This is a genomic window from Deinococcus sp. (assembly GCF_018260405.1).
Lineage (GTDB): Bacteria > Deinococcota > Deinococci > Deinococcales > Deinococcaceae > Deinococcus.
In genome coordinates, this window is the sequence record NZ_JAGLBG010000006.1 from 1 (window position 1) to 56,481 (window position 56,481).

General features: G+C 63.1%; 53 protein-coding genes (1 of these 53 only partly in view). 32 read left to right on the top strand and 21 right to left on the bottom strand.

What is annotated here, in order from left to right; all coding sequences use genetic code 11:
• The coding region (locus QZ269_RS01850; protein ID WP_291423690.1) for a DUF6444 domain-containing protein at positions 1-370 on the bottom strand (370 nt) is incomplete at its 3' end.
• A gap of 491 nt (positions 371-861) precedes the next feature.
• Here QZ269_RS01850 and QZ269_RS01855 point away from each other — a divergent pair.
• The 3 genes from QZ269_RS01855 (at position 862) to coaE (ending at position 4,057) form a co-directional block, all read left to right on the top strand.
• Complete coding sequence (locus tag QZ269_RS01855) at positions 862-2,256, top strand: FAD-linked oxidase C-terminal domain-containing protein (protein WP_291423692.1); 1,395 nt, start codon at positions 862-864, stop codon at positions 2,254-2,256.
• 500 nt (positions 2,257-2,756) lie between these two features.
• Complete coding sequence (locus tag QZ269_RS01860) at positions 2,757-3,416, top strand: DUF5639 domain-containing protein (RefSeq protein ID WP_291423694.1); 660 nt, start codon at positions 2,757-2,759, stop codon at positions 3,414-3,416.
• Entirely contained in the window at positions 3,413-4,057 is a 645-nt protein-coding gene (gene coaE / locus QZ269_RS01865) for a dephospho-CoA kinase (RefSeq protein WP_291423696.1), read from the top strand. The genes QZ269_RS01860 and coaE overlap by 4 nt, the downstream gene beginning before the upstream one ends.
• On the opposite strand, the gene QZ269_RS01870 is transcribed toward coaE, so the two are convergent.
• From QZ269_RS01870 to QZ269_RS01895, 6 genes are all read right to left on the bottom strand, one after another.
• Entirely contained in the window at positions 4,044-4,319 is a 276-nt protein-coding gene (locus QZ269_RS01870) for a hypothetical protein (protein ID WP_291423698.1), read from the bottom strand. The two genes, coaE and QZ269_RS01870, sit on opposite strands and share 14 nt — an antisense overlap.
• 76 nt (positions 4,320-4,395) lie before the next feature.
• A complete protein-coding gene (locus tag QZ269_RS01875) occupies positions 4,396-6,030 on the bottom strand; it encodes a CTP synthase (protein WP_291423699.1) in 1,635 nt (544 codons plus the stop codon).
• A gap of 122 nt (positions 6,031-6,152) precedes the next feature.
• Positions 6,153-6,764, bottom strand: coding sequence for a site-2 protease family protein (locus QZ269_RS01880; protein ID WP_291423701.1), 612 nt, complete (start codon positions 6,762-6,764; stop codon positions 6,153-6,155).
• Between the two features lie 36 nt (positions 6,765-6,800).
• Positions 6,801-7,895 (bottom strand): CCA tRNA nucleotidyltransferase, encoded by a 1,095-nt coding sequence (locus QZ269_RS01885; protein ID WP_291423703.1) that lies wholly within the window; start codon positions 7,893-7,895, stop codon positions 6,801-6,803.
• Positions 7,896-7,913: 18 nt separating this feature from the next.
• Complete coding sequence (locus QZ269_RS01890; protein ID WP_291423706.1) at positions 7,914-9,179, bottom strand: trypsin-like peptidase domain-containing protein; 1,266 nt, start codon at positions 9,177-9,179, stop codon at positions 7,914-7,916.
• A 286-nt stretch (positions 9,180-9,465) separates the two neighbouring features.
• Positions 9,466-10,233 (bottom strand): ABC transporter substrate-binding protein, encoded by a 768-nt coding sequence (locus QZ269_RS01895; protein ID WP_291423708.1) that lies wholly within the window; start codon positions 10,231-10,233, stop codon positions 9,466-9,468.
• Between the two features lie 225 nt (positions 10,234-10,458).
• Between QZ269_RS01895 and hslO the strand changes: the two genes are divergently transcribed.
• Positions 10,459-11,370, top strand: a complete 912-nt coding sequence (gene hslO / locus QZ269_RS01900) for an Hsp33 family molecular chaperone HslO (RefSeq protein ID WP_291423709.1) — start codon at positions 10,459-10,461, stop codon at positions 11,368-11,370.
• A gap of 90 nt (positions 11,371-11,460) precedes the next feature.
• On the opposite strand, the gene QZ269_RS01905 is transcribed toward hslO, so the two are convergent.
• The 3 genes from QZ269_RS01905 to QZ269_RS01915 form a co-directional block, all read right to left on the bottom strand.
• On the bottom strand, positions 11,461-12,312 hold the full coding sequence (locus QZ269_RS01905; protein ID WP_291423712.1) for a metallophosphoesterase: 852 nt from the start codon (positions 12,310-12,312) through the stop codon (positions 11,461-11,463).
• 166 nt (positions 12,313-12,478) lie between these two features.
• Positions 12,479-13,243, bottom strand: a complete 765-nt coding sequence (locus QZ269_RS01910; RefSeq protein WP_291423714.1) for a helix-turn-helix transcriptional regulator — start codon at positions 13,241-13,243, stop codon at positions 12,479-12,481.
• A 373-nt stretch (positions 13,244-13,616) separates the two neighbouring features.
• On the bottom strand, positions 13,617-14,240 hold the full coding sequence (locus QZ269_RS01915) for a CBS domain-containing protein (RefSeq protein ID WP_291423716.1): 624 nt from the start codon (positions 14,238-14,240) through the stop codon (positions 13,617-13,619).
• Between the two features lie 392 nt (positions 14,241-14,632).
• Between QZ269_RS01915 and QZ269_RS01920 the strand changes: the two genes are divergently transcribed.
• Both QZ269_RS01920 and QZ269_RS01925 read left to right on the top strand, forming a co-directional pair.
• Positions 14,633-15,121: an OmpH family outer membrane protein gene (locus QZ269_RS01920; protein WP_291423718.1), complete on the top strand. Its 489-nt coding sequence runs from the start codon at positions 14,633-14,635 to the stop codon at positions 15,119-15,121.
• A 91-nt stretch (positions 15,122-15,212) separates the two neighbouring features.
• Positions 15,213-15,683 (top strand): OmpH family outer membrane protein, encoded by a 471-nt coding sequence (locus QZ269_RS01925; RefSeq protein WP_291423720.1) that lies wholly within the window; start codon positions 15,213-15,215, stop codon positions 15,681-15,683.
• A 361-nt stretch (positions 15,684-16,044) separates the two neighbouring features.
• Here QZ269_RS01925 and QZ269_RS01930 read toward each other — a convergent pair whose 3' ends face one another.
• Positions 16,045-16,641, bottom strand: coding sequence for a general stress protein (locus QZ269_RS01930; RefSeq protein ID WP_291423722.1), 597 nt, complete (start codon positions 16,639-16,641; stop codon positions 16,045-16,047).
• 155 nt (positions 16,642-16,796) lie between these two features.
• On the opposite strand from QZ269_RS01930, the gene QZ269_RS01935 reads away from it, so the two are divergent.
• Together QZ269_RS01935 and QZ269_RS01940 are read left to right on the top strand one after the other, a co-directional pair.
• Positions 16,797-17,771 (top strand): polyprenyl synthetase family protein, encoded by a 975-nt coding sequence (locus QZ269_RS01935; protein ID WP_291423724.1) that lies wholly within the window; start codon positions 16,797-16,799, stop codon positions 17,769-17,771.
• A gap of 352 nt (positions 17,772-18,123) precedes the next feature.
• Positions 18,124-18,867, top strand: coding sequence for a polysaccharide deacetylase family protein (locus QZ269_RS01940; RefSeq protein ID WP_291423726.1), 744 nt, complete (start codon positions 18,124-18,126; stop codon positions 18,865-18,867).
• A gap of 396 nt (positions 18,868-19,263) precedes the next feature.
• On the opposite strand, the gene QZ269_RS01945 is transcribed toward QZ269_RS01940, so the two are convergent.
• From QZ269_RS01945 to rpmH, 4 genes are all read right to left on the bottom strand, one after another.
• Positions 19,264-20,901 carry a membrane protein insertase YidC gene (locus QZ269_RS01945; protein WP_291423728.1) on the bottom strand — a complete coding sequence of 546 codons (1,638 nt, stop codon included), beginning with the start codon at positions 20,899-20,901 and terminating at the stop codon, positions 19,264-19,266.
• A complete protein-coding gene (yidD, locus tag QZ269_RS01950) occupies positions 20,891-21,229 on the bottom strand; it encodes a membrane protein insertion efficiency factor YidD (RefSeq protein ID WP_291423731.1) in 339 nt (112 codons plus the stop codon). The genes QZ269_RS01945 and yidD overlap by 11 nt, the downstream gene beginning before the upstream one ends.
• Positions 21,226-21,750 carry a ribonuclease P protein component gene (gene rnpA, locus QZ269_RS01955; protein WP_291423804.1) on the bottom strand — a complete coding sequence of 175 codons (525 nt, stop codon included), beginning with the start codon at positions 21,748-21,750 and terminating at the stop codon, positions 21,226-21,228. Before rnpA ends, yidD begins: the two co-directional genes overlap by 4 nt.
• A 94-nt stretch (positions 21,751-21,844) precedes the next feature.
• On the bottom strand, positions 21,845-21,988 hold the full coding sequence (gene rpmH, locus QZ269_RS01960) for a 50S ribosomal protein L34 (RefSeq protein WP_291423733.1): 144 nt from the start codon (positions 21,986-21,988) through the stop codon (positions 21,845-21,847).
• A 318-nt stretch (positions 21,989-22,306) separates the two neighbouring features.
• Here rpmH and rpsB point away from each other — a divergent pair, with 318 nt between their 5' ends.
• The 5 genes from rpsB (at position 22,307) to QZ269_RS01985 (ending at position 26,500) form a co-directional block, all read left to right on the top strand.
• On the top strand, positions 22,307-23,095 hold the full coding sequence (gene rpsB / locus QZ269_RS01965; protein ID WP_291423735.1) for a 30S ribosomal protein S2: 789 nt from the start codon (positions 22,307-22,309) through the stop codon (positions 23,093-23,095).
• A 107-nt stretch (positions 23,096-23,202) separates the two neighbouring features.
• Positions 23,203-23,997 carry a translation elongation factor Ts gene (tsf, locus tag QZ269_RS01970; RefSeq protein ID WP_291423737.1) on the top strand — a complete coding sequence of 265 codons (795 nt, stop codon included), beginning with the start codon at positions 23,203-23,205 and terminating at the stop codon, positions 23,995-23,997.
• 189 nt (positions 23,998-24,186) lie between these two features.
• Positions 24,187-24,894: a UMP kinase gene (gene pyrH / locus QZ269_RS01975; RefSeq protein WP_291423739.1), complete on the top strand. Its 708-nt coding sequence runs from the start codon at positions 24,187-24,189 to the stop codon at positions 24,892-24,894.
• 129 nt (positions 24,895-25,023) lie between these two features.
• Positions 25,024-25,575 carry a ribosome recycling factor gene (gene frr / locus QZ269_RS01980; protein ID WP_291423741.1) on the top strand — a complete coding sequence of 184 codons (552 nt, stop codon included), beginning with the start codon at positions 25,024-25,026 and terminating at the stop codon, positions 25,573-25,575.
• Between the two features lie 94 nt (positions 25,576-25,669).
• Positions 25,670-26,500 carry a phosphatidate cytidylyltransferase gene (locus tag QZ269_RS01985; protein WP_291423742.1) on the top strand — a complete coding sequence of 277 codons (831 nt, stop codon included), beginning with the start codon at positions 25,670-25,672 and terminating at the stop codon, positions 26,498-26,500.
• Between the two features lie 69 nt (positions 26,501-26,569).
• Here the strand turns inward: QZ269_RS01985 and QZ269_RS01990 are convergent, their stop codons facing one another.
• Entirely contained in the window at positions 26,570-27,667 is a 1,098-nt protein-coding gene (locus QZ269_RS01990) for a BMP family ABC transporter substrate-binding protein (protein ID WP_291423744.1), read from the bottom strand.
• 317 nt (positions 27,668-27,984) lie between these two features.
• Between QZ269_RS01990 and ligA the strand changes: the two genes are divergently transcribed.
• From ligA to QZ269_RS02010, 4 genes are all read left to right on the top strand, one after another.
• Complete coding sequence (gene ligA / locus QZ269_RS01995) at positions 27,985-30,021, top strand: NAD-dependent DNA ligase LigA (protein WP_291423747.1); 2,037 nt, start codon at positions 27,985-27,987, stop codon at positions 30,019-30,021.
• Positions 30,022-30,175: 154 nt separating this feature from the next.
• Entirely contained in the window at positions 30,176-30,550 is a 375-nt protein-coding gene (locus QZ269_RS02000) for an Asp23/Gls24 family envelope stress response protein (RefSeq protein ID WP_291423749.1), read from the top strand.
• On the top strand, positions 30,547-31,038 hold the full coding sequence (nusB, locus tag QZ269_RS02005) for a transcription antitermination factor NusB (protein ID WP_291423751.1): 492 nt from the start codon (positions 30,547-30,549) through the stop codon (positions 31,036-31,038). Before QZ269_RS02000 ends, nusB begins: the two co-directional genes overlap by 4 nt.
• The gene (locus QZ269_RS02010; RefSeq protein ID WP_291423753.1) at positions 31,035-31,910 is read left to right on the top strand and encodes a bifunctional 5,10-methylenetetrahydrofolate dehydrogenase/5,10-methenyltetrahydrofolate cyclohydrolase; all 876 of its coding nucleotides are present in this window, start codon (positions 31,035-31,037) and stop codon (positions 31,908-31,910) included. Before nusB ends, QZ269_RS02010 begins: the two co-directional genes overlap by 4 nt.
• Before the next feature lie 644 nt (positions 31,911-32,554).
• Here the strand turns inward: QZ269_RS02010 and QZ269_RS02015 are convergent.
• Both QZ269_RS02015 and QZ269_RS02020 read right to left on the bottom strand, forming a co-directional pair.
• Positions 32,555-34,384 (bottom strand): arginine--tRNA ligase, encoded by a 1,830-nt coding sequence (locus QZ269_RS02015; RefSeq protein WP_291423755.1) that lies wholly within the window; start codon positions 34,382-34,384, stop codon positions 32,555-32,557.
• Between the two features lie 327 nt (positions 34,385-34,711).
• Positions 34,712-35,359, bottom strand: a complete 648-nt coding sequence (locus QZ269_RS02020; protein ID WP_291423757.1) for a hypothetical protein — start codon at positions 35,357-35,359, stop codon at positions 34,712-34,714.
• A gap of 100 nt (positions 35,360-35,459) precedes the next feature.
• Here QZ269_RS02020 and hemE point away from each other — a divergent pair, with 100 nt between their 5' ends.
• The 7 genes from hemE to QZ269_RS02055 all read left to right on the top strand — a co-directional run bounded on the left by hemE (position 35,460) and on the right by QZ269_RS02055 (position 43,986).
• A complete protein-coding gene (gene hemE / locus QZ269_RS02025; RefSeq protein ID WP_291423759.1) occupies positions 35,460-36,638 on the top strand; it encodes a uroporphyrinogen decarboxylase in 1,179 nt (392 codons plus the stop codon).
• Positions 36,639-36,667: 29 nt separating this feature from the next.
• Positions 36,668-37,618, top strand: coding sequence for a ferrochelatase (gene hemH / locus QZ269_RS02030; RefSeq protein ID WP_291423761.1), 951 nt, complete (start codon positions 36,668-36,670; stop codon positions 37,616-37,618).
• Between the two features lie 262 nt (positions 37,619-37,880).
• Entirely contained in the window at positions 37,881-39,230 is a 1,350-nt protein-coding gene (hemG, locus tag QZ269_RS02035) for a protoporphyrinogen oxidase (protein WP_291423763.1), read from the top strand.
• 124 nt (positions 39,231-39,354) lie between these two features.
• Positions 39,355-40,518 carry a bifunctional glutamate N-acetyltransferase/amino-acid acetyltransferase ArgJ gene (argJ, locus tag QZ269_RS02040; RefSeq protein WP_291423765.1) on the top strand — a complete coding sequence of 388 codons (1,164 nt, stop codon included), beginning with the start codon at positions 39,355-39,357 and terminating at the stop codon, positions 40,516-40,518.
• A 395-nt stretch (positions 40,519-40,913) separates the two neighbouring features.
• Positions 40,914-41,444: a transcriptional regulator gene (locus tag QZ269_RS02045; protein ID WP_291423767.1), complete on the top strand. Its 531-nt coding sequence runs from the start codon at positions 40,914-40,916 to the stop codon at positions 41,442-41,444.
• A 239-nt stretch (positions 41,445-41,683) separates the two neighbouring features.
• Entirely contained in the window at positions 41,684-42,874 is a 1,191-nt protein-coding gene (locus tag QZ269_RS02050) for a 1-deoxy-D-xylulose-5-phosphate reductoisomerase (protein WP_291423769.1), read from the top strand.
• Positions 42,871-43,986 carry an RIP metalloprotease gene (locus QZ269_RS02055; protein ID WP_291423771.1) on the top strand — a complete coding sequence of 372 codons (1,116 nt, stop codon included), beginning with the start codon at positions 42,871-42,873 and terminating at the stop codon, positions 43,984-43,986. Before QZ269_RS02050 ends, QZ269_RS02055 begins: the two co-directional genes overlap by 4 nt.
• A gap of 986 nt (positions 43,987-44,972) precedes the next feature.
• Here the strand turns inward: QZ269_RS02055 and QZ269_RS02060 are convergent.
• Positions 44,973-45,539 carry a hypothetical protein gene (locus QZ269_RS02060; RefSeq protein ID WP_367272182.1) on the bottom strand — a complete coding sequence of 189 codons (567 nt, stop codon included), beginning with the start codon at positions 45,537-45,539 and terminating at the stop codon, positions 44,973-44,975.
• Entirely contained in the window at positions 45,536-45,952 is a 417-nt protein-coding gene (locus QZ269_RS02065) for a hypothetical protein (RefSeq protein WP_291423773.1), read from the bottom strand. The genes QZ269_RS02060 and QZ269_RS02065 overlap by 4 nt, the downstream gene beginning before the upstream one ends.
• A 23-nt stretch (positions 45,953-45,975) precedes the next feature.
• Between QZ269_RS02065 and QZ269_RS02070 the strand changes: the two genes are divergently transcribed.
• The 8 genes from QZ269_RS02070 (at position 45,976) to QZ269_RS02105 (ending at position 54,062) form a co-directional block, all read left to right on the top strand.
• Positions 45,976-46,770, top strand: coding sequence for an RluA family pseudouridine synthase (locus QZ269_RS02070; protein ID WP_291423775.1), 795 nt, complete (start codon positions 45,976-45,978; stop codon positions 46,768-46,770).
• Between the two features lie 66 nt (positions 46,771-46,836).
• Positions 46,837-47,661 (top strand): undecaprenyl-diphosphate phosphatase, encoded by an 825-nt coding sequence (locus QZ269_RS02075; RefSeq protein WP_291423777.1) that lies wholly within the window; start codon positions 46,837-46,839, stop codon positions 47,659-47,661.
• 434 nt (positions 47,662-48,095) lie between these two features.
• Positions 48,096-48,530, top strand: a complete 435-nt coding sequence (locus QZ269_RS02080; RefSeq protein WP_291423779.1) for a ribonuclease domain-containing protein — start codon at positions 48,096-48,098, stop codon at positions 48,528-48,530.
• Complete coding sequence (locus tag QZ269_RS02085; RefSeq protein WP_291423781.1) at positions 48,527-48,904, top strand: barstar family protein; 378 nt, start codon at positions 48,527-48,529, stop codon at positions 48,902-48,904. The genes QZ269_RS02080 and QZ269_RS02085 overlap by 4 nt, the downstream gene beginning before the upstream one ends.
• Before the next feature lie 87 nt (positions 48,905-48,991).
• Positions 48,992-50,035: a tRNA (adenosine(37)-N6)-threonylcarbamoyltransferase complex transferase subunit TsaD gene (gene tsaD, locus QZ269_RS02090; protein ID WP_291423783.1), complete on the top strand. Its 1,044-nt coding sequence runs from the start codon at positions 48,992-48,994 to the stop codon at positions 50,033-50,035.
• 343 nt (positions 50,036-50,378) lie between these two features.
• Complete coding sequence (locus tag QZ269_RS02095) at positions 50,379-50,768, top strand: ComEA family DNA-binding protein (RefSeq protein ID WP_291423785.1); 390 nt, start codon at positions 50,379-50,381, stop codon at positions 50,766-50,768.
• Complete coding sequence (locus tag QZ269_RS02100; RefSeq protein WP_291423787.1) at positions 50,762-52,975, top strand: DNA internalization-related competence protein ComEC/Rec2; 2,214 nt, start codon at positions 50,762-50,764, stop codon at positions 52,973-52,975. The genes QZ269_RS02095 and QZ269_RS02100 overlap by 7 nt, the downstream gene beginning before the upstream one ends.
• A 64-nt stretch (positions 52,976-53,039) precedes the next feature.
• A complete protein-coding gene (locus QZ269_RS02105; protein WP_291423789.1) occupies positions 53,040-54,062 on the top strand; it encodes an SIS domain-containing protein in 1,023 nt (340 codons plus the stop codon).
• Between the two features lie 353 nt (positions 54,063-54,415).
• On the opposite strand, the gene QZ269_RS02110 is transcribed toward QZ269_RS02105, so the two are convergent.
• Positions 54,416-56,481: the 3' portion of a DHH family phosphoesterase gene (locus QZ269_RS02110; protein ID WP_291423791.1), read on the bottom strand. The gene runs 94 nt beyond the window's last position; 2,066 of the gene's 2,160 nt are visible here — the last part of the coding sequence; its start codon lies beyond the right edge, outside the window — the gene reads right to left on this strand; its stop codon occupies positions 54,416-54,418.

Below are 56,481 nucleotides of genomic sequence, written 5' to 3' on the forward strand. Positions count from 1 at the left end.
CACAACACGGGCAGAGTTTCACTTCGGCTTGATACTCAGTGATGTGAAGGCGGATTTCCGGCAGGTCGTGAACCTGTCGAGCGAGATGATCGGTGACATCCACCTCGTCCCAGGAGGTTCCACAAGAGCAGGCCCCGGTGAGGGGGAGCATTTGGACTTCATCGGGCTGGTCACTGAATTTCAGCGTTTTCCCTGGGTGTCCCTTTTGTCCGCCAGAAGAGCGAACGCTCTTCTGGCGCTCGCTTTTGGGCTTCCAGGGCGGGTCTTTGCTCGGTGGTTGATTGGAGTTGCTGCTATCCAGACCGAAAAGGGTTTTGATAGCCCGCAGCTCGGCTTGCAATGCGGCAACTTCCGCCTGGAGGCGAGTCACCTCGGCAGCAAGTCGTTCGCAGTTGGGACAGATCTTTTGCGTAATGTCCCTACTCTACCCCTTTCCGCTTCGCAAGTCCCCCTGCTGAGCAGTTACCTGCGATGTATACTTACCCGTGCCGCTGGTGGCGTAGGCTGCCGCCTGCACGGTGGAGCCAGCGCCCAGCAAAAGGCCCGCAAGCAAACCCATCAGGAGCTGACGCCCCGGCTTGCCGACCCTAACTGTTCTAGCGAATGTCGACGAAATGTGTGGTGGGTTCATGCTGACCTCTATGGTGGACTTGGTGAGTGGGGACTGAAAACAAGGGTGAGGCGGTAAAGGCGGGATGTCAAATACTTATTGCCTAAAGTTAATACCTAGGCTCTGACCCCCTTCTTACAACCGGAACCCGTATTACTCGGTGCCTTGCTTTGGTACAGTCTTGCCCAAGCTTGCTACAGTGCCTACATGACGCCTACCGCGCAACCCACCTGGGCGGATTGGGGAACAATATGACCACCACTCGCTCACCCCTGACCACCGACCTCCTCCGCGCCCTCAGACCTCACCAGGTACTGACCCACCTCTCTGAGCGCCTGAGCTACCGCTACGACGCTATTCAGTTCGGTGTGACCCCGCTGGCGGTGGTGCTGCCCGAAACCACCGCCGACGTGGTGGCGGCAGTGAGGGCCGCGAAAGCGGCGGGTATTCCCATCATCGGACGGGGCGCGGCGAGCGGCCTCAGCGGAGGCGTCACGCCGTTGCAGGAGTCGCTGGTCATCTCGTTTACCCGCATGACAAATCTGCACATTTTCCCGCAGCGGCGCGGGGCAGTGGCGCAACCTGGAGTTGTGACGCTGAAAGTCAGCGAAGCCGCCAAACCGCACGGCCTGATGTATCCGCCCGACCCGGCCAGCTTCCGCACCAGCACCATCGGCGGCAACCTGGGCGAGAACGCGGGCGGGCCGATGTGCTTTAAGTACGGGGTGACGGGCGACTATGTGAAGGCCATGGAATTCGTGGACGTTGACGGCGACGTTCATCGCCTGACCCGCGACTGCTACGACCTTGCTGGGCTGCTCATCGGCTCCGAGGGCACGCTGGGCCTGATAACCGAGGCCACCCTGCGCCTGATTGCGCCGCCCAAGTTTTCCTGCACGCTGATGGCTCATTTTGCTGAGGTGGGGCAGGCCGCTGAAGCTGTCAGCAGCGCAATCGCGGCGGGCGCGGTGCCATCTAAACTGGAATTTATGGATAGGGCCTGCACGAACGCGGTAGAGGATTATATGCATCTGGGCCTGCCCCGCGAAGCCGAGGCCGTGCTGCTGGTAGACACCGACGGCAACGACAGTCAAGTCGTGGACGCCGAGCTGGAGCTGGTCGCGCAGGCGTGTGGGGCCGCCGGGGGAACCGTGCGCCGCGCCACCACGCCCGCCGAGGCCGACGCGCTGTGGCAAGCCCGCCGCAGCATCAGCCCGTCGCTGGGCCGCATCCGCCCGCAGCGTATGAACGAGGACATCGTGGTGCCGCGCAGCAGCCTGCCCGACGTGGTGCGCGAAATCCGGGCACTGGGCGACGCCAGCCCGTTTCAGCTGGTGCAGTTCGGGCACATCGGTGACGGCAACCTGCACCCGAATATCATGTTCGACCCGCGCACCGAATCCAGCGAGGCGGTGCATGAACTGGCCCGCGAAATCGCCCTGGTCGCCATCCGGCACGGCGGCGTGCTGAGCGGCGAACACGGCATCGGCACCATGAAAAAGGATTTCATGCGCGACGCCGTAGACCCCGTGACGCTGGAAGTGTTGCGGGACGTGAAGCGGGGGCTGGACGCAGGGAATTGGCTGAATCCGGGGAAGATTTTACCGGAGGCCGTTTCACCCTCTACCCTCGCGGGAGACTCGTAGAGCTGCAATGCGGGGGGCCGGTGAGGGGGCGTGCGACCAACTTCCTGAGGGTCTGGGGCGGGGCACCCGTAACTTTGATCATGGGAGGGATAGCGCCAGCCGTCCCAGTGGGGCGCGAAAAGCTATCGCTATTGCTTTCTGGACATTGTATGCTCACTTCGTTCCGCCTTTCGGGTAAGGCACTTCAGCAATGAGGCTAACCGTTTTGGAACACTTTTTTGCAAGTTGCTTGTTTGGCAGCAGGTACGGGGTGCTTAGCAATCACTCCTTGCGGGTTAAACCGCAGATGTGACGCACTGTGAAGTCAAAGCCGTTGCTTCTGAATGGAATTGCAGTGGAGTGGAGTTACAAACTTGCGACTTAGTCGTGAGTAATTGATTCCCAGTAATTCCCGGCAGCTTATCGCACGGTTCCGGTGCTCTGACGCGCCTCCTGAGCCTTCCGCCGCTGCGCGGCTTTCTCCCTCTCCTACAAGGGTAGAGGCGTAAAAGAGAAAATCTATGCCCATCCTTGACCTCTCTCCCCACGACCAGACCCTCACCGCTTGCGCCGACACCTCGCTGCTGGAAATCTACGGCGCATTACCGCCTGGCCTGTTCCCGCCGTTTCCGCCGGTGGCGCTGCCGGGAGATCTGGGCGCCCTCATTGCGCGCGGCGGCTTCGGGCAGAACTTCTTCTTTGGCGCGGAGGTGCTGGGCGTGACTTTCCGCGCTCCTAGTGGCCGAACCGTCAGGGCAGGTGGGCGCACCGTCAAAAATGTGCAGGGCTACGACTTGACGCGGCCCTTTGTGGGCAGTTTCGGGGTACTTGGTGAAGCATTGGAGGTCACCTTGCGCCTGCGTCCTGGCCTGAGTGTGCGCCATGTTGCGGCCCCCGGACGGCTGGAGGATTTGCCGCCCACGTCGGCCCGTTTCGTGTGGGAAGTCGGTGGCGTGGTCAACCTGCTGCACTTTGGTCACGCGGCGGAAGTCGAGCGGGCGCTGAGCGTGCTGCCCGGCGCACAGGACGTAACGGACATTCAGAATCTGGCTCTGCACTTTCCAGACGGCATGGGAGTAGGCGAGGGCGGGCCGGTGCGTGATCTGCGCTTCGGCTGGGTGAGCGGCGCGGCGCGGCCAGCGGTTCCAGCCCTGTTCAGCAAACTGGCGGCGAGCCTATGAACACCCCATCATCCCGTATCCATCACCTATCCCCCCATCGCCTGGGCCTGACCGGAAGCATCGGCGCGGGCAAAAGCACCGTGGCCGCGCTGCTGCGTGAACGTGGCCTGACTGTACTCGACGCCGATGCCGAGGCCCGTAAAGTCACCGAGGAACCGCAGACACTGGCCCAGATCGAGACCGCCTTTCCTGGTACCGTCAAGGAAGGCGTACTTGACCGTTCCGCGCTGGCCGCCGCCGCGTTTGCCGATCCGGAGCGTACCCAAATCCTGAACACCATCACGCACCCCAGAGTGCGGGCGCGTATGGCCGACCTGGAAGCCGAGGCCGTGGCACGCGGCGCGACCTGGGTGGTGCAGGATATTCCGCTGCTGTTCGAGTCGGGTCAGGAGAAAAACTTCGACGCCGTACTGCTGGTCAACGCGCCGCTGGAGGTCAGAATTGGGCGCGTTATGGCCCGCAGCAATCTCAGCCGTGAAGACATCCTGGCCCGCGACGCCCGGCAGCTGCCCGCCGCCGAGAAACGTCAGCGGGCGACCGTGACCCTGGAAAATGGTGGAGATTTAGCCGAGCTGGAGCAGCAATTGGACACGGCGCTGCTCCAGCTTGGGGTCAAGGCACCGGCCCTTAATCCTGGGTAACGCCGGGGTCAATTCCCTCCACACTTTCCAGGGTGCGGTTAACGTCGCTCGCCGTCTCGTCGCTGCCTACCAGGGCGACTACCTGCTCGGCGCTCAGGTGCTCTCCGGCGGTGGCCGGGGTCGGCGGGACAGGGCGCGTGGCGAAGTCAGCGGGCGGCGGCCCCTGTTGGGCCAAGAGCGAATCGGCCTCCTGACCCACGCCCTGTTCAGTGTGCGGCAACAGGGTCGGCAGGAGGGTGGGTAATTTAGTGTCGTCAGACATGACTCAGTTTGCCAGACGAACCTGAACCCTTTGGTCATGGGAATGTCTGGTGCCAGGGCCAGGGCGTCATGGTTGATCAGCTTTGCTGCCCCGCCAGCGCCGCCTTGACGAATCCGGCAAAGGGCGGGCTGGGGCGCATTGGGCGGCTCTTGAACTCGGGGTGGGCTTGGAGGGCCACAAAGAACGGATGATCCCCAATCTCGATGCTCTCGACCAGCCCCGCGCCGCGTCCGTCCACGCCGGGCGTCACGCCGCTGATGGTCAGGCCCGCGTCCTTGAGCTGCGCGGTGTAGGCCGGGTTCACCTCGAAGCGGTGGCGGTGGCGTTCCCTGACCACGCCGCCCTGCGGAATGCCGTACAGTTCGGCAATTTTCGTTCCGACATTCAGCTGCATGGGCCAGTCGCCCAGGCGCATGGTACCGCCCATGCCGCCTACTTCCAGCTGCTCGGGCATCAGGTCGATGACCTTGTGTTTGGCATACTCGTCGAACTCGGCGCTGTTGGCGTCGGCAATTCCGGCGACGTGGCGGGCGTACTCGATCACTGCGATCTGCATTCCCAGGCAAATCCCCAGGTACGGAACCCCGTGCGTGCGGGCGTACTGCGCGGCCTTGATTTTGCCCTCGATGCCGCGCACGCCAAAGCCGCCGGGCACCAGAATGCCGCCCACGTCACCGAGTTGCCGCTCCAGTTCGCCTTCTCCAGCTTCGGACAGTTCCTCGGCGTTGACCCACCTGATATTCACGCGGGCGTCATTGGCGATTCCGGCGTGCGTCAGCGACTCCATGAGCGACAAGTAGGCGTCGGGCATAGCGGTGTACTTGCCAGCGATGGCGATGGTGACCTGATTTTCCGGCTGCTTGATGGTTCTGACGGCGTTGGTCCAGACGCCCAGGTTGGGCATGGTGCGCTCCAGGCCCAGCAGGTCCTCGACGGCCTTACCCAGGCCCTGTTCTTCGAGCGCCAGCGGCACCTCGTAGACGTGTGCCACGTCGTAACTGCTAAACACGCGGTTTTCACGCACACTGGTAAACTGCGCGATCTTGCGGGTGATCTCGGGCGGCAGTTTTTCCTTGCTGCGCACCATCACGATGTCGGGGCTGATGCCGTAGCTACGCAGCGCCGCCACACTGTGCTGGGTGGGCTTGGTCTTGAACTCGTTCGAGGTGCCCAGGTAAGGCACCAGCGTCAGGTGCAGGTAAAGCACGTCGCGGTCGGCCTCGTCGAACTGGAACTGCCGGATGGCCTCTAGGAAGGGCAGCGACTCGATGTCGCCCACCGTGCCGCCGACCTCGATCAGCACGATTTCCGCGCCCGCCCGCTCGCCCGCCGCGCGAATCCGGCGCTTGATCTCGTCGGTGACGTGCGGAATGACCTGCACCGTCTGCGACAGGTAATCCCCGGCCCGCTCCTTGCGGATGACCTCCTGATACACCTGTCCGGTGGTGATGTTGCTGCCCGGCGGAATATCGAGGTCTAAGAAGCGCTCGTAGTTGCCGATATCGAGGTCGGTTTCGGCGCCCGAGGCCGTGACAAACACTTCGCCATGCTCGTAAGGCCGCATGGTGCCCGCGTCGATGTTGATGTAGGGATCGATCTTGACCGCCGTGACCTTGTACCCGCGTGCGCGGAACAGTGCGCCCAGGCTGGCACTTGCCACACCCTTGCCGAGGCTGCTGACCACGCCGCCCGTTACGAAAATGTATTTCATGGAATTCCTCCGGTAAGGCCTAGAAGGCGAGAAAGCTGAATAAAGGCATGAGCCACGCACCAAAACAAAAAATCCGGGGCGCGTGGCCTCCGGGATTTGATGGTAGCACGGCTCCCCCCACTTCAGAAACCGACGATCCCTAGCGCCCAGTGACGCACCGACTGAATAAAGCTAACAATCGGCCCGTTCATCAGATAGATGAACCCCATGACGATCAGAAAGCTGTACGGCTGCATTTCAAATTCGTGCAGGCTGCGGCCCAGGCTGGGCACCAGTGCCCCCAGAATCCGGCTGCCGTCGAGCAGCGGAATGGGAATCAGGTTAAACACAGCCAGCGTGACGTTGATGCTGAGAACGGTCAGCACTACAGACACCGTGAGCGGGCTGTAGGGCAACACCTTGATCAGCAAGGCGCACAGCAGGGCAATCAGCAGGTTGCTGATCGGCCCAGCCGCCGCCACCCACATGGTCGGCCAGCGGCCCAGGTTACTCGGGTTAATCGGTACTGGTTTGGCGAAGCCGAAGCCCACCAGCAGCATCAGCAGCGTGCCAAACGGGTCGAGGTGCGCCAGCGGATTGAGGGTCACGCGCCCGTAGCGCCGGGGCGTGGGGTCACCAAATTTATCGGCAGTCAAGGCGTGGGCAAACTCGTGTACCGTCAGCGACAGGACCAGCGCCGCCGCGATCAGCACAAAGGCGGTGGGATTACTGGTCAGAAGGGAAATAAGGCCCATATTCCCCATTCTAACGGTTCTTCCGTGACAAAAATTTCAGTCTCGCCGGTTCTTTACATATTCGGCCAGGGCCGCCCTCTCAGCTTCCCGGCTCTCAAGTTGCCCGCCGCGACGCAGCCCGGCCAGATACGCCAGCGCCTCGCCCACACCCCTGCCCGGCGCGACGCCCACCGCCAGCACGTCCTTGCCAGTCAGCGGAACATAGGCCCCGGGGCGCAGCAAACCCCGCAACTGCATTTCGGCGGTGTCGGGCGCAAAGTAATCCTCCGAAAAGACGCGGGCCAGCAGCGCGGCGGGCCTGTCACCCAGGCTCAGGCGCTCGGCGAGGGCATCCGGGTTCGGCGCAGCCGAGAGCAAAGCGGCGGCGTAAGCCTGAAAGTTGACGGCGGTTCCAGCGTCTTGCAAGGCGTCCAGCCTGCTTAGCAAATCGGTGGGCGGCAGCAGTTCCCCCGCCCCCCAGTCCACCAGCCGCCGCGCCGCCTTGCCTGGTCGCGGCTCGGCCAGCAGCAGTTTTAGCTCGGCCCACAGGCGCGGAGTCTGCCCGGCCAGCGCCAACGCATCAGGTACCTGGGCTAGCAGGTCGCAGTGGGCCGCCAGATTCAGCCGCGCCGCCAGCCGTACCCCGCGAATCAGGCGGCTGGGGTCGTCATGAAAAGACTGCGCGTGCAGAGGCCGCAGCACCCGCGCCGCGAGGTCGTCCAGGCCACCGACCACGTCTAGCACACCGCCCCCCGAAAGCAGCAGAGCCAAAGCGTTGAGCGAGAAATCGCGCCGCCGCAGATCATCCTCCAGGGTGCCGGGTTCGGGCAACGGATTTTGCCCGGCGGCTGGGTAACTCTCGCGCCGGGAACGCACCAGATCCACGCCGCGCCCGTCCGGTAGAGTCACGGCGGCATTCTGAAAGGCCGGGTGAAAGACGAAAGGCAGCCCCGTTGCGGCAGCCAGCGCTTCTACATCTGCGCCCTCGACCACCACGTCGAGATCCAGCGGGGTGCGACCCAGCAGGGCGTCACGCACCGCGCCGCCGACCAGCGCGACGCGGGCAGCAGGCCCGGCAGACTCGGCCAGCCAGGTCAGAAATGCCCGGTCACCAGCCTGCAACTGCTCCCAGACGCTTGTGCCACTGACCACTAGCCGCCCGCCCCCCACTTACCGGAACGCCGATTCGTCGAGCCTGACCTTCACGTCCCGCGCCTGCCCCGCCCGGACCAGCCTGAGCGTGACTGTGTCGCCCACTGCGCGGTCAATCAGGACCGCCTGAATGTCCTCCAGGCCGTCTACAGGCCGCCCGTTGACCGCCGTGATCACGTCGCCGCCCAGTGTAATCTGCCCGCCCCGGAACTGCTGCACCTGCTGGCCACCGCGCAGCCCGGACCTCGCCGCAGGCAGGCCAGCCGATACGCCGCCGACCAGCAGCCCCGCGTCGGGCAGGTTCCAGGCGCGGCGGGCTTCGGGGGTCAGGGCACTGAGGCCCACCGGCACCGCGTTTCCCTGCTGGGTGGCGGCCAGCAGGCCAGCCGCGATGCCCAGACGCGGGGCCAGGACCATACCGCCCGTGGCCTTTTGCAGCCTGGGCAAGAGGTTTTTGGCGACGTTGACGGGAATGGCAAAGCTCACGCCCGCGCTCTGGCCCACGCCGCCCGCCTGCACGCCGGGGCTGATGATCTGGGTATTAATGCCGATGACGTTGCCGCCACTGTCAAGCAGCGGCCCGCCCGAGTTGCCGGGGTTGATGGCGGCATCGGTCTGGATAGCCTTTTGCGAAATGCCCTCGCCGCCGCTCCCGAAACCAATAGGAATCTGGCGCGACACACTGCTGACAATGCCCTCCGAGACGCTGAAATCGAGGCCGAACGGCGCCCCCATCGCAATCGTCTTTTGCCCGGCTTTCAGGGTGTCACTGTTGCCCAGCGGCAGGGGTTTTACGTACTTTTTCTCCATTCCGGCGGCCCGGATCAGCGCGAGGTCATACTGCGGCGCGACCCCGATAATCCTGGCTGGAAGCGTCCTGGCACTGCCCATCACCCGAACCGAAATTTTGCTGGCCCCGGCCCCCGTCTCACCCGCCACCACATGAAAATTGGTCAGAATATCGCCCGCCGCGTTAACGAAAAAGCCGCTGCCCACACCGCGCTGCACCTGGGTCTGCGGGCCGCCGTTCATCCAGGCGAAGGGGTCTTGGGTCGTCACCTGTTGCTCGGTACTGATGTACACCAGGCCGGGTTCGTACTGCTCCACGATACGCATGGTGTTGCGCTCGTTCTCCAGTGTTCCGCCCGCCCCGGACTTAAGCAGCTGTTCGCCGCCGGGGCCAGCCACCGTAGCACTGCTGGGCGGAACCTGATCTCGCAGCAGTGTGGCACCGAGGCCCAGACCGACCAGCACAAGTAAAACGGCAATGCCTTTTGACTTCATGCCTGCATTATTCCAGGGCCGGGCATGAAAACAGGGCCGAGCACGAAAACAGGTGATCGCGCCGCCGAGGTTGTGGCCGGGCCTGGCGTCTTCTTATACGAACCGGCGTCTGTTTTGGTTAGAGCAGTTCTGCGAATGATGGGCACGTCGGAAAAACATTTGGGGCAGGCGTCCAAATCCACTCTGCTCCGCACCTCTGCGAGTCCATACTGCGAAATCCGTATTTTTCTTGCCTCCGATCCGGTTGAATCCAACGCTGCCGGGTTCAATCGGCAATCCGCATGACCTACTTCTGCACAATCCATTTGTTTAGCAGCTGCTGGTATTCGCCGCTGGCCCTGAGCCGCGCCAGGGTTTTATTGACCGCCGCCGCCAGATCGCTGCCTTTTTGAAAGACCAGCCCGTAATCCTCGGCCACCAGCGCCTGCCCCGCTTGCTCGAATTGCCCCGGCAGGCGCCCCTTGAGATCGGCCACCGTGGGCGCGTCCCCGATCAGGGCGGCCACGCGCCCGGCACGCACGTCGGCCAGCCCGGCGGCAAAATCGTCGTAGACCTTGATGGTGACCCCCTTGGACTTGAGCAGGTCATTGGCGACGAATTGCCCGGTGGTGTTGGCCTGCACGCCGATGGTTTTGCCCCTGACGCTGCCCGCAGGCCACGCGAATCCGCCAGGGTTGCCCGCCCTGACGATAAACACCTGTGCCGAGCGGTAATACGGCTGGCTGAAACCGACTATTCTGGCCCGCTCGGGGGTAATGGTAATGGCGCTGACGGCCAGATCGACCCGGCCCGAGGTCACCGACTGCGGCATCAAGGCCCCGAACCCCACGGCCCGGATGTCGAGTTTAACGCCCAGTTCCCTGGCAACCGCGCGGGCAATATCGATGTCCAGGCCCTGAATCTGGCCGTCACTGCCCTTGAACTCGAACGGGGCAAACGTGGGGTCAGTGCCCAGAACCAGCGCTCCTCTTTTCCTGACCTCGGCGACCGTCGTCGCAAAAGCTGCCTGAGCCATCAGAAGGGCGGTCACCGAAAGAAGCAGGGCACGTTTCATGTCCCGCAGCATACGGTGTGGAGGGCAGCGGCGCAGCACTGCACGCCTACTGGCCCACCGCACCCTTCACCACACCCTGTCCCCCGAACAGGTCAAACCTCAAGTTCGCCCGTGACCTCGCCAGGGGCAGACCGGGCGCAGACGGGCAGCGCGGATTACCAGGCGGGCCAGACAAAATGAGAGCCAGGGCGTCTTGCCTTGAGTCCTATCATGTAAGATTTCCTAATGACGACTTCCCAGCTTCCCGATTCCTACCTGCTGCGCGGCACGGCGGCGGGGCATACCCTGCGCCTGATCGCCATCGATTCTACCCAGGTCGTAGAGGAAGCCCGCCTGCGCCACGGCCTAAGCAAAACGGCTACGGCGGCGCTGGGCCGAACCCTCAGCGCCAGCGCCCTGCTCGCGGCGGTGCTGGGCAAAAAGACCGACAGTCGCGTAACCGTGCGGGTAGAAGGCGGCGGCAGCGTGGGCTGGATCGTGGCCGAGGGCAGCGTCGACGGGCACTTGCGCGGCTACGTGCGTGACCCTGGGGCCGACCTGCCGCTGCGTGCAAGCGACGGCAAGCTCGATGTGAGCGGCATCGTGGGCGTGGACGGTGAACTGGCGGTGACCCGGCTGCTCGACAACGGCGAACCCTACACCGGCAGCGTGCGGCTGCAAAGCGGCGAGATCGCCGAGGACGTCAGCTATTACCTGGGAGCCTCCGAACAGATTCCCAATGCCGTGCTGCTGGGCGTCTACGAGGAAGGCGGGCACGTGGCGCAGGCGGGCGGGCTGCTCATTCAGGCCATGCCGGGCGTCACCGATGAAACGCTGGCGCGACTGGAAGCGAACATCCGCGCCATGGGGATGCTGACCGACAACCTGCGCCGGGGCGGGCTGCTCGAAGCGGTCAACCGCGCGACCGAGGGGCTAGATGTGCAGCTGGCCCCGAACGCCCAGCCCGCCCGCTTTGTCTGCCGCTGCTCACGCGAAAAAGCCCTCGACAGTCTGAAGTTCTTTGACGCTGCCGAACGTCAGGAAATGATTAACGCGGGCGGACAGGAAGTGGCCTGCCACTGGTGCAGCGAGAAATACCAGATCACGCCCGCCGAAATTGCCGCCCTGGATGCCCCGGACATCCACGCCAGAGCCTAATACAGACTGCTGTGGAACCCGAAACTGCTGGATTCCATCCGACTTTCAAAGTTGCGTAGCCGAGCAAAGCGGTTGGGCAACAAACCCGTATCAGAAGGCTCCATGCAGTTCAAACAGACCGTCAGGAACGCTTACCACTTCCTCTACCCCGTCCGTTCCCAGCCGGGCGATAAATCCGGCGTCGCTGAAGTAGGCCATCCCGCTGTCCATATCCAGGCAGCGCCCCCCCGCATAAGCAATCGGCGCAGTCGTCGGGGCATCAATGTTCTGTTCATTCTCGGCCAGCAGCAGGTGAACCGGGGTATGTCCGTGAACGATTCGGCTGCCGCCGACCGTCTGAAGCAGCCTGCTGGCAAGGGCTTCCCCCTGCACACGTGCGTAGTTCAGGCGGTCTACAAAAGCGTTGGCTAACGCTCCCCATTCGCCCGGCTCGGTGCTGCCCAGCAACTCGCGCATTTTGGCATTGATCTCGTCTACGGTTCGCCCCAGTTCCAGATAAAACAGCGAGTCGGCGTGAACTAAAAGCCACTCACCGGCGCGGGCCATCGCCGGACGGGCAGACAGCCAGGTGATGTCTGTTCCTTCAAGGCGCTCAAGGTCGTGGTGCTGCCCGCCGTTGCCCGCCCAGTACTCGTAGAATCCGATGCGGTCGGTCGGGTCGATCCGGCGAAAGCGGCTGGCGGCCAGGAACATGACCTCATGGTTTCCGACCAGCGCCGTCACCTGGCCCCCGGCACGCTCGGCCTCGTTCTCTAGCCGCTGCACCAGCCGGATCACCCCGATTCCGTCCGGGCCACGGTCCAGGTAGTCCCCCAGAAAGATCAGGTGAGCCTCCTGACCAGTCCAGTGGCCCTCACGGTCAATCAGCCCGGCCACCATCAGCAGGGCGTGCAGCTTGTCATGTGCGCCGTGAACGTCACCGACCACCCACAACGCGCTCAAGTGCTCCCTACCAGACGACTCAGGAGACAAAAGGGCCAAAGGTCGTCACCGGGACAGCAGAACTGAAACACGCCTAGTAGTTTAAGCGCCGTACCTGACAGATTTGTTCTGTCACGGGGAAAGTGTCATGGGAGTCATGGGAAAGGTGTGACCGCAGGGCTTTACCTCAGCCGTCCTGGTCTTCTTCCGCAGGCGCATCAGCAGAAGTTGCGCCGCTGTTTTCAGTGCCCTGCACAGGCTCAGGCGGACTCGGCGGCAAAGTGCGCCAGGTCGTCATACGCTCGGTGATGTCTTGCTGTATCCGGCGCACATTACCTTCAAGGTTCGCGCGGGCCGCGTCGAGTTCATGGCGCAGGCGCATGATTTCCTCCACGCCCGCCAGATTCACGCCGAGTTCCTGGGTCAGGCGGCGAATCTCACGCAGGTGTTCTATGTCGCGCTCGCTGTAAAGCCGCGTCTTGCCACTGCTGCGCCCTGGCCGAATCAGTTCCTTGCGCTCATAGAGCCGCAGGGTTTGCGGGTGCATGTCAACCAGTTCTGCCGCAATAGAAATCACGTACACGGGGCGGTCTTTAGGGTCTACCCGCTCCTCGGAAGACGGCAGCGCCCGTGGCTGGGCCTTCTGGCGCAGTTCGTCCTCGATCCGTTCGGTCTCGGCCTCGAAGTCGCCCTGAAGGTCGTCGAGTTCGTGTTGCAGGCGCATCACTTCCTCGACACCCGCCAGATTCACGCCAAGTTCCTGGGTCAGGCGGCGAATCTCGCGCAGGTGCTCTATGTCGCGCTCACTGTAAAGCCGCGTCTTGCCACCGCTGCGCCCTGGCCGAATAAGCTCCTTGCGCTCATAGAGCCGCAGGGTCTGCGGGTGCATGTCAACCAGTTCTGCCGCAACGGAGATCACGTAGACAGGGCGGTGCTTAGCGTCGGACGGCATACCTTGCTTGAGTATACTACAGTCAAGGTTTATGACAGCTCAACCTGCGCTTCCTCGGACAGACCACTCCAGCCTTCCGAACGGTTACGTCGCGCCGGAGCCAGGACTGAGCGCAAGGCAGGCTAGGCGACATCTAGAGCAGAACGTCGTGGACGCTAGTACCGGCACCCACTTCCTTGCGCCGCCAGACCGAAGCCGCCCCGGTGGCCTCGTAGAGCTGCTTGCAAAGCGGGTTTAGGCGCTTTTCCCAGACCCGCGTCACTGGAGCCAACCGCTCCTGATGAGTTTGCACTACAGTCAGCGACCGGGCAGGAGCAACCACGCACAACACTGAACGACCCGCAGGGCAATCAGTAAGGGCAACCAGTAAGGGTCAGTCCAGCACTGTAATTCCGGCCTCCGCGACGCGCCGCTTTACGTCCCGCACACCTTCCCCATTCATCCGCATGACAAAGCGGCGTTTGCCCTCGGCCCCGCCATACGTGGCCACGCTGATGATGTTGCTGGGCAAGATGGCGTGTGTGGCCTGCTCCAGACTGCCCGGCACATCCGGCATTTCGATGCTCAGGCGCTGGCCACCCTCATGCATTCCCAGAATTCCAGTAAAGGCGCTCAGAATGTCACGCGTCGTGATGATTCCGGTCAGCCGTCCTGCGCGGTCGAGCACCGGCATCCCACCGATCCGGCGATCCAGCATCCTGACCGCGCCGTCTTCCATGAACTCATCTTCGCAAGCCGTGATCACCGGACGGGCCATAATTTCAGACACGGCCAGCTTGCTAAGCAGATAATTAAGTTCCCACACGCTTAGAGTCGTGGCCTTGCTGGGCATGGCATCTTTCAGGTCTTTGCGGGTCACAATGCCGACCAACTCGTGACCACTCATAACGGGCAGGCGGCGAAATCCCCCACCTTTGACGATCTTGAGGGCCTCCATGACTGGCGTATCAGGCGAAACAGTCTGCGGATCAGGCGTCATCCAGTCACGTATCAGCATAGGCAGAGTCTAGGACACAGCGGCCCGCCGGAATTCTGGCACTCGGATGATAGGAAACTGGCGGGGGTAGAGCAGGTCATACGGATTCCGATTGATTTGGTGCAGTTCCGAATCAATCCGAGCGGATGCGAGTAGGAACAACATACGGGTTTCGCGGTATGGAGCCGCAGGCGGTGTCTTCCCGACTGTGGCGGAATTTAGCGGAATCCGTATCAGAGGGTGTTTGAACCCCGACCGAAGGGAGAAGCCAGAGGTGGTGGCCGGGGGAAGTGTAGGCCGTCTGGGTGCCTTTCCCGGACGACCGGAACTGTACCCGCCAGCCCCTTAAGAGATGTAGAGACTCTTGGCTGAGCTTCATTCGGCTCAGAAATCAGCATGGTAGCTTAGCCCTCATGAAGATGAATGCCAAGGCGCTCGCGCCCATTGCTCTGATCACCGCATTTGGTCTCGGAACCCTTGCTCCCCACGCCCAGACGCCCCCCCAGAAAGTCGGCTTCGTGAATGTGGATACCCTGTTCGCCGCGCACCCCGCCGACAAGGATGTTAAAACCCTGCAAACCAAATTCCAGGGCGAACTGGCCGATCTCGACAGCAAGATCAAGGCCATTGATGCCAAGGGTGCCGCCGCCACCGCTAGTGAAAAAGACAGCCGCAAGACCATGGTGGACACCTACAACGCCAAGCTCAAGGACTACGACACTCAGATGAAGGCCAAGGCTGGCCCCGTCGAAACCTCGGTGGACAATGCCATCGGCGCTTACGCCAAAGCCAACGGCTTCAGCATCATCATGGACCGCTCGGTGGCCCAGCAAAGCGGCCTGGTGGTCTACGCCGACACCAGCACCGATGTTACCGAGGGCGTCAAGAAAAACGTCAAGTAAAGCCTGACCGGGGCCAGTGCCCTAGCCTAGCTTTTGCGCCCCCGTGCCTGCTGCGGGGGCTTTCATTTGAATCTGCCGAAAGGAAAAATCGATGAACCGTATCCTGCTTCTCCTGCCTCTGGCGCTGCTTGCCACCGTCCCCCACGCCGCTCCTACACTGAACCGTCTGGGTTTTGTCAATGTCGAGAAGTTGGTCGCCAGTGTTCCGGGCAGCACCAACTACCTGAACCTGCGTAAAAAGGTCAATACCGACCTGGGGAAGCGTCAGGCCACTCTTCAGACCCTGATGAACAGATACGCCAGTACCCGCAAAGCCGCCGACCAGCAGGCCGCCATCAAAGCGCAGAAGGATTTTCTGGCCGCCCAGAAGACTTCACAGACACAGCTCGCGGGCGCCTTTAAGCCCCTGGCGACCAAGATCAATAGCGCCATTGCAACGGCAGCAAAAAAGAACGGCTTTACCATCGTGGTAGACCAGCAGGTCGCCGCCCGAACCCACCTGTTCGTGTACGCTAACCCGAACAGCGACCTGACGGCGGCGGCCATTAAGGCCATTAAGTAATACGGACTGCCGCTCCACACCGCCCAATCCGTATCAGCCGCCCTAAAACTAAAAGCACTGTAAAACGCCCACCTTCCAGCAGGCTGGAAGGTGGGCGTTGTCGTCTAGTAGCTTCTTTTGGCCTTCTCGTTGCACTCGGGCCAAAGGTAAAAGCTAGAGCTGCTTGTGTCTAAGTTCAGTGGATTGAACATTGCGAGCTTCCGAAACAGCACCGAAACCTTTCGAGTCTCAGTGCTATATGACGGTTCTCGCTTCGCCTGGTGGTTCTGATTAGGTTTGCTCCTACTTGCCCTGCTGGGGGAAAGCGGGGATTCGGGGCGGCCCGACCCCACTTTCGCAAAATGCTCTAACTTCGTTGTCCTTAGTGGCCGTGGCCGCTGCGCTCGCTTTGAAGTTCGCCAGTGCCGGTAGCGTCGTCAAGTTTGACCGCTCCGCTGCGGCGCATGATGCTCAGGGCCTCGTCAGTGCGGGCGCCGCTTGGGTCACGGGCAATCAAGAGCACGTAACCACTCTTGAGACCGTTGTAAAACTTTTCGGCCTGTGCCGCTGGAACGCCCATGCTGCGCAACAGCTTGACATAGTCACCGTGATCGCTGCCCGCCAGAGCGCCGAACAGCCCACCAAGCGCCAGTCCGCCAATGCCGCCGAACAGCATGCCGTAAAGTCCGCCATCCGAGAAAATACGGGTGTCAGGGATAATTTTAAGCAGCAGCCAGATAGGAACCGTCAGAACCAGCCCGGCCAGCAGCCCCATGAACGCCCCTTTGATGGTGCCGCCAGACCCCGCAGGCGCTCCCGCCTCAGGACTGATGCCTGTGGCCTGAGCAAAGTCGTTTTCGGCCACGACATCATTCAGAGCAAACCCCAGGTGATCGCGCTCGAAGCCGCGAGCTTGCAGGTTTTGCAGAGCGACTTGCGCCTGCTGAACATTGGGAAACAGACCGACGACGCTTTCCATACCCTAAGTTTTTATCATGGGGAACACCGCTTTGGCGAGGGACAAAGAGGGCGGGTGCCCATACGGATTCCGGGTGGTCAACGAAACAGACGGCAAGGCCGTACTTATTCGGGGCAACATTCCTGCGGCGCAGTCAGGCCCGTATACTCTGAGTTATGACGCGCGTGCCCGATCTCGTTTTGCCTGACGCCGCGTTCGACGCGCAACTGCGCGAGGTACTGCACTCCCGCGTCGAATTTATCGAGCTGATCGGTGAAGACTTGGTCACAGCAGGCGGCAAACGCACCCGGCCCCTGATCGCGCTGCTGGCTGCCCAGGCGCTCGGCGCGGCGCTCGGCCAGGCGGTCTGGCCCGAGGTGGTGCGCCTCGCGGCGTGTGTCGAACTGCTGCACTCGGCCAGCCTGCTGCACGACGACCTGATCGACGATTCCGATACCCGGCGCGGGCATCAGACGGCCTTTAAGCGCTTTGGCAACGTGGTCAGCGTGATGAGCGGCGACTTTATGCTGGCGCGGCTGCTGACGCTGCTTTCACAGATGCCCGGCAGCCAGCCGCTGACCCGCGCCTTCGGGGAAACCGCCAGCGTAATTTGTGAAGGTGAAGTGCTGCAATTTCAGGTGGCGGCTTACGGCGACTATTCGCTAGAAAACTACTGGACGGTCATTCACGGCAAGACGGCGGCCCTGGTCGAGCTGGCCGCCAGTGCCCCGGCCATGTTGCTGGGCACGCCTCCCGAGCAGCAGACGGCCCTGGCAACGTTCGGACGTGAGTACGGCATGGCCTTTCAGATTCAAGACGACCTGCTGGACCTGATGGGCACCGAAGAAGCGCTGGGCAAACCGGTGGGCAGCGACCTGCACGAAGGCAAGGCGACTTACCCGGTGCTGCTGTTGCTGGAGGGGCCGCACGGTGACGAGGTGCGCCACATTCTGGAACGGCAGGCGGCGCAAGAAGGCGACGTGCAGCGCATTCGTATTCTGGCCACGCAGAGCGAAGCCGCCACCCGCAGCCGCAACGAGATTCGCCGCCGCGCCGCCCTCGCCAGCGACGCGCTACTGGCCCTGCCGGAAAGCCCAGCCCGCGACGCCCTGGCCGCCCTGGCCCGCCGCGAGCTGGAACGCGATCACTGATACAAACTCCGGTTAGAGCAGTTCTGCGAATGATGGCACGTCGGGAAAACACTGGCGCCCCTTCATTCTACGTCCTGCTCTTTTTACCATCTTTTTGCAAACTGCTCTAAGTGGGTTGCCAAAACCGTTCAAGTCGGGCGGACTCGTAGAGCTGCGCCGCAGAGCGAGTCGGAGCAAAGAGAACTGTCGGGCATAGAATTGCCACCTGACAAGACGCCGGGTTGTTAACGCAACAGACGGCAGTCCGTATGAATCACCCGCGCCGCATGGCCTGCGGTCATCTAAATTGACTGCAACAGTCTGGAAGTGGGGCTTCATGTACCGCTAACACTTGGCCCTATAAGCTGAAGCTATGAAGTCTGCCGCCCTTATCACTGCCCTGCTAGTCGCTGGTCTGGCTCTCGCCGCCCAGCCCTCCCTCAATGCGCCCGGTGTGGTGACCCACGGCCCGCGCACCGTCAAGCAGGTGGCCCTGACCTTCGACGCGGACATGACCCCTGGCATGAAACAGGAACTAAAAGATGGCCGCGTCAAGAACTTTTACAACAGGGAAGTGATCGAAGTCCTGACCTCGACCAATACCCCGGCCACCATCTTTATGACCGGAATGTGGGCCGAGGTCTATCCGAAGCAGGCCCGGGCGATTGCCGCCAACCCGCTGTTTGAGGTCGAAAATCACAGTTACGACCACCCTGGTTTCTCACAGCCCTGCTATGGGCTGCCGGGCGTGGCGCAGGCCACCAAACTCGGCAATATGCTCAGATCGAGCAAAGCTATTGAAACCATCACCCAGGTCACTCCCAAATATTTCCGCTTTCCGGGCGGCTGCGCCGAGGCCAGCGACGTGAAACTGGCCGAAAAAGCAGGCATGAAAGTCATTCACTGGGACGTAATCGGCGGCGACGTAAACCAGCCCAACGCCCGCGCCATTGTGCAGCAGACGCTTTCGCAGGTGCAGCCCGGCAGCATCATCGTGCTGCATATCAGTCGCGGCCATGCCCCGGCCACCGGCGCGGCCCTGCCTGCCATTATCGCGGGCCTCAAGGCCAAGAGCCTGACTCCAGTGACGCTCAATACGCTGTTTTCCAGCAAATAAAAGCCAGTCAAAAAGGCCGCCCCTGCTAAGTGCATGAGGTGGCCTTTTTCCGCTTAGAGCACTGTGCAAAAAGATGGTGCTCTTTTACCCTCTTTTTGCCGTGTGGAACGAGTGAAAAAGAGAGAGCAAGACGTAGAGTGAAGGGGGCGGCGGTGTTTTTCCGACGTGCCCATCATTCGCAGAACTGCATCTAATACGGATTCTGCTCCATTCCGCCACAGTCGGAAAATCGCCGTCTGTGGCTCCATACCGCGAAACCCGTATGCTGTTCCTACTCACATCCGCTCGGATTGATTCAGAACTGCACCGAATCAATCGGAATCCGTATAATACGGATTGCGCCTTGCATCTGACCGGATTGAATCTGGTTATTTCAGACTCAATCGGCAGTGCGTATCAGTCGTCTTTAGGTGCGTCAATAGTCCGGTTGGGCTTGCGGGGGCGCGTAGTCCCAGGATCTACCTTCTGCACACTGGTCGCCAGCGAGGCCGTCTCTTGCTCGACCTGTTTGTTAATGAGAATCTGCTGCCCGATGCCGATCAGCGTACTAAGGATGGTGTAGATCGTCACGCCTGCCGGAAAGGTCAGGGCGAAGTACAGGAAGATGATGTACATAAACGCCTGCTGGCGGAACATCTCCGGGCTTTTGCGCGTCATGACGTACAGCTGCCCGATGTTTACGATCAGGTAGATGAGCGCCAAGATATAGAACGGGTCAGGAATAGCGAGGTCCGGCAGCCACAAGAAGCCCTTGTCGAACTCGAAGTTGCGGATAGTAGACCACAGCGCGATCAATACCGGGAACGGCAAGAAGCCCGTCAGACAGCCCGCCGGATTGACGTTGTGGTCGCGGTAAAGCTGCGCGGTCTCGGCCTGCATGGCCCGCTGCGACTCCATGTCGGTCTTGCCCTTGTAGCGGGCCTGAATCTCCTGCATCTTGGGCTGCACGATCTGCATGCGGGCCGTGCTGCGGCCTTGGACCTGCATCAGCGGCCACATGACCAGTCGCAGCAGCAGAGTCAGCGCCACGATCACCAGCCCCCAGTTGCCGATGACCCTATACAGCGCCTCCATGATCTTGACGATCACCAGACTGATTTTGCCAAAAATGTTCGGTTCAAACAGCCCCGGCAACATGGTGTAGCCGCTCTGATACAGATGAATCAGTTCGTTCTTGCCGCCGTACACCTCGACGTTACTGATTGCGGGAATATCCGCACTGATGAGGCCCTGGGGGCCGCCCGTCAGCGTGGCGTTGATGGTCGTGCCCGCCTCCGGGCGAACGATCAGGGCGTGCGCCATCTGACTGGGCTTTTCCTGAAGCGCCGCGTACTGAATATTCTGCACCGTGGCCGTGCCGCTGCCGCTTACCACGATCGGCTGTGCTGCGCCCACCGCGTAGGCCTTGACGCTGGGATTGTCCGCCTTGCCAAGGCCCGGCAGCAGCAGATTGACCCGCTCCGGCCCATTCTGCACCTCGGTCTTCAGAGCAATGATGAAGTTGCGCGGGTGGAGGGTGACCGTTTTGGTGACGCTGGCCCCGCCCTGCGTGTATTTGAAGGTGGCCGTCTGTGCGTTGTGGTCGGTCTTCAGCGCGGGCACGGTCGTCTGGGCGGCCTGGGCCGGGTCCAGCGGGCCACCCTTAAGGGCAAAGGCGCGGCGATCGGGCGCAAAAGCACTGGCCGTCTGGCCCTGTACCGCCGACTGGCCCACCATGTTGACCACCGTTTTGGAATTAACCAATGCCGAAAAATCGTAGGTTCCGTCGGCCCGCTGCTTGATGAACGGGGTGCCCGCATTGGACTTGACGTACCAGCCGATAACCTCGCCACGGGCATTGAACACCACGTCTTCGAGGTTGCTGGTCGCAATGTACTCGTCGCCCGGCTGACCGTCAAAATCGCCGGTGATCCACTGGGGAACGATAGCTTTACCGAACGTCGGCAGCGGCCCGGTCTGACCACAGCCGGTCAGCAGCAGCCCGCCGAGGGCCGTCAGAGGGAGCAGAAGTTTGCTTTGCAGTTTACTTTTCATGAATTTGTCTTTTCCGGTGAGGCTCAGTGGGTAGAGGGGCCGTGTGTTCTGGGCCGGGGACGATTCTGGGCCACGGAAAGTGCTCGGGAACCGGATCATTCCCGCCGGGCACCAGCGGATTGCAGCGGGCAATACGCCAGGTGGCGAGCCAGAGTCCCCTGACTGCGCCAAACCGTTCGATGGCCCCCGCAGCATACTCGGAGCAACTCGGAGTAAAGCGGCAGGTAGGGGCCGACTTCAGGCCCGAAAGATGCCGCTGATACCCGCGCACCAGCCGCAGCGCCACCCGCGCCGCAGGACTGCCAGAGCGCTGCTGCGGCGCCGTCACAGCTGGGCCTTCTTATTGGGCTTATTGGGCTTATTGGGCTTATTCGGCCTCTTCAGGTTATCCGGCTGAGCACCGCTTTGCATAGGGGGTTTTCTAACGTCTTGGGCAGCAGTCTGCGGTAGGGGCACGCCAGCAGATACGCGGCCAGCAGCCCCAGCGTTCCCGAGGCCAGAGCGCTTGCCCTTTAGTTTGCCAGGAGCGCGGGCAAACGCGCGGGCCAGCGCCGCCTGCAACTCGGCAAATGGCTGCTTCAAGACGGCGGGTGTCGGCATCAGTATGGCGCGGCAGGGGGGTAAGCCGCCCGGCAGGGTACGCATGGCCTCACGCACGCGGCGTCTGGCACGGTTGCGATCCACGGCGCGGCGCAGGGTTTTCTTGGGCACCACGATACCCACAATGCTGCGCGGACGCCACGTTTCGCCGTAGCGCGGGCGGTATTCGGTGACGCGCAAGGTAAACAGCGGCTCGCGGATGGGAACGCCGTGTGCGCGAACCTTACGAAACTCCTTTTCGCCGCGCAATGCAACCAGCGCCACCGGGCGGGGTTGCCGCTTCTGCGTGGCGCTGGTCTGGTCTGGCTTGGTAATAGGGCTGCTCCCGGAGGCGAGAGAAAAGTTACTCGTCGCTGACGGTAAGCTGCTGACGGCCACGGGCACGGCGGCGGGCCAGAATGTTGCGGCCAGCCTTGGTCTTCATGCGGGCGCGGAAGCCGTGGGTCTTGGCCCGTTTACGGTTATTGGGTTGGTAGGTACGCTTCATGCTGTTCTCCTTAAAGAGTGTGGGGCAAGCGGTTTACCGCGCGGGCGGCCACTGCACCAGTTCACACTGCTCACGCCCCTGTTTCAGAGGCAAACTCTGCAAGTGTACCATGCCCGGCCCGCCGACGGAAGAGCAGTCGCGGCCAACAGGCAGGGGCAGGTTGACCCGGGTCTGCTATACTCTCTGTTTGGGTGCCCCCGTGACCCTGCCCCGTGCGCTCGAGCGTCGCATGTGGGCCTGACCGGGCCGAGACAATCGGTCTCTAGGTTGGCGCGTAGGAAGGCAAAACTTTTTCCCACTTAACGCTCAGGAGCTTAAATGTCGTACATCTCCATGAAGCAGTTGCTGGAAGCCGGAGTTCACTTCGGTCACGAAACTAAGCGTTGGAACCCCAAGTTCAAGCGCTTCATCTTTGCCGAGCGCAATGGTATTTTCATTATTGACCTGCAAAAGACTCTCAAGCAGGTGGACCGCAGCTTCGACTACATCAAGGACCTCGCCGAGCGCGGCGGCATCATCCTGTTCGTGGGCACCAAGAAGCAAGCCCAGGAAATCGTGGAACTCGAAGCCCGCCGCACCGGGATGCCTTACGTCACCAGCCGCTGGCTGGGCGGCATGCTGACCAACTTCAAGACCATCCGGGGCCGCGTCGACCGCCTGAACGAACTTGAAGAACTGTTCGAGTCGGGCCGCATCAACGACCGTCCTAAGGCCGAGCGCATCGAACTGGCCGCGCAGCGTGAACGTCTGCTGCGCTTCGTGGGCGGCATTCGCAAGATGAATCGTCTGCCCGACGCCATTTTTGTGGTCGACCCCACCAAAGAAGTCATTGCCGTGCAAGAGGCCAACAAACTGGGCATTCCAGTTATTGCGCTGGCCGACACCGACAGCGACCCTGATGTGATCGACTACATCGTGCCCGGTAACGACGACGCTATTCGCAGCATCCAGCTGATTACTCACCGCATCGGCGACCTGCTGGTCGAGGCCCGTGGCGGCCATGAGGAGGTCAGCAGCGTTCCCGAGCAGGGCGGGGAAGGCGAGGGCGGCAGCGAACCCGTCGAAGACGAGACCACCCAGGTCACCAGCACCCAGGGCCGCAGCTGAGTTAAGGGCGCAGTGAGGCGGGGGGCGTGTCCAGCACAGACTTGGGGCCGCCCCCTTTTGCAAGACATTTTTCCGAGACATTTACCCCCCTACAGGAGGAAGTACCTATGATGGAATCAATCAAGAAACTCCGTGAAATGACTGGCGCTGGCATGATGGACGTGAAAAAGGCGCTGGCCGACGCCGACGGTAACGAAGAAAAAGCGGTGGCCCTGCTGCGCGAACGTGGCATTGCCCGCGCCGTCAAAAAGGGTGACCGCGAAGCCAAGGAAGGTCTAGTGCGCTTTGTGGTCGACGGCAACCGCGCCGCGATTGTCGAAGTGAACAGCGAAACCGACTTTGTGGCCCGCAACAGCGACTTTCAGGCCGTGGTCGACCAGATTGCCCGGGCTGCCCTGGACGCCAAGACCAGCGACCTGGAAACCTTCAAGAACTTTAAGGTGGGCAACGAAACAGTAAGCGAAATTATCGCCGCCACCGCCGGTAAAATCGGTGAGAACATCGTGCTGAACCGCGTGGAGTACCTCGAAGGCACCCAGGTGGCCGGGTACGTGCACAGCAACGGCAAAATTGGCGTGCTGGTGGACCTCGAAGGCGGCGACGACGCCAGGGCCAAAGACGTGGCTCTGCACGTAGCCGCCGAGCGCCCCCAGTTCCTGCACCGCGACGAAGTGGACAGCAGCGACATTGAAAAGGAGCGCGAAATCCTGACCAATAAGGCGCTCAACGAAGGCAAGCCCCAGCAGATCGTCGAGAAGATTGTCGAGGGCCAGATTGGCAAGTTCTACCAGGAAAAAGTGCTGGGCGAGCAGGGCTTTGTGAAAGACAACAGCCTGACCGTGCAGAAGTACCTGGGCGACGCCAAGGTCAAGAAATTTATCCGCTTTGAAATCGGCGGCTAAGTCCAAAAGTGGGTGGCGGCACACGCCGCCCTTTTTTCGGGCCATAAGTTGAGACTTTTCCCGGTGGCCTATCTTGGGTCGCCGGGATTTTTCGGGCTTGTGGAGTGTAGCTTGTAGGCCTACAAAGCCAATCGAGGCATCAGTTTCTACACGCCACCTGCCAGGGGCCACCAGCCCACCGAGGTTCCTATGTTTACGCGCGTCCTTCTTAAACTGTCCGGCGAATTTTTAGCCAATGAAAACGGCTTCGGCATCAGCCCTGAGACCACTGCCGAGCTTGCTAAACGAATTGTGAATGCCCTAAAAGGCACTGAAGTAGAGCTGGCCGTGGTTATCGGGGGCGGCAACCTGTGGCGCGGCGCACGCAACGGCAAAGGCATGGACGCCGCCACTGCCGACTACATCGGTATGTTGGGTACGGTAATGAACGCCATGGCCCTGCAAGACGCGATGGAAAGTGCCGGAACGCCTACGCGCGTCATGAGCGCCATTCAGATGCCCTCGGTGGCTGAGCCGTACATCCGCCGCCGGGCGATTCGGCATCTGGAAAAAGGCCGCGTGGTTATTTTGGGCGGCGGCAACGGTGCGCCCTTTTTCACCACCGACACCACCAGCACCCTCCGCGCCCTGGAAATCGGGGCCGAGGTGGTGCTGATGGCGAAAAACAAGGTGGACGGCGTATACGACTCCGACCCACGCAAAAACCCCGGCGCCAAACTGATTAAAGACATCACCCACCTACAAGTCGTGGAGCAGCGCCTGGAAGTCATGGACGCCACCGCCCTGACCCTCTGCATGGACAAGAACCTGCCCATCGTGGTCTTTGACATTTTCCAAGACGGCAATCTGGAGCGGTTGTTCCAGGGTGAGCGGGTGGGAACACTGATCAAGAGCTAGGGCCTGTGCCCTGCTAGCTTGTGGAAAAAACGCCGCCCGAAGCTCTTGCCCCTGCCCAGGCCCTTTACAAGCCACACGCCACGCGCCACAGGCTAAAATCTTTCTATTCCCCACAAGGAGACTCTCAGTATGCCTGACCTCAAATCAATTACCGCCGACACCCGCGAAAAAATGGGCAAGGCCATCGAATCCCTGGACAACAACCTCTCGGTGCTGCGGACTGGCCGCGCCAACCCCGGCATCCTCAAAAAGATCGTGGTGGACTACTACGGCTCCCAGGTGCCTATCGACCAAGTCGCCAGCATCACCACGCCCGACGCCCGCACGCTGGTCATCACTCCCTGGGACCGGGGCGCACTGAACCCTATTGAGAAGGCCATCCGCGATAGTGACCTGGGACTGAACCCCAACAACAAGGGCGACACCATCTTTATTTCGCTGCCCATGCTGACCGAGGAGCGCCGTAAAGACCTCGTGAAGAACGCTAAGACCTATGCCGAAGATGCCCGCATTGCCGTACGCAACCTGCGTAAGCACGCGCTGGACGAGGTCAAGAAAGTCGAGGGACTGGGCGAGGACGAAATCAAGCGCGGGGAAGCCGACGTGCAGAAGGTCACCGACGAGTTTATTGCCAAGGTAGACAGCACCTTCCAGAAGAAGGAGCAGGAAATCCTAGGGTGAAGGCGCTACGCGCCGGAAGGAGCAAGTGGTTCGTGGCAAATGGGATAATTTCCACTGAACACTTACCACTGACCACTGACCGGCCGGAGACGATGTGGAAAGCCTGAGCACCCGCGTGCTCACCAGTCTCGTGGGCTTCGCGGTTCTGAGCCTGATCGTCTGGATCGGCTGGTGGGCCATGCTGCCTGCGTTGGTCTTCGTGTCGGTCATGGGGCTGTTCGAATACATCCGGATGCTCGACAAGAACGACATCGACGTGCGCCGCATTAGCCTGGGTGTCTTCGCGGCGGCGCTGATCATAGCCAGTTTACCGATATGGCCGCAGGTGCCCTGGGTAGGGGGTTCCTGGCGCGAAGTGGTGTTGACTATCGCCGTGGGAGCGCTGCTGGTGCTGGAAGTCATCAAGCCCGGCGAGCGTCCACTGGAACGGGTGGTCTACAGTCTGTTCGGCCTGCTCTACATTCCCTGGCTGCTGGGCTACTTTCTGCTGCTGCGCTATACCCCCGACGCCGAACACGGGTTGCTGTACTTTGCTTTGCCGCTGCTGGCGACCTTCGCCGCCGACATCGGGGGCTTTTTTGCCGGGCATTTTTTTGGCCACAACAAACTGGCCCCCGAGGTCAGCCCTGGCAAGACCGTCGAGGGCGCGATTGGCGGACTGCTGTTCAGCTTTCTGACCGTGCTGATCATGACGCAACTGGCGCACATCTGGTCACCACTGGACGCCTTTTTGTACAGCATTCTGGTAGCCAGTGCCAGTCAGCTGGGCGACCTGAGCGAAAGCCTCATCAAACGCGCCCTGAAAACCAAGGACAGCGGCACCAGTCTGCCCGGTCACGGCGGTTTTCTGGACCGCATCGACAGCCTGCTGTTCGCGGTTCCGGCCACGTACCTGTTTTTACATATCAGCCTATATATTCAGTAACACGGTAGGTCGGAATAAAAAAAGGGGGGAGCCGCACACCCGGCTCTCCCCCTTTTTGGCAACCGATCTTTACTTGGTGGGCACCTTGATCGCGCCGCTGATGATCTTGGCCTTGATGGCTTCGATCTTCATAAGCTGGCTGCTGGGAATCAGGGCCTTGTTGTACTCGTCCATGGCGTAAGCCACGCCGCCGTCCTTGAGGCCGAAGCGGTGTTCACCGCCCTTAAAATTGTCGTTCTTGACATCCTGAATCAGTGCGTACACGGCGTTGTCCACGCGCTTGGTCATGCTGGTCAGGCCGTGGTTCATGGTGGCGGGGTTCTTATCGAAGTCGCCCAGGTAGTTCTGGTTGCTATCCACACCGATGAACATCAGTGGGCGGGTCTCACCCTTGCAGGCGGCCTGATAAGCCGCGCTCTTGGGCACCTTGGCAAAGTTGTTGCCGGCGAACTTGACGCCTGCGGGAAGCTGCGAGGCCTTGAGGCACTGGGTCTGCTTGACGTAGTCGATCAGCCCGTTGCCGCTGCCACCTGCCGCCGCGAAGATGATGTCCGCGCCGCGCCCGCGCATGCTGGCCGCGATTTCCTTGGCCTTGGCGGGGTTGTTCCAAGCGTCAGGGGTCGTGCCAACGTACTGCGAAATGATCTTGGCCTTGGGGTTGGCGGCCTTGACGCCCGCTTCGTACCCGGCCTGGAACTTGTGAATCAGGGGCACGTCCATGCCGCCCAGGAAGCCGACCACGCCGGTGCTGCTGTTCATGGCGGCCAGATAACCGACCAGGTAGCTGCCCTGCTCTTCATTGAAGACCAGGCTGGCGACGTTCTTGACAGGCGAAACGTCGTCCACCAGACCGAAGGCGAGGTCGGGGTTTTCTTTGGCAACCTGGCTGATGCTGGCGTTGTTGGCAAAGCCCACGCCGATGGTCAGGTCAAAGCCTTCCTTGGCAAAGCTGCGCACGCCCTGAATAATCTGGCTGGGGTCGCTGGGCTCGAAGTCCTTGGCCTGCACGCCGAGCTGCTTAACGGCCTTCTGGGTGCCCTCGTAGGCGCTCTGGTTAAAACTCTTGTCAGCCTTACCACCGGCGTCGTAGGCCATGCCCACACGCACGGTCTGGGCACCAGCGGCAGAAATAGTCAGGGCAAGGGCCACGGTCAGAAAGTTCTTCATGTTTATTCTCCTAGGAAAAGGGTTGATGTAGAGCTGACACCAAGTATACGGAATTATGTAAGCCACTGAACCCAATCAAAATGACAGTGTGCTGGCGTCCTTATACGGATTCCGATTGATTTGGTGCAGTTCCGAATCAATCCGAGCGGATGCGAGTAGGAACAACATACGGGTTTCGCGGTATGGAGCCGCAGGCGGTGTCTTCCCGACTGTGGCGGAATTTAGCGGAATCCGTATTAGAAGCTGACCGCAGGTCTAAAAAAGGGGCAGCCAATTTCGTTGAGGAACAAACTCGGCCCTGATGCTACGCTAAAGGCATGAGTCAGACCGGTTCCGACGATCTGCACGCCCGTTACCTCGAACTGCGCGGCGAGGTCACCCGCCATAACCGCGCCTACTACGAGCAAGACGCGCCCAACATTCCCGACGACCAGTACGACGCCCTGGCCCGCGAGCTGCGGCAGCTGGAAACGGCGCACCCCGAATGGGCCACCGACCTGCCGGATGAGGTCAGCCCCGTCCAGACGGTCGGCGGCGCACCCAGCAGCGCCTTTTTGCCGGTGCCTCACCCCACGCCGATGACCAGTCTGGACAACGTCTTCGACGACGCGGAACTGCGCGACTGGCGCGAGAAACTAGCCCGCTCGCTGAACCTGCCCCCCGATTACGACGATTTCACGTTCACAGGTGAGCTGAAAATCGACGGCCTGAGCGTCAATCTGTACTACCTGGACGGTCAACTGCAATGGGCCGCCACACGCGGCAACGGGCGCGTGGGCGAAATCGTGACGGCGCAGGTGCTGACCATTCCCGAAATTCCGCAGCAGCTAGAAGGGTTGCAGGGGGAGCTGGAAGTGCGCGGCGAGGTGTACCTGTCACGGGCCGACTTTGCCGCCTTCAACGCGCAGGCCGAGGAACTGGGCACGCCGCTGCTGAAAAACCCCCGCAACGGAGCCGCCGGGGCCCTGCGCCAGAAAGACCCGGAAGTGACCCGCACCCGCCATCTCAAGGTCATTTTGTACGCCCTGGGCAAGCGCGACGGCGTACCCGCACAGTCGCAGTGGGAGGTGCTGGGCTGGCTGCGTGAGCGCGGTTTTCCGACCAGCCGCTACTCTGAACAGCTGCGCGGCCTTGAGGGCGCCGTTGACTACCACGCCCGCATGGTCGCGGCCCGCGCCGACTTCGAGTTCGACGCCGACGGGACGGTGCTGAAACTCGATTCCCTGCGGCTTCAGGAGGAGGCGGGCTTGACCAGCCGCGCCCCGCGCTGGGCCATCGCCTATAAATTTCCGGTCGAGGAAGTCGAGACGGTGCTTGAAAGCATCACGGTGAACGTCGGGCGCACCGGAAAACTTGCGCCGCTGGCCCACCTGTCGCCCCGGCTGATCGAGGGTAGCACCGTTAGCAAGGCCACGCTGCACAACGAGGACTACATCCGCGACATGGATTTGCGAATTGGCGACACGGTGCGAGTACGCAAGTCGGGCGGCGTAATTCCGCAGATCATGGGCGTGGTGCTGGAAAAGCGCCCCGCCAACGCCCCGCCTTACGAGTTCCCGGCCCACTGCCCCGACTGCGGTCACGAGGTCGTGCGGGCGGAGGGCGACGCCAATACCTATTGCCCCAATCCGGCCTGCCCCTCGCAGAGCTTCGAGCGCCTGCGGTATTTCGTGTCACGCGGGGCGATGGACGTGCGCGGCATCGGGGAAAAACTGACCCTGCAAGTGCTGGAAAGCGGCCTGGTCAAAGACGCCGCCGACCTCTACACCCTGAACGCCGAGCAACTGGCCGGGCTGGAACGCGGCGGCGACAAAAAGGCGCAGAACATCCTGGCGCAGCTGGAAGACAGCAAGACCAAACCGCTGTGGCGCCTCATCAACGCGCTGGGCATGAACCACGTCGGGCAGCGTAACGCCCAGGCGCTGGCCCGCGCTTTCGGCACGCTGGACGCGCTGCTGGCCGCTACGCCCGAGCAGATCGAGGCCGTGCCCGGTCTGGGCGGCGTGATTGCCCAGAGCGTGAGCGCGACGCTGGCCGACCCCAACATGCGCGGCCTGCTGCAGCGTTTGCAAGAAGCCGGATTTGCGCCCCAGGCCGAAGAAGTCACCCGCACCGGCGAACTCGCGGGCCTGAACTTTGTAATCACCGGCACCCTTTCGCGCCCCCGCGACGACCTGAAAAACCAGCTGGAAGCCGCCGGAGGCCGCGTGACCGGCAGCGTGACCAAAAAGACCAGCTACCTGATCGCGGGTGAGGAAGCGGGCAGCAAACTGGCGAGGGCCGAGGAACTGGGCGTGGCGGTGCTGGACGAAGCTGGGCTGGCCGCCCTGTTGGTCGAGAAGGGACTGAGTTAAACAGAACCTGATTTGCACAGGAGTTGGCCGAAAACGAGCTGTGGCCGCCTCTTTTTTCACACGCCACAAGCCACAAACCACACGCTACGCGCTGCCAGCCCTTAAACTAGGGGCATCGGCGCAGCGGAGCTTCTCCCGCGCCCGGAGGTATCACATGGCAACACCCCAGACCAGTCCCGACCCGTCCGGCAACGTGGAGATCAATAAAAACGTCTTGCTGGACATCGCTTCGACCACCATCGAGGGCATCGAAGGTAGCGAAATTGCCACCGCACCGATCAAAATGGGTGAAGTGCTGCGTAACCAGCAGGCGGCCCGCAAGCTCCGCGCCCTGAAAGTAACCCAAGAAGGGCGCGAGGTGACGGTAGAGGTCGCCCTGAACATCGAATACGGGCGTAACCTGATTAAGGTGTCGCAGCAGGCCCAGCGCGAAATCTGCGAAAACATAGAACTGATGACGGGCCTGAAGGTCCGTAACGTCAATGTGACGGTTCAGGGCGTCAATCTGCCCAAAGGCCAGGCATCTTGACCCGCCGCCGTGAAAAGGCCGCCCAGCCGGTAGGCACGCGCCGCGCCGCCCGCGAATTCGTGTTCCGGGTGCTGTTCGAGGCCGAGCGGGGCGACCTGCCGCTGGGCACCGTTTTTACCCGCACTGAGGGCGCGATGCGGGAGGGCGACGACACCTTTGCCCCCCTGAGTGCCGAGGCGCTGGAATTCGCCCAGCAGCTTATGCGCGGCATTGCCGAGCACCGCAGCGAAATAGACGATACGCTGCACCGCACCATTCGCGGCTGGAGCTTTGACCAGATGGCGCAGACCGACCTGAACGTGCTGCGGCTGGCAACCTACGAGATGCTGCACACCCCCGAGCCGCACCCCCCGGTCATCGAGAGCGCGGTGCGGATCGCCCGTAAATTTGGCGGCGACGAGTCGGGCAAGTTCGTCAACGGCGTGCTGGCGGGCCTCTCGCGCAGTATGAATGTCCGCCGCACCGACAGTCCCAGGACAGAAGGTTGAGCGCAACCCTGTTGGCCGGGCCGCCCGCCGCCGCCGCGCTGCTGGAAGACGCCAGGGCGCGGGCCAGCCGACTGGCGCGTGTGCCACAGCTGGTGCTGGTGCGCGTCGGGGACGACCCCGCCAGCGTCAGTTACGTGGCGGGCAAGCAAAAGAAGGCCAGGGAAACCGGGCTGCAAAGCCACGTGCATGTGCTGCCCGAACAGACCACCCAGGCCGAGTTGCTGGCCCTGCTGACCGCGCTGAACGCCGACCCGGAAGTGAACGGGATTCTGGTACAACTGCCCCTGCCGGGCCACATCGACGAGAAAGCGGTGTTGGACGCCGTGCATCCCAGCAAGGATGTAGACGGTTTTCATCCGGTCAATGTCGGGCGACTGTGGTCGGGGCCACAGGGGGCGGGACAGCCTGGACTGGCGCCCTGCACGCCACAGGGCATCATGGCGCTGCTGGACTTCTACGGGCTGGAAGTGGCCGGAAAACGCGCTGTGATCGCAGGGCGCAGCCAACTGGTCGGGCGACCACTGGCCGGTCTGCTGCTAAATGCCGACGCGACGGTCACGCTGGCCCATAGCCGAACGGCTGACCTCGCCGCCGTGACCCGTGAGGCCGATTTTCTGTTCGTAGCCGTGGGCCGGGCGCACCTGATCACACCGGAGATGGTCAAGCCGGGCGCGGTGGTCATTGACGTTGGCATCAACCGCCTGGAGCGCGAAGGCCAGAAGACCAGGCTGGTCGGCGACGTTCATCCAGACGTGGCGCAGGTCGCCTCGGCGCTCTCACCGGTGCCGGGCGGCGTCGGGCCGCTGACCATTGCCCAACTGCTGGCCAACACGGTGAGGGCCGCTGAAGTGCAGGCGGCTGGGCAACTGTAAAGTATTGCTAACCTGCCGAGTCGAAAAGACTTTTCCTACTGCGGCGACTCTGGCAGCGCGTCTGTAAAGAGTCGGGAAGGCTTTTTGCTGATAAAAAGCTAAGAATCTGCCGGGTAGACGCCAAAAAGTAACTCCCGGTTATAGTGGCGCGTATCCGGGGAAAGCACCCGAAGCCGCCCCACTTCCAGGGCAACCGCAAAGTCCCTCAAATGTAAAGTGAAACTTTTCGTTTGAAAATCACGCTTCGCCATGCCGAGAGTATTTGGCCGATGGATACAGTAAAAATAGCCAGCCTGCTTACTGGCTACTTATCAAATGTTATGCAGTCTCCGACTTTGCGGTTGCCCTGGCCCCACTTCCACCAGCAGCTCCTTATGTTGGATTGCCGATTGAACCGGGCGGTGTTGGATTCAATCCGGGCGGAGACGAGTAGGAAAATATGGGTTTGGCGCTGTGGCGGCACAGGCGGCGCCTTCTTGGGCAAAACGGACTCGCTTGAGCAAGCCTGCCCGCCTCTTGGGCAAAAGCGGCTTCTTGGTCAGAACGGCACCCTTGAAGGGGCCTGACCGCTGTCTTGGTCAGAACGACACCCATGATGGGGCCTGACCGCTCCCGACTGCGGGCGGAATTGAGTGGAATTCGGATTACATCGCTGCTGGAATCTCGATGCCAATCAGCGCCGCCGTTTCCTCGAAGGCCTGCCGCAGGCGTACCATCAGCGCCAACCGAGCCTCGCGCAGACCAACTTCGGATTGCAAGACGTTGGTGGCAGGCTTGCCCTGCTTATCTTTGGCGTTGTACCAGGCGTTGAAACTGGTCGCCAGGTCAAGGGCGTACTGCGCCACCACATGCGGCGAGTGCACGCGCACGCTCTGAGCCACGACTTCAGGTAGCTTGGCGACCTGCTTGGCGAGCACCAAGTCAATCTTGGGAATGCTCTCCCAGTCGGCCCCCGTGCCGTCGGTTTTGAGTCCGGCTTCCTCGGCGCGGCGCAGGATATTGGTGGCACGCACGGCGGCGTACTGCACATACGGCGCGGTGTCGCCGTTCAGCGCCAGCGCCTGCTCCCAGCGAAAGTCAATCTTGCGGGTCGGCTCGGCCTTGAGCATCGCAAAGCGGATGGCCCCGATGCCGATGCGGCGGGCAATTTCGGCGGCGTCCTCACGCTTCGCCAGTTCGGGATTGATGTCGCTTAGCACCGCCAGAGCGCGTTTCTCGGCCTCGTCCATCGCGTCGTCGGCGCTGACCACAACGCCCCTACGTCCGCTGATGGTCTGGCCTTCGAGCGTGACGAAGGCATACGACAGGTGAATGCTGCGCTCCTTTTTGCCCGTCTCACCCGCCACACCCAGCGCCGAACGCACCACTGTCTGCGGGTGATCTTGCCGCGAGTCGATCACGTTGATGACCTCCTGCGCGTGGCCGAAGCGTTTTTGGTCGTCGGGCTGTCCGTCGGGGGCGCTTGTCCAGATTTCGCGGCCTTCCGGGTCGGGCATGAACGGCTTAAACTTCATCCCCTCGAACAGCCCGAATTTCCAGAACTGGTAGCCAATGTCCTTGGCGGCGTACATGGCGGTGCCCCCGGAGCGCACCAGCACCACGTTCGGTTCCTCCAGGCCAGGCATAAATTCGCTCACGTCCATGATGAAGGCCCCGGCATACTTGCCCTCACTGGGGCGCGAGGTGTACCGGCTGCCCTCCAGAATATTCATAGCCTGAGCCAGAAAACCGCTGCCCACCACGTCGGATTCCCAGTTCAGCAGGTCGTACCGTGCCCCCAGGCGAAAGCAGGTGGCCAGCTGCGCCTTGACCGTCTGCTCGACCAGCGGGCGCAGCACCCCGGCTTCCAGCTTATGCATGATGTCCATGATTCCGGCTTCCAGCTCAGGCTTTTGCGGGTCGGCGTTCAGTTGCACGTAGCCCTCACCCAGCCACTGGTCGTATTTGGTTTCGCCGTCCCAGACGCGGTGGTAATGCTCAATAGCAAACAGCGACTCGGCGGCCTGTCGCCCAGTATCGTCAATGTAGTTCTGAACCTCTACTGTGTGACCCGCCGCCCGGAAAATCCGCGCCATGCTGTCGCCCAGCACCACGTTTCGCAGGTGGCCCACGTGCAACTCCTTGTTGGGGTTGACCGAGGTGTGCTCGATAACCACTTTGCCGCTCAGGGCGGGCATCTGGAAGGGCTTTTCCACCACGCCGCGCACGAAATCGCCGATATCCAGAAAGAAGTTGATGAACGGGCCGACGGCTTCGACCTTTTTGATTCCGGCGGGCAGCACGACGGCGGCGGCCAGTTGCGCGGCGACCTCGGCGGGGTTGCGCCCAGCGGCCTTTGCCATCTGGAATGCGGCGGGCGTGCCGTAGTCGCCAGGCTTGCTGCTGGGGGTTTCCTGAATCGCGGCGTCAACCGGCATCCCAAGTTGCTGGGCAGCGGTTTCCACGGCTTGTTTAAGTTGAGCCTTCAAATCCATTGGGTGAGTCTAAGGGTCTGAGGGTCTGAAGGTCTAAGGGGGCTTGTGGCACGTGGCCTGTGGCTTGTGAAAAAAGAGGACTGTGACGACAGGGCTGCCGCAAAGTCGGTTCAAGTTTGAACCCAGCTTACATTGCTGCTGATCTGTCACTGGAAAAGCCCGTTTCTGCCGCTCTGACCAAGAAGCCGTTTTGCTCAAGACAGCGGGCAGGCCGCATTCTCTTTCTTTTTCACTTGTTCCACTCGGCAAAAAGATGGTCAAAAGAGCACCATCTTTTTGCAAAATGCTCTAAGTCTGGTTTTCTCAGATTCAACCGGTAGTAGGAATTCACTTCACCGTAAAAACGGTCTCGCCCACGAACGGCCCCAGACCTATCCGAACGCGGTACAGGCCGGGCTGCCGCTCGTTCAGACTGTTTTGACCGTCCCAGCGCACGCTACGGCTGACCGACTGGCCCGGTACCAGTGTCACGGGCAATCTATCGACCCCGGCGCCGAAGCCTGTGCCGTCCTGCCAGACCTGCTTACCGTCTGGCACCCGCTCTATGTAGGCGGCCTCACACGACTGGGGTTGATAGGTCACGGCCTTCAGGCCCCGGCGGGTGACCGTCAGGGTGAACTCGTAGCCCGCTGGCGTGTCACGGGTCACGACCTGCGTGGTGTCGGGCCAGCGCGAAGGCTCAGGCAACTGGGCGGGGCGAGCGAGCATCAATTCCACCCGTGCCGGGTCAAGGCCACGCTGCCGCAAAGCGTCCAGAAAGGCATCTGCGGCCTGCTGGTCGGGGAGATCGACAAAGAATTTGTTGCCGATATAGAGGCCGGTACCCAGCACTTTGACGCCGCTGGACTGCAACGCCTGGCAATACGGCCTGAAGCTCTGGCAGGCGCGTGGATTATTCCTGATAACGTCGTCGGCCAGCGCACAACTGCCCAGAGTCAGGGCCAGAGCAAAGAGAGCAAAGAGGAGGCGGCGCACGGCCTCACTCTGACAGACCAATGTGACGCTTCCTCTTTTCCCTACCCGACCGTTCGGTACGGGACTTTTCCCGCCCCAGCCCGGCGCTAAACTTACCCCGATGACTCGTCCCCAATCCGAACAGGCCCCGGAAACCCAGCCCACTGCGGTCAAGCCGGACAGCACCCATCCCTCCGCGCAAGACCCTTCTATTGGCCGTGTGCCGGGCCGCCCCAGCGTGACTAAGCCCGGAGCCGACCCGAAGGTCTACGACTCGGCGTTTATGCGGGCCACACGCGGCGAAAAGGCCGATTACACCCCAGTCTGGTTCATGCGTCAGGCGGGGCGCTACATGCCCGAATACCGGGCGCTGCGGTCCGGAAAGTCCATGCTGGACTGCATCCGCACGCCTGACCTGGCTGCCGAAATCACGCTGCAACCCATCAAGGCGTTTCCGCTGGACGCCGCAATTTTGTTCAACGACATCCTGACGCCGCTGCCCACCATGGGCCTGAGTCTGGACTTTGTGGGCGGTGTCGGCCCGGTGATTCACAACCCGGTTTCCAGCACCAGAGACGTGGACATGCTGGCCGTTCCCGCCGCCGCCGAGAGCATGCCGTTCACCGCCGAAAGCATTCGCCTGCTGGTGCCGGAGCTGAACTCGCGCGGCATTCCGCTCATTGGTTTCGTGGGTGCGCCCTTTACCCTCGCCAGCTACGCGATTGAGGGCAAAGGCTCGCGCAACTACGAGAAAACCAAGCGAATGATGTACGCCGAACCCGCCGCCTGGGAACGCCTGATGGGTAAGTTTGAGGCGCTGCTGGCCGACTACCTCGCCGAGCAGGTCAAGGCCGGGGCCAGCGCCGTGCAGATTTTTGACTCCTGGGTCGGAGCACTGAGCGTTTACGACTACCAGACCTTTGTAAAACCCGCCACGGGCCGCCTGATTGAGCGGGTCAAAAAACTGGGCGTACCCGTGATTTATTTCGGCACTGGGGCCACCCACCTGATGCCCGATATGGCGGAACTGGAGTCCGACGTGATGGGCGCAGACTGGCGCACGCCGCTGGACAAAGCCTGGAGCCTATGCCAGAAGGGCCAAAGCATCCAGGGCAACCTTGACCCACTGCTGCTGCAAGCGCCCTGGCGGGAGCTAAAGCACCAGACTGACCGCATTCTGGGCGAGGCCGCCGGGCGTCCGGGGCATATTTTCAATGTGGGGCATGGGATTTTGCCCGAGACGAACCCCGACATGATTTTGCGGCTGACCCAGTACGTTCACGAACAGACCCGCAAATAAACTCCACCCTACCGACTTACAGGAGCGCCATGACCACCCCAAACAATGAACACAAACCCCTCGGCATCCTCTTCATGGCCTACGGCGGCCCCGAAAACTTGGACGAGATGCCCGGCTACCTCGCCGACATCCGCGCCGGGCGCGTTACCGGTCACGCCGTGCTAGACGAGATTTCTAACAATTACCGCCTGATTGGGGGCAAGTCGCCACTGCCCGAATTTACCCGCGCCCAGGTGGACGCCACCATGCAGGTGTTGCAAAGCACAGGCCGCCAGCTAAAGGCGTATATCGGGATGCGCCATTGGTCGCCCTGGATTGAGGACGCCGTGCGCGACATGCTGGACGACGGCATCGAGCAGGCCATCGCTATTGTGCTGGCCCCGCACTACTCGTCCATGAGCGTGGAAAAGTACCAGAAGAAAATCAAGGCTGCGCTAAAGATGAACCACGGACACATTGATTTTGCCTTTATCAACGACTACCACACTGAACCCGGCTACATTACGGCGCTGGCCAACCGCGTGCGGGGAGGCGTCGCCGAGTGGCCCGAAGGCGAGCGCGACGACGTGCATGTGGTTCTAAGTGCCCACAGCCTGCCGGTGCGGATTATTAAGGAGGGCGACCCCTACGCCGACCAACTGATGGAATCGGCCAGGCTGGTAGCGGCCCAGGCGGGCCTGCGCGACGACCAGTGGTCATGGAGCTTCCAGTCGGCGGGCCGCAGCCCAGAGCCGTGGCTGGGGCCGCAGCTGGACGAACACCTCCGCGCCCTGGCCGAACAGGGGATAAAAAAGGTAGTCAGTGTGCCGGTGGGCTTCGTATCTGACCACGTGGAAATCCTGTTCGACATCGATATCGCCGCGCAGGAAGTCGCGCAGGAACTGGGGATGCGGCTGGTGCGCCCGCCCGCGCTGAACACCGACCCGCTGTTTATCGGGACACTGGCCAGTGTCATTGAGCGCCAGGCGGCGGCGTTGTAAACACCCACCCCTGATACGGACTGCCGTCTGTTGTGTTGAGCACCCGCCAGGACGCCCGGCGGCCACCTCCACGCCCGGAACCTGTTTCTCTGTTGCTTGTTCTGCGGCGCAGCCTTACGGGTCCGCCGTGGTTAACCGCTTTGCCCACCGCTCAACCGAAGTCCGTATCAGGCAGCTTCCCTGACCGCTCCCCCTGACAAGGGAGCCGAGAAAGCATTCACTTTGCCTCCCTTGTGAGGGGGCCGGAGGGATAAAACCGCAGATGGCAACCCAACAAACCCAATCTGAACAGGCCCCCATCATCATTGTCGGTGCGGGCCTCACCGGACTCGCCGCCGCTTGGGAGCTTCAGCAGCGCGGCGCGGCATATGTCCTGCTGGAAGCGGGCGATTATTTCGGCGGCAAGGTGCAATCCGAGCAGACCGGCGACGGTTTTCTGGTGGAAAAGGCCGCCGACGCCTTTATCCTGGGCAAGCCCTGGGCGCTGGAACTGGCCCACGAGATCGGCCTGGAACCTGAACTCATCCACCCGCGCGAGGACACCAAAAAGCTGTATTTCCTGCGCGGCGGGCAGCTGCTGGACTTTCCGCAGAACCTGAAAATGTTTGTGCCACTGGATGACCAGAGCTTTTTGCAAAGCGGCGTGCTCTCGCCTGAAGGTTTGCAGCGGATGCTGGACGAGCAGCGTCTCCCGCCCAGGCCCCCCACTGACGACGACGAATCGCTGGCTGACTTCATCACCCGGCGCTTTGGCGCGGAGGCCATGAACTTTATCGTCCCGCTGGCCGCCGGGATTTATGTCGCCAACCCGCACGAACTGAGCATGAAGGCGGCGTTTCCGCAATTTCTGGCGCTGGAACAAAAGTACGGCAGCGTGATTAAAGGCAGCCGCGCCACGCCACGCGCCCAGGGGCCGATTTTCGCTTCGTTTAAGGGTGGGATGAGTGCGCTGGCCAATGCCGTAGCGGCCAAGCTAACGGGCGATGTGCGCCTGAATACACCGGTGCTCCAAGTTCACCCCGGTGGAGTCACGCTATCTGGAGGCGAGAAAATCGCGGGCAGCGGCGTCATCTTAACTACGCCCGCCTGGTACGCGGCGCCGATGCTGCGCCGGAGTTTCCCGGAGGCGTCGGCGCTGGTGGGCGAACTCAAGGCCAACGGCTCGGTGGCGGTTATCCTGGCTTACCGCGCCCAGCAGTTCCCCCGCGACATGCACCTGCACGGGCTACAAGTGGCCGCCGACGAGGGCATTCACATGAAAGCCATTACCGTTCACTCGGCCAAGCTGCACGGACGCGCCCCCAATGACCATGTGCTGCTGCGGGTGTTTTTCAAGGATTTGGAGCCGCAAAAAGCCTACGCCGAGGCCGTCCACGAGGTCGCCCGGCTGTTTGGCGCCTCAGGCGACCCGCTCTGGCACAGCTATGCCGACTGGCGCGGCAAGAATCCGGCGTATCAGGTGGGCCATCTGGAGCATCTGGCCCGCATCCGCGCCGCGCTGCCGCCGAATGTACAGGTGGCGGGGGCCAGCTACACCGGGGTCGGCATCCCCGACTGCGTAAACGCCGGGCGCACGGCGGCGCGGGACGTCTTAAGGTGCTGGCAGGTGTAGGTCGTCTGGGTGCTTTTCCTGGCGGCGCGTCACGGCACACGGCAACCGGGGCCGCCGGGCGCGTTCGGAATTCGCACTACACAGCTGCTCCCCCAGCCAAAGCCAGGGCATTAGACTTCAGGAAATGACCGAATCTCTGACCTTCCCCCGTGGTTTCCAGGCCGCTGCCATGGCCGCCCAGCTCAAGCCCAGCGGCAAGACCGACCTGAGCTGCGTCATCAGCGAAACGGACTGCGCCTGGGCTTTTGCCGGAACCCGCAGCACCACCGCCGCCGCCAGCGTGCTCCGCAACCGCGAACTGTACGCGGGGGGCGGCCCGGTACGGGGGCTGGTCGTCAATGCCGGAATTGCCAACGCCGCCACCGGTCAGCGGGGCGCACGCGACAACGCGGATATGGCCGACGCGCTGGGCAGCGTCATGAATATTGACGAGCAGACCGTCCTGACCGCCAGCACCGGCATCATCGGCCACCTGCTGCCCATGGACAGGGTGCTGAGCGGCGTCGAACATCTGCCCGAGGAACTTCAGCGCGAGGTGTTGCCCTTCGCCACGGCCATCATGACCACCGATACCACGCCCAAGACCGCGCACGCCACGCTGAAAAACGGCGCGAACATCGTGGGCACGGCCAAGGGCAGCGGCATGATTCACCCGGACATGGCGACCATGTTCGCCTTCGCGTTCTCGGACGCCCAGGTAGACCAGGCAGCGCTGCGGGAAGCTTTTCCGGCAATCGTGGCCCGCACCTTCAACGCGGTCACGGTGGACGGCGACACCAGCACCAGCGATATGACCGCCGTATTTGCCAACGGGCTGGCTGGGGCCACCGATCAGGCCGAGTTTCTGGCGGCGCTCGAAGGCGTCATGCGCGACCTCGCCCGCCAGATCGCTGCCGACGGTGAGGGAGCGACCAAACTGCTGACCGTCAAAGTCACCGGGGCCGCCAGTGAACACGAAGCCCTGAGCGCCGCCCGCACCTGCTGCGTCAGCCCGCTGCTCAAAAGTGCCGTCCACGGCTCCGACCCCAACTGGGGCCGCGTGATTATGGCCGTGGGCCGCAGCGGAGCACAGGTGGATGTCGAGAAGTTGCAGGTGAGTGTGCAGGGCGTGCCCGTGTTTACTGGCAAACCACTGAATTACGACGCCGCCGCCGTCAGCGCCAGCATGAAAGCTGCTGGGGAAGTCATTTTCGACATTGATCTGGGCGTAGGCCAGGACAAAGGCGAGGCGTGGGGCTGCGACCTGAGCGCCGAATACGTGAGCATCAACGCGGATTACACGACCTGATCAATGGTTTGGAGCAGTTTCATACCTCAGGGGGGAAACCTGCAAGAGTACGAACTCCGCGCAATTCCGCCCGCAGTTGGGAGCGACCAGGCCCCATCCTGGGTGCCGTTTTGGTCAAGAAGCGGTCAGGCCCCATTCTGGATGCCGTTTTGCTCAAGACAGCGGGCAGGCGCCATTGAAGTTCTGCCGTCTGCCCGGCACTTTCCGGTGCAGGGGCAGGGCCGTTCCTGAGCTTACCCTCATGAAAAATGAGAGAAAACGGGTCATACTAGGAAAGTTGCGCTTAAAGGCGCACTGCTTCTGAATTGATTATTAACTCTAATTTTTCTTTCTGCGACAGGGGCAACTGGCTGTATCTGGCTATTCCTGACGTAGTGTCCCCCGGAGGATAGCGCATGTTTAACCCACCCACCCTCGAAGACCTCCAAGAAACCCGCCGCGCCAACGAAAAGCTGGTGCTTAAGGCCCTAGAAAGCAAGCCTGAATGGGTCGAAACTGAACTTGCCAAGACGACTGGTCTGGCCCTTTCGCACCTACGGGCGGCCCTCGCCAGCTTGCTCGATCAGGGCCGGGTTCGCCGCCTGCCCGGTACCGGCACCCGCGCCGTGTATGGCATGGCCGACCCCGGTCTGGCCGACGTGCCCGCTACCCCGCTGACCCCAGACGCCCTGCGCGTGCGCGATTACCTTGAAGGCCGCGCCGACAGCGCCCTGTACATGAGCGACCAGCTCCGCATGACCCGTGAAGACGTGATGTCCTCCCTGAGCCTGCTCAACGCCCACGGGCAGATCACCTGCACCTTCGTGGGCAGCCTGGTTATCTTCCGGCTCAAGGAAACGCAGGCGCTAGGCCAGGAACAGCCCGCCGACAAGGATAAGGAGAAGGAAAAGACCCCTAGCAAGAAGAAAGTGGCCGTCAGCGCCTGAGCGACGCCGTACAAAAAACCGCACTCTCCGTCTGGAAGGTGCGGTTTTTTCGTGGCCGCAAAAGCCGTGTTTTTCTTTCTCTCCTCCGCTCGGACTGACTCTGGTAGTTGCAGATTCAGTCGGCAGTCCGTAGGAGCAGTTACGTTTTTTCTTTGGCCACAGGCGGCCAGCCAACAACCCAGCCAACTCTGTGCCCTAAGTACGGCGGCGTTCATGGCGAACCCTTAGCATATGGGCCGATGAAGCTTTCGGTTCTAGGCAGCACAGGCAGTATCGGCACACAGGCGCTGGACGTGGCGCGGGAGCGCGGCTATGACGTGGTGGCCCTGGCTGCCGGGCGTAATCTGGAATTGCTGCGCCAACAGGTGCAGGAGTTCAGACCCCAGCTGGTTAGTGTGGACGCCAGCGTGTACGCCGAGGCCAGGACGCTTTTTGCTGGCCTGCACGTAATTGCCGACCCCTCGCAGACCGCTGCACACCCCGCCGACGTGGTCGTGAACGCCATGTCGGGTCTGATCGGACTGGCCCCCACCCGCACGGCGCTGGAGCATGGGCAGGCGGTGGCGCTGGCGACTAAGGAAGCGATGGTCACCGCCTCACACCTGATGTGGGAAGCGGCGGCGCTAGGCGGTGGCCGGGTGGTGCCGGTAGACTCCGAACACACGGGCGTGTTCCAGTGTCTGACCGGAGAACACCTGGCCGACGTGGCGGAAGTTATTCTGACCGCGTCGGGTGGCCCCTTCCGCGACGGGCCGGACGACCTGAGCGGCGTGACCCCTGAGCAGGCGCTCAGGCACCCCTCGTGGAATATGGGGCCAAAAGTAACGATTGACAGCGCCAGCCTCATGAATAAGGGGCTAGAAGTCATGGAATGCGCCAGCCTGTACGGATTGCCGCTGTCACAGGTGGGCGTGGTGGTGCATCCGCAGAGCATCGTTCACGCGGCGGTCAGGTTCCACGACGGCAGCCTGAAGGCGCAATTCGGCCCTACTGACATGCGCCTGCCGATTGCTTACGCCATAGACGCCGCCCCGAGCGGCATGCAGCGCCCCGGCGACGTGCGCGGCGCAGGTCAAGGCAGTGCACGACGCGGGCCGGAGGTCGCCGGGCATCTGGGTTGGCCCCTGCGTGGGCAGTGGGAGTTCCGCGAGCCGGACAGGCAGCGTTTTCCCTGTCTGGGGCTGGCCTACTGGGCGGGCGAGGCGGGCGGCTTGCTACCGGTGGCCCTGAACGCCGCCGACGAAATCGCGGTAGAGGCTTTTCTAGGCGGCACAATCGGCTTTCTGGACATTCCCCGGCTGCTGGAACAGGTGCTGGACGAAACCCCGGCGGGCCAGCTGACCTGGGACACTTTGGCGCAGACTGACACGTGGGCCCGTGAACGGGCGCGGGCCTGGGTCCAAGAGCGGCAGCCGGGAGCCGGGGCGTGAGCTTTTTTTCCAGTATGGCCGCCGTGATGACCCCGCTGGGCATCCTCTGGACAGTCATTATCCTAAGCGTGGCAACCTTTTTGCACGAGCTGGCGCACTACGCACTGGCCAGGCGGCAGGGTGTGGCGGTCAAATCGTTCAGCGTGGGCATGGGGCCGGTTCTAAGCCGCGTCCAGTGGAAGGGCACCGAATGGCGTATCTCGGCGCTGCCGATTGGCGGCTACGTGGAAATCGACGGCATGGCCCCGGTAGAGGGTGCAGACGGTCAGTTTCACGCGCCCACAGCCGGTTACGTAGCGCTGTCTACCTGGGGTAAAATCGCGGTGATTCTGGCTGGGCCGGTCATGAACCTGCTGCTGGCGATTGGCCTGATGACGGCGCTGGGCAGCACCACCACGCTGCCTGCCCCGGCGACTATCAGCGTGCTGGCCGGCTCCAAGGCGCAGAAGCTGGGGCTACGCAGCGGCGATACCATCACGCGGGTCAATGGCCGCGCTCTGCCTGCTACTGAACTGACTGAGGGGGGGGTTAGGGGCGGCTGGAACGACATTACGGCCACTCTTAAGACCGACGGCCACCACACCTTTACCGTGCAGCGCGGTGGCCAGAGCCGCGAGCTTGCCTTTGACTGGAAGGCGCAGGTGGGCGGGCAGCGGCACCTGCTGGGCATCAGCCCCAAAGAATACCGGGTGTTTCAGGCCAGCCGTATTCCGCAGGCGTTCGTGACCTCATTGCAGGTGACGGCGCAGGCAGTGCCGCAGGTGCTCAAGGCGTTCGGCAACCTGTTTGCCCGCTTCCTGACGCTGAATATCTCGCAGGATCAGAACGTAAGCGGCCCTATCGGCACCGCCGAGATCATCAGCCGGGCCGCCGCGCTCAGCCCCTGGGCACTGGTGCAGGTGGCGATTATGCTTAACCTGTCGCTGGCCTTTTTCAACCTGCTTCCGATTCCGGGGCTGGATGGCGGGCGCATCCTGCTGGCCCTTCTTGGAGCCATCAAGGGCAGCCCGCTAAGCTTCAGCCAGGAACAGGCGATCAACTTCGCGGGCTTTGCCTTCGTGATGCTGCTGACCGCGTTTGTGGTTCTGCGCGACTTGAGCCGCTTTTTCTGAAGGCTGGTCGGGGCTAGCCCCAAGGGCAAATGCGCGGCGCGTCCTATTGTTCGCATAGACCCGGCGGGATGATGGGGCGATGCAGCGCCCTCAGTACCCTCTGTCTACAGCGCTGCTTTTGCCCGCGCTGCTGGCGGGTTGTATGGTTGTCCGGCCTATCACGCCGCAGGTGGCCTACACCAAACACCTGGATGTAAACGGCCCGCCGCCCGACGTGGTGATCTTTGCGGTATCGGGCCGTTGCGGGCCACCCTGCAAGGCCCCGCGCGACAGCTGGGATTACCTCAGTTCGCGCGGCACGGTCGATGCCCTGGCCAGTGCCATTGCCGGGGAGGGCCTGAGCGTGCAGGTCGCCGGATACGCCGACAATGCGCTAGACACCTTCTACCCGGTCAAGGTCGCCACACCGCAGCGGGGATACGCCGCCCTGAACAGCGACCTTACGCGCGTGAAGGCCGAGTGGTTCGGCAAACCGGGCGCCCCGCGTATCGTGCTGCTGGGGCACTCGCACGGCGCAGTCTGGACGCACCATCTGGCGCACGTCAATCCTTACGTTCCTTTTGCGCTGCAAATCGACCTGGACGGCATCTGCGCCTCGTGGGTGCTTGATCACGGGCCAGACCTAGCGGCGCATCCGGTAGACCTGCCCGGCCAGCCCCGCGCCATCGACGCCTGCAACTTCATGCCGGTGGGAAACTCACAGGCGCGTGGCAAGGACATCGTGTGGCCCAACGTGGCCCAGAATCTGGTGGCCCAGAGCAGGAATTCTCCAGCGTCCTTTGGCCCCGGCGGTCTGGTTCTCAACTACCTGTTCGAGATGAGCCCGCACCTGCGCTCCAACGGAAGCACTCAGGGAATCGAACCGTTCCGCTCTGCCTATCAAGACCATAGCGGCGTGTCCTACCCCACCAGCGACGCCATGAAGTGGGTGCTGGCCCGCACCGCCGAGATAGCCCGCACCTGGAAACCGCGCCAGAACGCGCTGCCTACCCAGAAGAACCCAGCTGTTCTAGGCCCCCTTGCCAGTCCTGTCCAAAGTTCGGGCCAGAGTCCGGGCCTCCGTCCGGCGCCTCCCCGGACAACCGGGCCAGCCACGCCTGCGCCTGCGCCGCGTCCCTGAGCTGCGCCCCGCGCGAAGCTGGAAACCACGCCAGCAGCGCCGCCACGCACCCAACTGTTTGCCCGGCCACCTGAGACGTGTCACCGAAAATCACCTTATGGTCGCCGTCGGCCAGCCACAGCACGCCACTGGGAGCGGCCACGATCTCGGTGCCGGTAGGCAAGGGTTCGCCCAGCCACACGGCGTCCACCTCGGCGGCGTCGGCGGGGTTGATCAAACCAGGCAGACAACCGTAATTGACGGGCGCGGGTTCTGGCTCCGTACGGTAAGGTTCCAGCGTTGCGCGTTCGGCTCGCCAGATCAGCCGTTCGCGGCTGCCACAGCTCCACTCGACCACGCCGCGCCACTCGCGGCCCGGTTCTGGCTGGCACAGTTCCGGCTGGCCCGGCTCCGGCAGCCCCCCATCTGACGCAGTCCCGGCGGGCAGGCTCACGGCTTGACCTCGTACAGCTCGACCTGCCGCAGCACGTTGCCCCCGAACGATAGGGCGGCGCGGTAGGCGCCTCTGTTCGGTGCGGGCAGCCGGAAGGTGGCCTCGCGCAGATCGGCGTCAAGGTACAGGCTGTCGCTGCCCAGTTTGCTGGAGTTGTCGAACCACGTCACCGTCAGGTAGCCGGGGTCTATGTGGCCGTGCAATTCGGCATGCAGCACCAGTGTATCTCCCTCGCGTGTCAGCTCGGCCTGCGAAATCTTGACCGGAAGCTGAAGGTCGCTGTAGGCCGCCTTCGGAATGAGGGGCACGAGGTTGTAGCGGCAGCCCGAAAGCAGCGGGGCCAGCAGCAGCACGGGCAGCAGCAGGGCGCGGGCAGAAACGGGCACGGCAGCCGGAACACGGAAACGGAACATCCCCGTCAGTGTAGGCTCGAAAGATGAACCTCACGCCCTTCCCCACTGCCGCTGAAGTGCCGGACGGCCCCGACCCGCGCCGCGCCCCGCTGCTGCCCCCCAGCGAAAAGCCGCGCATCGTGGTCGAGCATCCGGACTTTTACGTGATCCACAAGCCCGCGCTGTGGCTCACGCATCCGGTGCGGGCGCGGGTAGACGTGCCCGACATCCTGACTTTCATGCAGCAGGAAACGGGCGAAAGCGACCTGGCCCCGCCGCACCGCCTCGACCGTGAAACCAGCGGCACGCAACTGCTAACGCGCGACAGCGACGCCGCCCGCACATTTTTTACGCTGTTCAAAACGCACCTGGTCGGCAAGACCTACCTGGCTATCGTACACGGCACACCCGACTGGGAGCGCTTTACCCTCGACGCCCCGCTGGGTGACCTGGGGCTGGGCGGGGCCAACCGGGTCGTGATCCGGCAGGCGGTGGTGCCCGGTGGCCGCCCGGCGATCACCGATTTCCGGGTGGTCAAGCGCCGCGCCGGGCACACGCTGATCGAGGCTTACCCGCGTTCGGGCCGACTGCACCAGATTCGGGCGCACCTGTCTCACCTGGGGCTGCCGATGGTGGGCGACAAGATTTACGGGCGCGACCCCAACGCCTTTGTGGAATTTATGGAAACCGGGCAGACCCCCGAGCTGACCGCCCGGCTGGGGCTGGCACGCCAGGCCTTACACGCCGCCCGCATCGCCTTTGCCTGGGACGGAGCGCAGTTCGCCGCCGAGGTGCCGCTCGCGCCCGATTTGCAGGCTTACTGGGACAGCCTGAGCTGAGCGGGTAAACGCGGCTGCCCATCTGCTCCATCTGGGCCTGACCTTAGGATGTTAGGCTTGGCGTGAATGGACGCTATCTACTCAGCCATCCTCGGGGTCGTCGAAGGCCTGACCGAATTTTTGCCCGTCAGCAGTACCGGGCACCTGATCCTGGCCGCCGACCTGCTGCGCGTGCCCTGGCCGAAGGAAGTCAAGGACGCCTTTGAGGTCATTATCCAGGGCGGCGCAATTCTGGCGGTGCTGGTGTACTACTGGAAAGACATCCTGCAAATCCGGCACATCGCCACCGACAAGAACCAGCAGAGTCTGTGGAGTAGCGTAATCGTTGCGTGTATTCCGGCGGTGGTCATCGGGGCCTTATTTGGCTCGAAAATCAAGCACTACCTGTTTACGCCCAGTGTGGTCGCCTGGGCCCTGATCGTGGGGGGCATCTTGATCTGGCTGGTCGAGAGCCGCAAGACTACGCCCGAAGTTCACTCGGTCGAGCGCATCAGCGTGCCCAAAGCCCTTATGATCGGTCTGGTGCAGTGCCTCGCGCTGGTGTGGCCCGGCTTTTCGCGCAGTGCCAGCAGCATTCTGGGCGGCATGGTGCTGGGCCTCGACCGCCCCACCGCCACACAGTTCAGCTTTTACCTGGGCCTGATCACGCTGGGCGGCGCGTCGCTGCTTGACCTTATCAAAAGCCGCCACATCATCGGACAGATTGGCAGCCTGAACCTGCTTATCGGCATTGTGGTGAGCTTCATCGTGGCTTACGCTTCTATCGGCTGGCTGCTGAAGTTCGTCTCGACCAACAACTTCAAGCCCTTTGCAATCTACCGCGTGATCGTGGGCCTGATCATCCTGTTTCTGATTCATCAGGGCGTGCTGTCTAACGGGCTGCGCGCCTAAAAGTAAACCGCACCGCCCTTCCCTGTCCTGCCTTCCCTGCCCCAGCCACGCGCCGGGATTTTTCGGTGGGCCTCCTGCAAAAGTCGCGGCGAGGGCAATCTAGAGTAGTTTGCAGAATACGGACTGCCGTCTGGTTCGTTAGAGCAGTTCTCCGAATTGTGGGCACGTTGGAACAACACCGCCGCCCCCTTCATTCTACGTCCTGCCCTTTCTTCTTCACTCGTTCCACTCGGCAAAAAGATGGTCAAAAGAGCACCATCTTTTTGCAAAATGCTCTAAGAACCCACAAGGACGCCGGGGGGGCCAACTCGGGGGGCCAACTCCACACCCGCAATCCAGTGTGCTCCTGCTCGGTCTGCGGGGCAGCTTTAGAAGTCCACCCCCACCGGCAGCTCTTTATCCTGTTGCCCGGCGGGAGACACTACACTCGGAAGATGAAGTCCCTGCTTTTCTTGTCCGGCGTGGTTTTGCTGCTGAGTGCCTGTCATCCGGCAGACGGCAAAGCCGCCCAGACCCAGGCGCACTATCAGACGCAGACGGTGAACAGCCCTTCCGGGCAGACCGACAGCGCCAGCGGCCTGAGTTGGATGAATGTTAGCCAGCTGCCGCGCGAGGGCCAGCAGGTCTATGCCCTGATCGGCTCGGGCGGCCCGTTCAGGTATTCCAAAGACGGCGTACCCTTCGGCAACCGCGAGGGCCTTTTACCGCGCCAGCCGCGCAACTATTACCGCGAATACACCGTGCCCACGCCGGGGGCGGGCAACCGGGGCACCCGGCGCATCATCTGCGGGGGGCAGCCCACAACCAGCCGCGCCGACTGCTACTACACCGCCGACCATTACGTCTCGTTCCGGAGAATTCGCCCATGACCCTGTTCCACACTGCGCCAGACGGCCTTCAGCCCGCCCCGCACGACGCCCGCGCCCTGGCTGCCGGGCAACAGATCACCACCCATGAAGTCCAGTTGGCACAGGTTGAAGACAAAGGCAGCCTGATGACCGCGCTCGTGGCGGGCCTGGGCCTGCGCCCGACCTTTGGCCACAACTGGGACGCACTGTACGACGTGCTGACCGATCCGGCAGAGTTCCCGGACAAGTCGGCCATTTTGCTGCGGCACCATGAGCCGTTTCGCCAGCGCCACCCCCGGCTGTGCGAACAGCTCGAAGGCGTGCTGCTCGACGCCCAGGCCGAGAATAGGGAGCAGGGCCGCCAGTTGTGGCTGCTGACCGATACGCCCTCATAGAGCCGCGCCGCAGAGCGAAGTCCGTGTAAGCAGCGTGACCTCAAACAAGGCTGAAGTACCGAAGAGCGCCCGCGCTATCCTCGGGAGATGACTGAGGGCAACGTGACAGCCACGGGAACACGGCAAAATTACATTCTGGGCATCGACACGTCCTGCGACGACACCGGGGTCGGCATCGTCAGCCTAGGTGCCGACGGCGGCACGCAGGTCAGGGCCAACCGCATCTGGTCGCAGACCGTTCACGCGCAGTATGGCGGCGTGATGCCCGAACTCGCCAGCCGCGAACACGTCGAGCGCATCGACGACATTTTGCAAGGCGCTCTGGCCGAAGCCGGGCTGAAGCTGGGCGACCTCACAGCGGTGGCGGCGACCTCCGGCCCCGGTCTGGTCGGGGCGCTACTGGTGGGCCTGATGTACGGCAAGGGGCTGGCGCAGGCGTTGAACGTGCCTTTTTACGCCGCGCACCACCTGGAAGGGCACATTTACGCCGCAGCCAGCGAGGCCGAACTGGAACGGCCTTACCTGGCGCTGGTCGTCTCGGGCGGGCATACCCACCTGTTCGACGTGCAGCACGCGGGTGAGTACCGCCTTGTGGGGGCGACGCGCGACGACGCGGCAGGCGAGGCGTTCGACAAGGTGGCGCGCCTAGCGGGCCTGGGGTATCCGGGCGGCCCGGCGATTAGCGAGGCGGCGCGGCGCGGCGACCCCACCGCCGTGCCTTTCAAAGAACCGCTGCAAGGGCAAAAGGGCTTCGACTTCAGCTTCAGCGGCCTGAAGACAGCGGCGCTGCTGGCCTCGCGGGCGGGGGCCAAACCCGACGATCTGGCGGCCAGTTTCGAGCGGGCCGCCGTAAGTTTTCTGGTCAAGACCACCGTGCGGGCCGCCAAAGCCCTGGGCCGCACCACGGTGGTCGTATCGGGCGGCGTGGCGGCCAACCAGGCGCTGCGGGCCGCATTTGCCGCCACCGACCTACGCGTAGTGTTTCCGGGCCAGGGCCTGAACACCGACAACGGCGCGATGATCGCCCTGGCCGGAGCCGCCGCCGTGCGGGCAGGCCGCGCCCCCAGTGCGCTGGCGGTAGGCGCTGAAGCTTACGCACCGCTGGCAAACGTAGAAGCGCAGGTGGACTGACCCGGATTGCGCTCAGTTGTGGTGGGGTCGGGAGGCGGGCAGGCCCCTTCATGGGTGCCGCTCTGCCCAAGAAGCGGGCAGGCCCCATCACGGGTGCCGCTTTGGTCAAGAAGCGGGCAGGCTTGCTCAAGCGAGTCCGTTTTGCCCAAGAGGGCACCGCCTGTAACGCCATCCCGCGAAACCCGGCCCGTATCTTTTCCTACGCGCATTCCCGCGTATCCGGGGTGTGACTTTTGATGCCGAGCAAAGCGAGTGACTTTTGACGGGCGGCGGAAGGCTGGAGCCACTCGGGGTGAGGCCCCGCAAATGGCGTAACTATGCAAGCTGCTCTAAGCTGAGGCCCATGATGATGCGCGAGCGGCACTGGTTGCTAGGTCTGGGAGCCGCCACGCTGCTGGTCGGCGGAATGACCCTCGGCCCCGCTTTCTTTCCGAAGCCGCATATTCCCACAGTCACGCGGGTCAGCCTTCCAGCAGCGGTCGGTACACCTCCGGCAGGCAGCGCGGAACCCCCGATTTACCCGGCCACCGCCAGCGTCACGCCGCTGATTTCGGGCCGCCTGAACTTGAACACCGCCACCGAGGAGCAACTTGAAGCGCTGCCGAAGGTGGGGCCGTCGCTGGCAAAACGGATCATTGCCGGGCGGCCCTACCGTTCGCTGGACGACCTCGATCATGTAAAAGGCGTGGGAGAAACGACGCTCAGGCGCCTTGAGCCGCTGGTGACATGGTAGCGAGCGGGCCGAATCCGGGTACGCGGGCCACCACGGGCCGACTGCCCTGGTCGGTGGTCGCCGTCCTGGGGGTCGTCGCGGGGATTTTTCTGGCGCTGGGGCTGTGGTGGGGCGCACTGGCCGCACTGCTGGGGACTGTGCTGTGCCTGCTCGACGCCCGCCCGCTGCTGGCCGCGTTGTGCCTGGGCATGGTCGGGGCCGGATACGGCGCGGCCCACCTTCAGCTGGCGCGGCCTGATGCGCTGGCCCCCTGGATCGGCGCTCAGGTGACCTTGCGGGGCCACTGGGACGGACAGTTTCTGAGTACTGCTCAGCCGGTTGCACGGGTAGCGCTCTCGCCCAAGCCCGCTGAGGCTCCGGGTGAACTGACCGTCACAGGCCGCCTGGAACGTCCGGAAGGCCAGCGCACGCCCGGCGGTTTCGATCAGGCGGCGTGGCTGCGGTCGCAGGGCGGGCTGCTGGTGCCGACACCGGGAAGCGTTCTGGTGGCCGCAAAAGTGAAGTCCAGTCAGCCGGAGCACGGGCTGCGCGGCTGGTTCCGGCGTGGCCTGAGCGTAGGGCTGTCGGCGCAGCAGGCCGCCATCATGCAGGCGATCGAACTGGGCGACCGGGGCGACATCGGGCGCGAGGAGTTCCGCGAGGGCTACAGCGTGCGCGACGCTTTTAACCACGCGGGGCTGGCCCACCTGATGGCGCTCTCGGGGCAAAACGTCGCTCTGCTGACCGGGGCCTTGATCGTGCTCCTAGGCTTTCTGGGGGCGCGGCCCTGGGTGCGCTACGGCCTCCCGGCGCTGCTGCTCGTGCCGTATCTAGTCGTGCTGGTCGGCGTTTCTCCTAGCATTACCCGCGCCGTCATCATGGGGCTGGCGGTGCTGGTGGGTCTGGCCATTGGACGCGGCAAACCCGGCGCACTAGGCACCGTCGCCCTGGCTGCACTCGCGTGCCTGCTGCTTTTTCCGCTGTGGCTGCTGGACACCGGGTTTCAGTTGTCGTTCCTGGCGGTGCTGGCGCTGCTGTTCTCGGGCCAACTGGCGGGGCGGCTGCCGGAACGCTGGCCTCACGCGCTGCGGCTGGCCCTGGCGGCGACCGTGCTGGCCGAACTGGGCACGCTACCGCTCATCGCTTCTAACTTCGGGCAGGTGCCGCTGGTCGGGCTGCCCGCCAACCTGCTGGCCGAACTGCTGATGGCCGTGCTGGTGCCGCTGGGCTTTGTTTCCGGGCTGCTAGGGCCTGCGGCGGGGCTGGTCAACTGGGCAGTGGGGCCGCTGGCCTCTTTGCTGCTGGGCCTCGCCAACCTGTTCGGGCAGGCTCCGACGCTGGGCTGGGGTCATATCGGCGCGGGCGGGTACGCGGCCTATGCTCTGGCGGCGGGCGCGGGGCTTCTGGGCCTTGGGGGCAAAATCAGGGCGGCTTCGGCGCTGGCCGTGGCCCTGCTGTGCGCGGCGCTGACCTGGCTGCCGAATCAACTGCGCCCCCCGCGCGAACTGGTGTTTCTGGATGTCGGACAGGGCGACTCGACGCTGCTGCGCGTGCCGGGGCTGACCATGCTGGTAGACGGCGGCGGCTCGGTGGGCAGCAACTACGACGTGGGTGGCCGGACGGTACTGCCTGCGCTGCGGGCACTGGGCGTTCGCAAAATCGACGTGATGGTCGCCACGCACGCCGACACCGACCATATCGAGGGCCTCAGCACCGTCCTCCGGCAGCTGCCCGTGGGTGAACTGTGGATCGGGCAGCGCAAACAGGGCGACCCGGTGCTGAACGCCGTGTTGCAAGCCGCCGCCGAGCGGCACGTCCCGGTGCGCGAGATCAGGCGTGGTGACCGCGTCACGGCTCCGGGCGTAACCGTCACGGCGCTGTGGCCCGCCGGTCAAGTGTGGTCCACCGCCGATAACGACAATTCGGTGGCCCTGAAAATAGAGTCGGGCGGCTGGACAACGGCCATTCTGGGCGACCTGCCTGACCCTGCCGAACTATATCTGGGGGCCGGGCACCTCGACCTGCTCAAGACCGCGCACCACGGCAGCCGCCTCAGCACCAGCGCAGACTTTCTGGCCCACACCACCCCCAGAGACGCCCTCATCAGCGTCGGGGCACACAACACCTACGGCCACCCCAATCCAGACGTGCTGGAGCGGCTGGCGGCGGCCCACGTCCGCGTTTGGCGCACCGATCAGAGTGGCACGGTGCGCTGGCCGGTTCCGTAGGCCAATGACGCTGAGGCAGCCCGGCACAGACTTTAACGCGCCAGAGGCGCTATACCCTTAGACCATGTCTGCGACCTCCGATTTCCTGACCCGCCTCGAACAGTTGCCCGGCAGTTATGCTGGCCCCACCCGCACCGAAACGTCCCCTTACGCGGTGGTTGGCGCGGGCGAGGGGGTGCTTCCCGCCGACCTGTTTCACACATTGATCGGGGTCAACCTGACCCGTAGCGGCACTCAGTTTGTCCTGTCGAGCGCCGACGCCGCCGACGCCGCCCGCACCTACGCCGAACTGGCCGAGGTCGCCGGGGCCACCGTGCGGCGGGTCAGCACCGGGGGCGAGGCTGAGGACGTGGACATCCTGATGCCGGGCGGCGCACTGGGGGCCTACCACTTCGCGCAGTACCTCGCCCACGCTACCGGGCACGCCGAGGACGCGGCGCGGGCCGATCAGCTGATGGCCGACCTTGCCAGCCGCTGCGCCCCACACGTGACCGAGAACAACCCCGCCCGCGACCTGGCCTGGAGCCTGTGGGAACGGGTGCCGCTGCTCCTGGCTTCGCCCGACGGCGACGCGCTGCCGCAGGCGTGGCAGCATGTGTTGGCGCGGGTCGGCAAGACGCTGGCGATTGCCGTGACGGGCGACCCGCTGCCCTTCGTGACGGGGGCCTTTGAGGCTAAGCACGAACGCGGAGATGGCCGAGTGGCCCTGATTCTGGGCGACAGCGACGAGGCCCTGCGGATCGTGGCCGAGATTCTGGAAAGCCGGGTAGACGAGGTCATCCATGTGCCCTACCCGCAGGGCGCGGAGCCGGGATACGCCGCGCAGCTGTCGCTGTGGTATTTCGGCGTGTGGGTCGCGGCCTACCTAGCCGAGCGCTACGGCCAGACGCCCACCGACGCCCCGGTGCTGGGCCGCGCCCAGGCGGTGCTGGCGGGCGCAGAAACCGGGGACACCCTGAAGGCGGAGCGCGATGAGACGCGGCCCCGCGATCCCCGAGACGATTCCCAGGACGCTTCGCAGAACGAATGGGCCGACGACGCTGAGGACGACGACGACGACGAGGACGACCTCGGCATCGAGGATTAGGCCGGAAGCCTGACGGCCCGTTGGTGTCCCCAGCCCAGAACCTCACCGCGAACCTCACTGTGCCGCAGCAGTCTGCTTTAGCCTTTGAGGGTCACTTCTGGCCGCGCCGTGCCCGCTGTCCGGGTGTCCCGCCCTTCCCGCTGCAAAACGGATTCCGCTCAATTCTGCTACAGCCGGGAAGCGGGCAAGCCCCATAAGGGTGCCGTTCTGCCCAAGACAGCGGGCAGGCTTGCTCAAGCAAGTCAGCTTTGCCCAAGAGGCGGGCAGGCCCCATCCTGGGTGCCGCTTTCCCCAAGAGGGCACCGCCCGCACCGCCATACCACAAAACCCCTATTTTTCCTTCTTGCACCCGCTCAGACTGAATCCAAGACTGGCCGGTTCAATCGGCTATTGGTCACGTCCCAGCCCAGCATGGCGTACACGCTCGCCGTCCACCCGGTATCGTTCAGCACGCGGTAATGGTGCGCCCACTGCCAGCGGCGGTAGGCATCGCCAGCGGCTTCCAGGCGGGCTTCGTCTTGCAAGGCGTCGGCCAGTGGGTTCTGCGGCGGGGCGCTGAGGTGCTGCAAGCTCAGGGCACCTTCCAGCTCGGCCAGCGTCTTGGGGCCGAAGGCGAAGGACACGCGGCCCCCCTGCCCAGCCTCTTGTAGCCAGCGGCGCAGGTCGGCTTCCGGCGGCAGGGCGTACAGGATAACTTCCTGACCGCAGAGCGCCGCGCCCGGTTCCAGCAGCTGCACCCCCGGCACGTTGTCACGCAAGAAGCCCACCACGCCGTTCTCGGCGTAGGCCACGGCACCCGTGCTCAGACGGCCCATCGCCTCGCGGGGATTGAGGCGCGGCAGGCTGGTCAACGCTCCGGCGGTGTCCTCCGAGTCAGCGCCCTCCAGTTCCAGCGGCTGGGGGGGGCGCAGCGCCTGAGCGTGCAGCTCCAGACTAACGCGGCCCCGCCACTCGTTCAGGTTCAGGTGGGTGCCCAGGTCGCGTTCACCCGCCTCGGCGCGGGTTTCGCCGTACTTCACGCCCTTGAGTTGGCCCAGGCGAAATTGCAGGCTATTGGCGTTTTTGCCGACCAGACGCGGCTCGGTCAGGTTGCCGCGCACATGCCACAGCGGGGGGCGGTGGCCTTCGCCAAACGGCTCGAAGGCGTGGGCCTGCTCGACCAGTTCGGGCGTGGCCCCCAGCAGGGGCAAAGGCGCGTCGAGGCGCACGGTGGGCACCGGCTCCGGGAACTGCCGGGCATAGTCGTGAATACGCTCACGGAAGGCGCCGAAATTGTTCGGGTCGAGTGAAAAGCCCGCCGCGCCGGGGTGTCCGCCGAACTTTTTGAGCAAGTCCTCGCTGTTCCGCAGGCCCTGCACCGCGCTGATACCGGGCGTGCTGCGAACCGACCCCTTGCCCTGCGCCACAATATAGACGGGCTTGTAAAAGGTTTCGACCAGCTTGCTGGCCACGATGCCCATCACGCCGGGGTGCCAGTCGGCGTGCGTAAGCACCAGCGCGGGGTCGTCTGGATTCACCAGCGTCAACGCCTGCTTGAACATCTCGTCTTGCAGGGTGCGCCGCTCGCCGTTGCGCGTTTCCAGATAGGCGGCCAGCCGTTTGGCGTCGTGCAGGCTGGTGCAGGTTAGCAAGTCCAGCGCCACATCCGCCTCCCCCATGCGCCCGGCAGCGTTCAGGCGTGGGGCCACGATAAAGGCCACGTCCCGCGCAGTGGGCTGCCTAACCGCCTTGCCGTCCATCAGTGCCCGCAGGCCCGGCAACTCGGTGTGGGCCAGTTCAGCGAGGCCCGCACGCACCAGCGCCCGGTTTTCGCCCAGCAGCGGCGCCACGTCGGCCACCGTGCCGATACAGGCCAGGGCGCTCAGGTGGCGCGGTTCAGGCAGGCCCAGCTCCTCGTAGACTGCCCACAGCAGGTGATAGGCCACGCCCGCCCCGGTCAGGTTGTGCAGTTCGTGGTCGTAGCCTTCGGTCAGGTGCGGGTGAACCACCAGACAGTCCGGAAAATCGGGGCCAGGCGTATGGTGATCCGTCACGATGACCTCGGTGCCGCCCCGCAGCAAGGCCCTGATCTCCTCCAGATTGGTCACGCCGCAGTCCACCGTAACAAGCAGGTCGCTTTCGGTGGCGTGCTCGGTAACGCGGTCCATGTGAACGCCGTAGCCCTCGTTCAGGCGGTGTGGAATAAAGCCGTGCACCACTGCGCCCGCCGCCCGCAACCCCAGCACCAGGGTCGCGGCGGCACTCACGCCGTCGGCGTCATAGTCACCGTGAATGCGGATGCGTTTGCCTGCCTGCACCGCCGCCACGATGCGCCGAGCCGCTTCACGCAAAGCCGGATTGGGCGTCAACGTCAGCGGGGGGTCAAGCAGCCTGGGCGTCACGCCGCGCCCGCTAAGCACCTGGGCCAGCGGAGGCGACA

What these genes read in the sequence shown, in the direction of transcription:
- hemG (WP_291423763.1), top strand. Translation starts at nt 37,881, where the DNA reads ATGGCAACCCAACAAACCCAATCTGAACAGGCCCCCATCATCATTGTC.
- argJ (WP_291423765.1), top strand. Translation starts at nt 39,355, where the DNA reads ATGACCGAATCTCTGACCTTCCCCCGTGGTTTCCAGGCCGCTGCCATG.
- frr (WP_291423741.1), top strand. Translation starts at nt 25,024, where the DNA reads ATGCCTGACCTCAAATCAATTACCGCCGACACCCGCGAAAAAATGGGC.
- tsaD (WP_291423783.1), top strand. Translation starts at nt 48,992, where the DNA reads ATGACTGAGGGCAACGTGACAGCCACGGGAACACGGCAAAATTACATT.
- QZ269_RS01855 (WP_291423692.1), top strand. Translation starts at nt 862, where the DNA reads ATGACCACCACTCGCTCACCCCTGACCACCGACCTCCTCCGCGCCCTC.
- QZ269_RS02070 (WP_291423775.1), top strand. Translation starts at nt 45,976, where the DNA reads ATGAACCTCACGCCCTTCCCCACTGCCGCTGAAGTGCCGGACGGCCCC.
- QZ269_RS01890 (WP_291423706.1), bottom strand. Translation starts at nt 9,179, where the DNA reads ATGAAGTCAAAAGGCATTGCCGTTTTACTTGTGCTGGTCGGTCTGGGC.
- hemE (WP_291423759.1), top strand. Translation starts at nt 35,460, where the DNA reads ATGACTCGTCCCCAATCCGAACAGGCCCCGGAAACCCAGCCCACTGCG.
- QZ269_RS01925 (WP_291423720.1), top strand. Translation starts at nt 15,213, where the DNA reads ATGAACCGTATCCTGCTTCTCCTGCCTCTGGCGCTGCTTGCCACCGTC.
- QZ269_RS02050 (WP_291423769.1), top strand. Translation starts at nt 41,684, where the DNA reads ATGAAGCTTTCGGTTCTAGGCAGCACAGGCAGTATCGGCACACAGGCG.
- QZ269_RS02080 (WP_291423779.1), top strand. Translation starts at nt 48,096, where the DNA reads ATGAAGTCCCTGCTTTTCTTGTCCGGCGTGGTTTTGCTGCTGAGTGCC.
- tsf (WP_291423737.1), top strand. Translation starts at nt 23,203, where the DNA reads ATGATGGAATCAATCAAGAAACTCCGTGAAATGACTGGCGCTGGCATG.
- QZ269_RS01945 (WP_291423728.1), bottom strand. Translation starts at nt 20,901, where the DNA reads ATGAAAAGTAAACTGCAAAGCAAACTTCTGCTCCCTCTGACGGCCCTC.
- hslO (WP_291423709.1), top strand. Translation starts at nt 10,459, where the DNA reads ATGACGACTTCCCAGCTTCCCGATTCCTACCTGCTGCGCGGCACGGCG.
- QZ269_RS01935 (WP_291423724.1), top strand. Translation starts at nt 16,797, where the DNA reads ATGACGCGCGTGCCCGATCTCGTTTTGCCTGACGCCGCGTTCGACGCG.
- QZ269_RS02065 (WP_291423773.1), bottom strand. Translation starts at nt 45,952, where the DNA reads ATGTTCCGTTTCCGTGTTCCGGCTGCCGTGCCCGTTTCTGCCCGCGCC.
- QZ269_RS02015 (WP_291423755.1), bottom strand. Translation starts at nt 34,384, where the DNA reads ATGGATTTGAAGGCTCAACTTAAACAAGCCGTGGAAACCGCTGCCCAG.
- QZ269_RS01910 (WP_291423714.1), bottom strand. Translation starts at nt 13,243, where the DNA reads ATGCCGTCCGACGCTAAGCACCGCCCTGTCTACGTGATCTCCGTTGCG.
- QZ269_RS01915 (WP_291423716.1), bottom strand. Translation starts at nt 14,240, where the DNA reads ATGCTGATACGTGACTGGATGACGCCTGATCCGCAGACTGTTTCGCCT.
- pyrH (WP_291423739.1), top strand. Translation starts at nt 24,187, where the DNA reads ATGTTTACGCGCGTCCTTCTTAAACTGTCCGGCGAATTTTTAGCCAAT.
- ligA (WP_291423747.1), top strand. Translation starts at nt 27,985, where the DNA reads ATGAGTCAGACCGGTTCCGACGATCTGCACGCCCGTTACCTCGAACTG.
- QZ269_RS01930 (WP_291423722.1), bottom strand. Translation starts at nt 16,641, where the DNA reads ATGGAAAGCGTCGTCGGTCTGTTTCCCAATGTTCAGCAGGCGCAAGTC.
- QZ269_RS01870 (WP_291423698.1), bottom strand. Translation starts at nt 4,319, where the DNA reads ATGTCTGACGACACTAAATTACCCACCCTCCTGCCGACCCTGTTGCCG.
- coaE (WP_291423696.1), top strand. Translation starts at nt 3,413, where the DNA reads ATGAACACCCCATCATCCCGTATCCATCACCTATCCCCCCATCGCCTG.
- hemH (WP_291423761.1), top strand. Translation starts at nt 36,668, where the DNA reads ATGACCACCCCAAACAATGAACACAAACCCCTCGGCATCCTCTTCATG.
- QZ269_RS02045 (WP_291423767.1), top strand. Translation starts at nt 40,914, where the DNA reads ATGTTTAACCCACCCACCCTCGAAGACCTCCAAGAAACCCGCCGCGCC.
- QZ269_RS02100 (WP_291423787.1), top strand. Translation starts at nt 50,762, where the DNA reads ATGGTAGCGAGCGGGCCGAATCCGGGTACGCGGGCCACCACGGGCCGA.
- QZ269_RS01880 (WP_291423701.1), bottom strand. Translation starts at nt 6,764, where the DNA reads ATGGGCCTTATTTCCCTTCTGACCAGTAATCCCACCGCCTTTGTGCTG.
- QZ269_RS01895 (WP_291423708.1), bottom strand. Translation starts at nt 10,233, where the DNA reads ATGAAACGTGCCCTGCTTCTTTCGGTGACCGCCCTTCTGATGGCTCAG.
- QZ269_RS01990 (WP_291423744.1), bottom strand. Translation starts at nt 27,667, where the DNA reads ATGAAGAACTTTCTGACCGTGGCCCTTGCCCTGACTATTTCTGCCGCT.
- QZ269_RS01860 (WP_291423694.1), top strand. Translation starts at nt 2,757, where the DNA reads ATGCCCATCCTTGACCTCTCTCCCCACGACCAGACCCTCACCGCTTGC.
- QZ269_RS01920 (WP_291423718.1), top strand. Translation starts at nt 14,633, where the DNA reads ATGAAGATGAATGCCAAGGCGCTCGCGCCCATTGCTCTGATCACCGCA.
- QZ269_RS02095 (WP_291423785.1), top strand. Translation starts at nt 50,379, where the DNA reads ATGATGATGCGCGAGCGGCACTGGTTGCTAGGTCTGGGAGCCGCCACG.
- QZ269_RS01875 (WP_291423699.1), bottom strand. Translation starts at nt 6,030, where the DNA reads ATGAAATACATTTTCGTAACGGGCGGCGTGGTCAGCAGCCTCGGCAAG.
- QZ269_RS01940 (WP_291423726.1), top strand. Translation starts at nt 18,124, where the DNA reads ATGAAGTCTGCCGCCCTTATCACTGCCCTGCTAGTCGCTGGTCTGGCT.
- rpsB (WP_291423735.1), top strand. Translation starts at nt 22,307, where the DNA reads ATGTCGTACATCTCCATGAAGCAGTTGCTGGAAGCCGGAGTTCACTTC.
- QZ269_RS02075 (WP_291423777.1), top strand. Translation starts at nt 46,837, where the DNA reads ATGGACGCTATCTACTCAGCCATCCTCGGGGTCGTCGAAGGCCTGACC.
- QZ269_RS02105 (WP_291423789.1), top strand. Translation starts at nt 53,040, where the DNA reads ATGTCTGCGACCTCCGATTTCCTGACCCGCCTCGAACAGTTGCCCGGC.
- QZ269_RS02085 (WP_291423781.1), top strand. Translation starts at nt 48,527, where the DNA reads ATGACCCTGTTCCACACTGCGCCAGACGGCCTTCAGCCCGCCCCGCAC.
- rpmH (WP_291423733.1), bottom strand. Translation starts at nt 21,988, where the DNA reads ATGAAGCGTACCTACCAACCCAATAACCGTAAACGGGCCAAGACCCAC.
- QZ269_RS02000 (WP_291423749.1), top strand. Translation starts at nt 30,176, where the DNA reads ATGGCAACACCCCAGACCAGTCCCGACCCGTCCGGCAACGTGGAGATC.